Here is a 57,671-nt window from a genome sequence, read left to right as displayed (position 1 = left end):
TAATCATGATCTTTTACCTCAATCATAATATTAAAGTAGTATTATAATTGTCTTTCGATAATATCATTACTGGAAGATTCAAAGTGTGGCATCAAAAATAAATCGTGCCCAAAATATATAAATTGGAAAAATCAGTGCTCAAAGCATACACATCTTTGAACAACAAGTTTTTTTTGAACAATTGCTTTTTTTTATTATATTTCCAGTAAAAATGTAAAAAAATAAGGGTTGGTTAAAAATTTAATTAATTTAAAAGCTTTTTAGATTAGGGGATCCGGTATTTTGGCGTTGGGTTTGTTTTTTAATCCTCCAATTTTTTCTAGTCTTGTTTTTAAGAATTTTTCTCCAGATTCTGTAGGTCCAAATATGGGTACAGATGTGCCGACCTTGAACACTTCCCTATCTTTACCCACTTCGTTGATGTATTTGGATGCACAGCTTGTGATAATATCTGCAGTGTCAAACAGGACTTTTGCATCTTCCTCGGACATTTCGGTTACATGGGCTGCAAATATGTAAATATTAACGTCTTCATTGTCTTTTTCGATTCCACGAAGCTTTTTAGCATCCTCTGTTGATACAACTGAAACTGCAATGTTCCTGTAACCCGTGTCAATGGCCTTTAAAACACCTTTGATCTGGTTAATTTCAGCTGTTTCAGGGTCAAGAACATTTTCAGGTCCAATAGTTTCTATGATCTGGGTAATTGGTGTTGTACTTATGAAAGCTGATATTCTACCGGCCATTCCTTGAACAAATTCAGGATCTGTTAAAATAACTGTTCCGCACCCTTCGCTGACGATAACAGCACAATCGATCATGTTTTCATCGAGTAATGTGCTCAAGGTTTCTGATACTCCAAAGGAAAGGAAATCTTTCATACGCAATTTTCTTTCAGATGTGCACATTCCAAAGTCTTTAATTCGAAATTCTATATTTTTTCGCACGGCTTCAGACGTAATATCTTTGATTCCCCTGTTTTTATCAAAAATAGGACAGTAATTGATTTTAGGTTCTCCCACCTCAACAACATTTCCCTCCCTCACCACAACCCGTGTTCTACCAAGGGCTTCAATTATATGCTCATCCATATCGTACCACCTGTAAAAAATTGATATACATACTAAGTTAAAAGACAATTTAACTCTTTTTAAAAACAAAAATTCACATTTTATGTAGGATTCAAAATTGGAACATCATCCTCCGCAAACGATTTAATGATTTTGATCCTTAAAAAAAGAAAAAAGGTAAATTGGTGTTTATTTTTTCCTTGGTGTGAATACTCCTCCAAGTACAGCGAGAATAGCCAGTACTAGTCCTGCTATTGGCATACCCGTGGTTTGCATTGGTACTGTTTTTGTTGTTGATGCAGCGTTCACTGTGTTACTATTAGAGTTGTTCTGTGATTGTACACTGATGCTGAACGGCGTTAGTGGGTCATTGTTTTGGTTGAATGTCTCTGAGGTTATCGTTGGTGTGATAGAGTAACTTCCACTTCCTAATGCTTTGACTGTGAGGTACAGGTAGGGATCTCCTACTTCTACATTGGTTAAGGTCCATGTTACTGTCCTATTTACTGGGTTGTAGGTAACTGTTCCATTGTCAACAGTTGCATTTACAAATTCTAAACCAGCTGGTACCTGGAAAGACATTATAACATTGGTTGCGTTGTCCGGTCCGCTGTTGCTGAGTTTGTAGGTTAATATGAATGTGTCACCAACAGTAGGGTGACTATTCGAGTTTGTAGTGTTCAAGTACAGATAAGAAGATGGCTGCAACGTTAACAAAGTACTATTGATAGAAGCCAAGTAGTTACTGCTTCCAGAATACTCTGCAACAACATTATAGTTACCAGCGGTCCAATTAGTTGGTATTGTCCACTGCAAAGTAGCTACTCCATTGGAAACATCAACAGTACCGATATTGGTGTTGTTCACCCTGAATGTTACCTGTCCATCAGTTACTGGGTTTCCATTAGAATCCACCAGATCTGCTGTGAAGGTCACGTTATGACCAGCATAACCACTAACACCACCCACAGTAACAGCAGTAGGGTTTGGAGTTACAGTCAAATTCGTACCATTGGTAGAAGTTAAATAATTACTGCTACCTGAATAGTCTGCAACAATAGTATAGTTACCAGCGGTCCATGTGGTTGGTATTGTCCAGTTAATGGTGGCTAAACCATTAGTTATGGTAACGGGGGTTAATGTGGTGCTGCCAATAGTGAAAGTAACAGTTCCTTCGTTGACAGGATTGCCATGGCAATCCACATTAGCTGTTAAAGTCACATTCTGACCAGCATAACTACTAACACCACCCACAGTAGTAACGGTAGGTCCTTGGTTTACTGTTAACAATGTTGAAACAGTTTGATCATCAGTATTTGCATTGAGATAATCAGTTCCTGCATGTTTTGCAGTGAACAGTGCAGTTGCAATACCATTAACCGTAGTGGCCATAGGATTGAAACTTTCCAACGTACTGGTAAATGTTACAAGTGTTCCATCTGGTATGTGACCAGTACTAGGATCGAATGCAATAACTGTAGCACCATTATAACGGTTGTTGAAGCTAACTGTGATTAAACTGCTTTGAGTATTGTTGATAGTGTTTGGTGTTGCGTTCATTGTCATGTAGAGCCATGTCGAATGATCCACACTTCTGGATATGAGGATGGTCCATACTGGATTATTAGAACCCCACCAATTGTCTTTTGCATTCACGGAACCATCAAAATTGTAAATAGCATTACCCTGTGGTGCAGTGTTATTTACAAAAGAACTGTAATGCACATTAAGAGTACCTGTATTCCAGAGAGCGATAGCGCCCCCACAACCATCAATATCTTTTGCTGCGTTATTTATGAAAGTACAATTAATTACATTGCTAGTAATCCCTCCATTATAACTGGCGATAGCACCAGCAGCACCAGTTGCGGTGTTATTTGTGAAATTACAACCATTCACAGTGGTAATAGTACCTCCATAATTGTAGAGAGCACCACCCGCAGTTGCGATGTTATTTGTGAAAGTACAACCAGTTATATTATTGATAGTGCCCATATAATTGAGGAAAGCCCCACCAAGAGATGATGCTGTGTTGTTTGTGAAAGTACATCCAATTACATTAGTAACAGTACCATCATTGTAGAGAGCACCACCAAAATCATAAGGGTAACTTCCTGTTGCTATGTTACCTGTGAAAGTACAATCACCAACAGCCAAAGTACCACTATTGTGAATGGCAGCACCATTACCTGTTGTTGTTGCGTTAGTGAATGTTAAATTGTTTATATTTACTGTTACACCACTGAGGATCTTGAATATCCAGTTGGTGCCTGTTCCGTTGATTATGGTTCCTGTTTGGCTTTGACCAATTATGCTTATATTATGGTCTATAGTTATGTTTGTGTTGCCTGTTCCATTGTAAACACCATTTGCAATGTATACGGTTCCATTTTCATCTACGCCGCTTATTCCTTGAGCTATTGTCTGGTAAGGACTGTCACTTGTTCCAGTGTTGGCGTCGTTACCTCCTGTTGCGTTAACATAAACAGTTGAAGCTGCACTGACACTTGAGGCCGTTAAAACAACACAAAGACCAATAAAAACCATCAATACTAACATTTTAGTAGTTTTTGTTTGTTTTTTCAGTTTTTCACCTCCTTCATGATTATTCGGGATATAAAATGATTATATTATCATATCCAAACCAAGATAATACATTCACAATAAATAAAAGTTTCGATTTTTATCCCCAAAATACGGATAATCCGAGCGAATAAAAACAATTTACAAAAAATATCAACCCCATAGAAGATAAACATTTAAATTAAACAGTTCCACAACATATTAACTAGAATATAAAAATAAAAACCAGTATTACTATCTAAAAACTGATAAATAAATACAAAAATATTCAATAAACATTAAAACTGTTCAAATACAACAAACCATGGTTATTCACAAAAACACAAATAGAAAAGGGAGTAGCCAAACCTTTCCCAATAAACTCCTCTGATGCCATTCTGTATGAGGCAAGTAACAGGGTTACTCTTGTTGATGCGAAAAATCAGATAACAAATTATATCGTGATAGTAATCATTGGAGGAATGTTAAACAGACATTAAGTTCAGAGAAAATGGAGTTTATATGAGAAGCAAATATTATTCATCCAACTGTGGGTTTTTAAAAAAATCATACCACACATTTAAGGTATCCTTATCATAAATACCAAGTTCAGCAAGCACATCTCTGGCAAATTCAAGAGAAGCAATTCCATTGGCGGTAATTATCCCATTATCAGAAACAGAAGGCTTGTTAACATACAAATCATTACCTTTATACTTTCCTACTAAGTTCTGAAGGTACGCTTCCCCATTACTGGTGTGTTTGACGCCCTCAAAAAATCCATGTCTGGCTAAAAAAACAGTTGTTCCGCAGATGGCTGCAACAGGCATGTCCATCTTTATGAATTTTTCAACAACAGGAACCATATCCATCACTGGATCGTTTTCCCACATTCCTCCACCGGGTAAAATAATAATAGCAGCATTATTGTAATTGATTTTATCGATGGTACAATCTGGAACTATAGAAACCCCACCCATGGTTACTATGGTGTCTTCGTTGAAACCAACTGTTTTTACAGAATAATCTCGTGATTTGTTGATTTCAGCCGCCGCTAAACCGGGTTCCCAATCAGATAAACCGTTAAATACTAATAGATATGCTGTTCTCATGTAAATGGGCCTCCATTAACATAATTAGATTAAACCTTAATTGACATCAGACATGTCCATACTTTTTATTAATAAATTTTTTAATAAATTTACGGGCAATACTATAGTTAATAAAGTCAATATTGCCATTACAACTAAAAATATACCTTGAAAGACACCTTGAAAATATGAAAGAAAAACTATTACAACTAACATAAATACGCTCACGGTTGTCAAGTAAAATAAAGGCCAATCAAAGAAATAATCATTGGCTCTTTGATATCCACAATAGGGACATTTTATATTCTTTGAACTTATCTTACGTTGACATTTGGGACAATGGATTAAACTCATTAAAACACCTAAATTCCTCGTGAACAATGAAAGTTTATGATTTTTGAATTTCAATGTATTATAGATGAAGTTTTGATTTATTTATTAGATTATTATTTTATTTTAAATTAAGATCTTCACTCCATAAAATTTATTTAATCGAATGTGCTGAAAATCATGTATTATCCATCTTATATCCTTTAAATTGTCAGGCAAACATTGAAAGTTGCGTTTGATTTTTTTTATTTCTGCATTTTATCTTCTAAAAACAAATTAGGATGGATCAAGAGTTCCAAGCAAGGAATCTATGAACTGTTGTGCTGTACGTCCTGACATTCCACCATGATGCATTTCCCATTTACTTGCTGCAGATGTTAGTTCTTCATCTGTCAGTTTGATTTCAGGGTATCTCCTTGCAAGGGTTGTGACTATGTTGAAATATTCTTTCCTCTGGGGAGTGTAGTAACCAATTGTCACTCCGAACCGCGCCGACAGGGAGAGTTTTTCATTCACAGTCTCCGAACGGTGCAGTTCATCCTCAGACATGTCCGAACGATCACTCCATGTTTCCCGGATCAAATGGCGCCTGTTGGATGTTGCGTAGATGAGTACGTTTTCAGGTTTTGTTTCTAAACCGCCTTCCATAACCACCTTCAAATATTTGTACTCAATTTCAAACTCTTCAAAGGACAGATCGTCCATATAAATTATAAAACGATAGTTTCTGTTTTTTATGGCTGCAATGACCTTCGGTAATTCCTTGAATTCGTGTTTGTGGACCTCTATCATACGGAGCCCGCGGCTGTAATACTTATTTAAGATTGCCTTAATGCTTGCGGATTTTCCAGTGCCTGCATCACCATAGAGTAGAACGTTGTTTGCTTTGCGCCCTTCAACAAAGGCTTCTGTATTCTGCACCAGTTCACTCTTTTGGGATTCGTAGCCAACCAGATCATCCAGCATCACATCACTGGTCGTTGTGATGGGGCAAAGGATTCTGGACGTATCATCATTTGAAATACGGAAGGCTTTATTTAGTCCAAATTCTCCGACACCATATGTTTTGTAGAAATCTGTAACGATTTTGTATACTTCTTCGCCATCTTTGGCCTGTTCAATGGTATGACTGAGTTTTTGAACTTTTTCACTTACGCTCTTGTTGAAGATCTGTTCACTTTTCACCACAGCGTTGTAGTTCATGATGATCGTAAAGCAATCAATGTCCAGTTCCTTTTCTATTTTAGAAAAGTCGTAGTCAAACAATTGCTTGAAGATGTCAAAATCGTTCCGGGCAAATTTATTTACGGTACCTTCGTTGGTTCCAACCTTTTCCGAAACAAGCGTGAAGGGGTTTTCAGTCATGGATAAAAGAAAAGCCAGGTAATTGTGCCACAGATTTTTATCAAAGCCATAAAGCGTTGAAATATCAAGCATACGATTGATTTCGATGTAAATATCTGAAATCAGATCTTCTCTCACATAGTCTTCTGCCTCAAATCGTTGGCAGATATTGGATAACCTAAACAAGATGCTATCTTTGTTGATATTTTTGTAAATCACCAATTTGGATGTCAAGTGATGCATTGATTGTCTCCTAATTTGTATAAACTTTTTACTTAAGTCAATGATTATGGTTTTTGGTTCGTTAATAAAACTTAAATTTTAAATTTTTACATATTTTGCTTTAAACGTTTATCTATTCCACAAACGCCACCAATAATTGTAACTCTTAGATAGGTATAGGTGCAATAAATATTATTTTTTTCCTAATAAGAATCCAATGAAACTTAGTACAGTGAAACCAGTTATAACAAAGATTATACTACTTAAAGGGGTAAAATAGGTTATGTTTCCTGATTGTAATAATGTTTGTATGGCTGCTTTCTCTCCAGATGTGCCATTTAGTTGAGAAAGGATATATAAAGATGAAACAATAGTATCAACTGCAAGGTAAATTACAGCTAAAATAAGTCCATATTCTAAAGATGTAAGTTTTTCCGCTATTTTATAACCTAAATAAAAGGGGAGTATAAATGGTAAATAAGGCAAAAAAATCAAAGTAATCAGAAGGATAACAGAAGTTATACCAACCACATCCCCATCACGTAACAAATAGATGATAACTAATTTATATATAATCAATAAGATTACCATCACTATTGAAGCATATATCAAATCTCGTTTGTAGTCATTAAGATTATTTTCCATTTCTATTCACCGGTTAACTACACTTTTAATTCTTAATTATAGTTTTAGTAGCCTTTGAACTGAATCTTTACCCAGGCATATACTGAGGATTATTTTTATCAACAAGGATATTATTGTTTAATTTATTTCTTACCTTATATGCGGGTCTACGTTAAATAAAAAAAGAAAAAGAATTTATTCCTTTATCTTTTAAATCTTTATTTCACAATTAAACTTCCGCAGTACTATAAACTATTCACAACACTCCCGATTGTAATAATTGATAAATTAGGTCATACTTGTATTATTAATGGAATGATAATGGAAATTGGATTATGATCTAAGTTCCACCAACCTTGACGGGACATACTTTTTTTGTTCATCTGAGTTGCAGTAGTTTGGCAATTTCAACGTAAGTAGCCAGTGAAGGTAAACTTAACACACTAAAATAGTTTTTAATAATTTATAAAACTTGTTTAGCAAAATAAAATATATTAGATCTACAGAAATAGGTAATAAAAGTAGATCAATACCCAAGGTTTGGTAATTTGATAATCTCACTAATATATACTAAATGGTGAATAACAATGTTAAAATCAGTTGGCACACTTTTACATGGTGATCCTGTTGATGCATCAGAGGTAAAACGACTGCGGGATCTCGTATTGTTTGAAAAACCGGATTTACAAAAAAAATTGGTAAAATTTTTCTGTCTTTTGATCCTCTCTTCAGGCATTGCTACCTATGGACTACTTGGAAATTCTGTGGCTGCGGTTATTGGGGCCATGATTATCGCACCACTCATGATGCCCATTATGGGCCTTGCTTTTGGTATCAGCATTGGTGATCGTTATGCTATCAAAAATTCGCTACTTATCAGCCTTGGAGGAATTCTTGCTGCACTTGCAGTTGGTTTCTTTTTAACAATCCCAATGTCTAACCTTGTTTACCCTCAAACCATCGATCAAATTATGATCCGTACTTCACCAAAACTTTTGGATCTTTTAGCAGCAGTGGTCACAGGGCTTGCTGGAGCTTTTGCCATGTCACGAAAGGATGTCTCAGATACCTTACCTGGGGTGGCCATTGCAATTTCTTTAGTTCCCCCACTATCTAATACCGGTATCCTATTGGCAACTTCCAATTTTTCCCTGGCCATGGGAAGTCTTCTATTATTTTTAACCAATTATTTTGCCATCTTACTCACAGGAGCTGTTCTTTTTGGAGTTATGGGCTTTTCTAAAGTGTCCTTTAATAATCAATCATTTAGTGCAAGGCGTAAAGGTATTTTTATTGCTTTGATCTTGATTTTTTTGATAACAGTGCCTCTGGCTTATACCAGTTATCAAACTTTAATGGATAACAGTTTAAAAGAAAACGTTTACGAAGAATCAAGTAACTGGTTGAACGACACAGGATATGCTGTTACCGCAGTCAATACAGATATTTTCAATGATACTGTGGTCGTTGCGGTTGTAGGAGATGGTACTTTGCCACCTATTGAAGAACTAGATCAGTCCCTAAAGGGGAAACTTCATGGAAAAACACTCAGGGTTGAGGTAATTAATTCAAAAGCATACAATTTGAATAATTGATAGATCTGAATCATAAGGAATTCTAAATCCACACCCTTTCATCAATGATTTAAAATAAATCTTTAATATTGTATATAAATTTATTTAAATTTTTTGTTTTTCATTTTATAACAAATTATATTATTCTAAAGATATTACTATTTATAAATACATTACTCTGATTATAAGAGGATTAAGAACTCCAGATATATTGTAAGGAGTAAAATATGGTCTTCTATTTTTTGAGGATAACCTGTTACTAAACTTGTTACTAGGAGAGTTATAAAATGAGAAAATATTATCTTGATAATCTACGCTGGCTTATAATTTTGATCCTGTTTCCATATCATACGTTACTTATCTACAGTGGCATTGGATCATACTACTTCCACGTTGCCAACTCAAGTATTGCCAATGCTTTCATCTTAACCTTCGCACCATGGTTCATGCAACTACTCTTTGCCATTGCAGGTATCACCACCTATTATTCCCTGAAAAGGAGGGATGCAAAGCAGTACTTGGAAGAAAGAGTATCCAAACTTCTCCTCCCCTCAGTGGCAGGCGTTATCCTAGTAATACCCGTGAGTGTATATTTCGGATACCTTTACAATGGATACACTGGAAACTTCCTCAGCTTCATGTTGTATCATTTCAGCAACGCCTTACAAAACATTGGGAATGGATTACTCATAGGCCCCTTATGGTTCCTTTTATACTTATTCATCATCTCCCTGGTGGCACTCCCCATCATAATGAAATACAGAAATGGAACATGGAAAATCCCCATAGAAAAAGTAACCCTACCCAAATTATTGTTACTCATCATCCCCCTGGCCCTTGGAAGTTTCTTCATCAACTTGTATCCTGAAAAAAGCATAGTACAATTCTTCTTACTCTTCATCTTCGGATACTTTTTACTATCTGATGATGGTATCCAACAAAAACTGGAGGATAAGAGATGGCCACTATTCATCAGTTTCCTGGTTTTAACCATCATATACCTTGTGATGACTGTGCCTAGCATCGGCCCAGCAGGAACTACTGCCACTGCTTCAACCTTCACAGTAGCATCCTTCTTATCCATGTTTTTGGTGAAACTATTTGTAAATGCCATCCTGTGGCTGGGAGTTCTGGGTGTGATGGGAATGGGTAAACATTACCTGGAATTCAAAAACCGCACAACTTTATATCTATCTGCGGCATCCTTCCCCATCTACATTTTCCACATAATATGGGTCAACCTCTTTGCCTACTATATCATTGGATGGATACCCAACATGATGGCCCTCCAAGTAATCCTTACAATGGCATTGAGTTTCATATTCACCATAGCCACCATTGAAGTAGTCAGAAGGATAAAGGGGGTCAGATTCCTCTTTGGAATCAAAGGCTAAAAAGACTCTTCCTTATTAAGCTCCAGGGAACAAATATTTCCTCACTTCTTTTTTTATCAGAATCTGATAACACCTTGAAAAATCCGTAGTATTACTAATATTTGTAAGGTTTGCGAAAAATATTCTATTCCAATATAAAATAGTACTAAAATTAGATTCTAAGGATTAATAATATGTATTTAAATTATATATAACTCAGTCACATGTCTGGAGTGAAAATAAGTTAAGATACTCCTTTTTAACCCAAATTTATATGAAAGTTTACTTCGTTAAACAATGCTATAACGAAGTGTGAAACATTTTGTTATCCCAAAGGTTACCAAATCGATGCACAGCGAAGTATCAACATTTAGTTATCCCGCGGGTTACCAAACAACCCTATAACAAAGAAAAAAAATTTATTCACTTAAAGTTAACAAAGTTGGGTTCAACAAAGTCAAAGCGTAAGATCCATTATGTGCAGCACTGAAGAAAATGGCCAAAATGGAAATCATGAGAAATCACTGTTTTTACATGTTACGATATACATGGGGTGGTGTATCTTCAGACAAAAAAGAAAAAATGGATCATGGGGTGGAAGCAGCATGAAAAATCCCAAAATTCAGGTTCATACTTCAAGATGAATAGATTTCCTAAGTTAAAAAAAAATATATTTTTCAGTTTGAGTTGCTCCAAGATCATAATGATATGCCAACGTGATGCAGGATCATCTGCAGTCCATCAATTCCGATTATCCCCATGAATACGAAGTACGAAAAGGTAACTGCAACCAGAAGGTAACCTACAATCAGGAGGCATCCGTCCCCTTCAAGGGAGCCCAGCATTAGAAAGAGAATTCCATATGCTGGTAGAAAATCAGTGAGTGGGATGGGAAGTGGAAGCATCAGGAGAAAGGCACAGATGATGGTGATTACAGTATTCACATACCTCATAACTGGATTGCGGGTTACAATGGACAGTCTTGGTTTTGAAAACCTTTCAACACCCCTCAGGACACGTGCCAGACCATTCATGATCTTTGAAAAGTTTTCCCTGGACACCCGGTACTCCATAACCCTTTTTGGAATAATAGGCTTATTTTTCAAAATTCCTGCAACGTTCAGGAGGATTATTGCAAGTCCAAAGGGCAGACTGCTTCCTGGGATCGAGACAGGTAATAAGAATGGCGCAACCAGTATCAAAGAGGTGATCAGGACCCCATATTCACCTATGAGCCCTAAAAAATCTTCAAAGGATATTCCCTCCTCTGGAATATCAGAGGATATACCTCCAATAAAATCAGATATCTTAAGTTTTTTGGATGTTTTTATCAAAATTTAGACCTCTAATCTCAATCAACAGGTTATAACTTATAAAATCAAAACTTCTTTCAAATTTATAAGGTTTACACTCTTCATCTGTTAAAGTTGAATATAAAACTTGTGAAAAAAAGTATTGGATTACCGATAATATTATTAGCTGATGCTGGGAATATATTAACAATCAAAATTACAGAATATCTAAGATATTATGATTGCATTGAAGGAGTAATGACGTTGCTTTACAGAGAATTTGGAAAAACAGGCAAAAAAGTTTCAATACTTGGATTTGGATGTATGAGGCTTCCAACAATTGGTGGAAGACCAGAAAACATAGACAAACCCCTTGCAGGGAAGATGATGACCTATGCAATTGAGAATGGTGTGAACTACGTGGACACTGCCTATCCATACCATGCAGCCTCACCCAAGGTTGGAGGTGCAAGTGAAACCTTCCTAGGAGAATTCCTGAGTGAAGGTTTGAGGGATGAGGTGAAACTTGCAACCAAACTTCCAATATGGCTTGTAGAGGAAAAGGGGGATATGGACAGGATTCTTGATGAGCAGCTCAAGAGGCTCCAGACAGACAGAATAGATTTCTATTTATTACATGGTCTTCACAGGCGTTTCTGGCCCATGCTCCAGGAATATGATATTTTTGAGTTTCTTGACAGGGCAGTTGAAGACGGCAGAATAGGGTATGCAGGTTTTTCATTCCATGATGAACTGGACTTCTTCATCGAGGCTGTGGACTCCTACAAGTGGAGCTTCTGCCAGATCCAGTACAACTACATGGATCAGGACTTTCAGGCAGGAAGAAAAGGCCTTGAATATGCAGCAAAGAGAGGACTTGGAACTGCAATTATGGAACCACTCCGTGGAGGATGCTTAACCCGAAACATTCCAGAGGACATCCAGGCGTTGTGGGATAGGGCGAAGACCAGAAAAAGTCTGGCTGAATGGGCCCTCAGATTCCTCTGGGACCATGAAGATGTGAACCTCGTTTTAAGCGGTATGAACAGCATGGATGACGTTGTTGAGAACGTTGAAATTGCAGAACGTGGAATTCCAGGATCCCTGACCGAAGATGAGAGAAATCTCATAGATGATGTCAGGGAAGCCTACAGATCAAGGGTCCATGTTGGATGCACAGGTTGCAACTACTGCATGCCATGCCCAGAGGGTGTTAACATTCCTCTGAACCTGAGCCTTCTGGACGATGTTTACATCTACGAGAACCTTGATAAACCATCTGGAAACTACTTCCACCTTATGGGCCGTAAGATGAGTGCAGGTTACTGTACAGAGTGCGGTGAGTGCGAGAAAAACTGCACACAGAACCTCCCAATAAGGAAGTACCTCAAGGAAACACGTGAGACATTTGAAAAGAAGTAGATTCTTTCTTAAGGTGAATTTCTCAAAGTGAAACTAGGTTAAAGTTTCAGGATAAAAAAATTGAATGGTTTGAATCATTTAAATTAAAATAAATACAATTAAACAAGCATTAAAATGAGTAATTAAATGTAAGATGGTTTATAGGATGAATAATTAAGGGAAATATCCAGATTTCCCTTTAACTCATTTACCATCCTCTTTTTTGTAGTTTTTGGTTTTCTGGTATTGTGCTGATTTCGAGTCCTGGCATTGCTTTTCCGAGGTTGGTTGAGACTTGTGCGATTAGGTCGGCGTCTTGGTAGTGTGCTGTGGCTTGTACTATTGCTTTTGCTACTGTTTCTGGGTTTTCGGATTTGAATATTCCGCTTCCTACGAATACTCCGTCTGATCCGAGTTGCATCATGAGTGCTGCGTCTGCTGGTGTGGCTATGCCTCCTGCTGCAAAGTTTACAACTGGTAGTCTGCCCTGTTTGGCTGTTTCTTTAACGAGTTCCAGTGGTGCTTCTTCACGTCTTGCCACTGCCCATAGTTCCTCTTCGTTTTTGTCCTGTAGTTCTCGGATGGTTCCCTGTATCACGCGCATGTGTCTAACAGCCTCTACAACGTTTCCTGTTCCTGCTTCGCCCTTGGTTCGGATCATGGCTGCTCCTTCATTGATTCTACGCAGTGCTTCACCTAGGTTTCTTGCACCACAAACAAATGGTATGGTGAACTGCGTCTTATCAATGTGATAACTCTCATCAGCAGGAGTAAGTACCTCACTCTCATCGATCATATCCACACCCAAAGACTGCAAGACCTGAGCCTCAACAAAATGACCAATACGAGCCTTAGCCATAACCGGAATGGACACTGCGTCGATTATCTCCTGAACCTTAGAAGGATCCGCCATACGAGCAACACCACCAGCAGCCCTGATATCCGCAGGCACACGCTCCAACGCCATAACAGACACAGCACCAGAATCCTCAGCAATACCAGCCTGCTCAGCATTCACAACATCCATAATAACCCCACCCTTAGTCATCTTAGCAAAACCCTTCTTAATAACCTCAGTACCATGCAACATAATAATTTCCTCCATTGATCTTAGATTTACTTGTTTAAATTTATTTTTTTATTAAAATTCATTGTTAAATGAAATTATTTTTTTTAATCAATTAAATAAGAATTTCCTAAATAATTTCTTAACATCTTAAATAGAATTTATTTTGATTTATAATTTTATTTGTTTTAATTCCCATTTAGTGAATATAAGATTTGTTCTTTTTATTTTAAGTTATTTTTAAATTTTATTTGAATTAATTTTTATTTGAGATGTAACTTATTTGAGATGTAAAAATTTTTTTAATTTAATCTTTTTAATTTATTTGAATAAATCATACGTTATGCATCACGATTCCCAGAAAAAGGCTTTTTACAGAAAAAAAAGAATGGTTATATCTATTAAAGAAAAAGGAGTGTGATGAAAAAGTATTGGATAATTTTTAGATAATCCTTATTTCATCCCCAGTTTCAACGTTACCACCCTTTATAACCCTGCAGAAGATGCCTTCCCTAGGCATTATACAGTCTCCTACCTGTCTACTGATTTCACAGGGACTGTGACATTCTTTACCTATCTGGGTCACTTCAAGGACTGCATCTTGACCTGCAGAGAGTCTTGTTCCAACAGGTAATGGTGTGAGATCTAAACCGCAGGTTGTGATGTTTTCTGCAAAATCTCCGGGTTTAACATCCAGTCCCAACTCCCTCATTTTGTCTATGCTCTCCATTGCAAGGAGGCTGACCTGTCTGTGGGTTTCTGGGCTGCTGTGGGCATCTCCTGAAAAGCCACTGTTTTCCACGAGAACTTCCCTCTGGACGTTTTTCTTCTTCATACCCTTATTAGTACTTGTACAGACTGCCAATATCCTTTGTGATGGCGTTTTGGTTGAATTCATGTTTAACACTTGATTTTTAATTTATTTGATTACAGTTACATGAGGATGTGGTTACCCATAAAGTGGTTCCAGTAAATTGAAATGGTTCATGTATTTAACTCCCATCCAAATGATTTTGTTTATCCAATGCTTTCTTATCATTCAGTTCTTCATCAGGTTAAATCTGAATATTTATCAGCTCATCCCTTATTTTGAGCTTTTTATTCCTGCCTTTTCAGATCCAGATGAAGGATTGGAATTCAGTTTTTCAATGATTAATTCTGCAGCCTTTTCTCCAGATAGGAGCATTCCACCGAAGGTTGGTCCCATCCTTGGTTTTCCGTAGGTTGTTGCAACTGCCATTCCTGTGACGAACACTCCGGGGTAAACCTCACTTGTGTGTTCAACAACTGCATCCTCTGATTTTTCAACCCACATTGGTTCGAAACCCTCTGTTTCAACGAGTCCACGTTCTTCAAGTGATTTTACAACCACTGCATCATGGCCTGTTGCATCTATAACTATCTTGGATTCAATTGCAACCGGATCAACACAGGTTATTGCCCTTGGAAGTGCTGAGACAGGTGTCCAGTTTATAACCACACCTGCAACTTTATCTTCCCTTACAACAACATCATCAAACTTGGTCATGTTTATGACCTTGGCACCTGCATCCATTGCTGCTGCTATGAGCTTTGAACATGCATGTGGACCGTCAGCAACGTAAAGTCCCTTCTGAACCTTTTTGTATGGTGCTCCTACTTCATCGAGGATTCTCTGACCTGGTTCTCTCACTGTTAACTTGTTCATGAGGTATCCGCCGATCCAGAAGCCTCCTCCAAGGTAGTTGTTACTCTCTATGATGAGGGTTTTAACACCGTTTTCTGCAAGTCTCTTTGCGGCTATGAGTCCGCTTGGACCGGCCCCTATTATTATTACGTCGCTTTCTATGTAATCCAGGAATTCTTCTGCAAATCCAGATACAATTGCCTTTGTAACATCTTTTTCAGATACCTTTGAGAATATCTCCATTCTTTGATCCTCCTAAATAATATGTTTTTTTAAGTTTAATGATGTTGAAGGATGCTCCATGCTTTACATGGATTTCTAAATGGTGTTGCTGAATGTTGCGCCCTTTAATAAATGTGCCACTACTAAATGCATCACTGGATCTACCTTAAAACTCAATCCAGTTCTAAATCCAGTCTTTTAAGGGTGGAGAATACTGCTTCAAGTTCTGCGTCCATGCTGATTTCTTCTTGGGTTTCAAGTACCTTTTCAAGAACTGCATTCGTCTCAGGGTGTTTTGGAGCTGCTGAACATCCACCATCAGGAAGGATGGATATGTCAAATGTTCCTATCTTCTTGGCCATCTCGGATATTTCAAGCTTGTCCAAACCAATCAACGGACTTAATATTGGCATTGAAGTTGAATGTCTTGTTGCAAGTATGTTTGGAAGTGTCTGAGATGCCACCTGCCCCACACTGCTTCCATCGATGATTGCAAATGCTTTTTCACGTTGTGCAAGTTTTTCTGCGATCTGGTACATTCCACTCTTACAGAGGACACATGTCATCCTTGAAGGAGCTTCTTCCTCACATTTCTGGAGGAATCCTCCGTAATTCACCTGGTAAAGTCTTAAATCAGATCCTGCTGCATATTCTTTGAGTTTCTTGTAGATCTTGATGATCTTCTCATTTGATCCTGATGTGTAGGGACAGTTGTCGAAGTTCAGTATTGTAAGGTCACATCCTCTTTTCATCATGAGAAAGGACGCTACAGGAGAGTCAATGCCTCCAGATACAAGTGCAATCATCCTGCCCTGGGTACCAAGTGGTAATCCTCCGATTCCCTGAATCTTCTCGTGGAATATGTAAGTTCTACCCTCCCTAACTTCAACGTTAAGTCTAAAATCAGGATTTGACAGGTTTACAGGTGCACCTGTAAGTTCAACTACAACTGAACCGCAGAATCCTGCCATTTCTCTGCTTGAGAATTCATGGGTTCCAACCCTTCTGCATTTCACTGCAAAGGATTTTTCAGGTGAAAAAACACCATCTTCAATGAGTTTCTTCATGTAGGCTTCAACTGTTTCCTTTATGGCATCATGATCCGTCACTGTTTCAACTGTGGGGCTGAATGAAACCACTCCACATATCTTTTTAAGGGATTCAATAGCTTTCTCCTGATCTTCAGGAAATAGAAATATCCTGCCCTGATTTAAAACTATTTTACCATCAACAACACTTTTGATATTTGATATGAGTTTTTTTTCAAATCTTTTCCTTACTTTAGGACTTTTTACTCCTATTTCACCATATCTAACAATTATTGGCTTGTTTTTTTCCATTATAAAATTCCCCTTTATAGGTTCATAAGAATTATCTTTAATTCTGTTTAATTCTGCAGTAAAATCATTATTCAATTTATACCGTTATTAGTTGTTAATATTTTCTTTTAAGGAAAATCAAATCTCCTTTTCTTACAATAAATTTAAAGGTTTTATTAATACTTTTTAATATTGGATTTTCAATATTATTTGGTATTATAATCGTCCTCTGAAGAACTCTCCTTTAAATCGCAGAAACTGCAGTTCAATTCCATTTATTTTTCCTATTTCAAAGGGGAATGGCTTTGTAAGGAATAACATCCAACAAACATTAATTAACAATTGTTATATAACTATCGTTACATATAAATGTTTTGATGGGATGTTCCTTTTAAAGGAAGAAGAATTTTAATGGATTCTTCCCCTTTATCCACCATCCAATCCCCTTGAAAGATCTTCAATCAAATCATCTGCATCCTCAAGGCCTATGGAAAGTCTTATGAGGTCATCTGTAATGCCTGCCTCTCCCCTTGCCTCTTCGGACATGGATGCGTGGCTCATGGTCGCAGCATGTTCAACAAGAGAATCTGCACCTCCAAGCGACTCTGCAAGGGAAAACAGATCCAGATTTTTAAGGAAAGGCCTGACATCACCCTCAGATTTGAGTTTGAATGACACTATTCCTCCAAAACCCGTCATCTGACGTGCTGCAATGTGGTGACCTGGATGCTCAGGGAGTCCAGGGTAGTAAACCTGACTAACCCCCGGATGCTGGTTCAGGTACTCTGCAACCCTTTGTGCATTCAGTTCATGCTTATCCATTCGAAGTGGCAGTGTCTTCAAACCCCTGAGCACCAACCATGAATCGAATGGTGAAGCATTGGTCCCCAGTCCATTTAAGAGGAAATGAACCTCCTCTCCAAGTTCTTCCGTTGCAGTTACTATCGCTCCACCTATAACATCACAGTGGCCGTTGAGGTACTTGGTTGTTGAGTGAAGAACTATGTCAATACCGTGCTCAATGGGCCGTAGGAAGTAGGGTGTTGCAAAGGTGTTGTCTGCTACAGTGAGTATTCCTTGCTCCTTTGCCACCTTTGAAACCACTTCAAGGTCTATGATGTTTAAAAGCGGGTTTGAAGGTGTTTCCACCCATATCATCTTGGTGTTGGGTTTTAAGGCATTTCTAAGGCTTTCTTCATCAGTTATCCTCACGAATGAGAATTCAACACCAAAACGAGTCATGATCTCAGCAAACAACCTGTGACTGCCACCGTAGATGTTATCTGCACATATAACATGGTCTCCTGCACTTAAAAGGTGTATTGCAGTTGTTACAGCAGCCATTCCACTTCCAAATGCAAATCCTGCTGCACCGCCTTCAAGTTCTGCAAGGGCATTTTCAAGGGCTTTACGTGTTGGGTTGTTGGTTCTGGTATAATCGTACTCCCCAGGTTCGTCAAAATCATCGAAGATAAATGTTGAAGTCTGGTAAATTGGTGTTGAAATTGCACCCGTAATCTTACAGGGTTTTCTTCCAGCATGTATAGTTTTTGTATCAAATTTCATTTTTAACCTCCTAAACACTATAAAAACCGTAGTCTAGAGATCATAATGTTATAATTGAAATTTTAGATTTTATTTAAGAAGTTTAGTGTATTATATCCCTGAATTTCCAGGATCTTTAACTATAGTTATATAACAATCGTTATATTTTGTTGTATAAAAAAGTTGCGGTTCTAGATCATGATAAAATGGAGAAAATTGAATGTTGAAGGGTATCCCGTCACCTTTTGAACCCTTTCAAAATAAAAAAAAGTATTGAGGATACTTATTTCCTTGCCCTTGCAACTTTTCTTGCAATAACAAGTTCACCTATGGCTATGAGTCCCACAAAGAATTTTTCAAGACCGCCTGTTGCCCATATTGCCTCTCCAAAGGTTGAATTTTTGATACGTTCCTCATATTCCTTTGCTTTGATCCTTTCACCGGTCTCCCTTTTGGTTACAAATGCAGCAGCTTCCATGAGCTCGTCCCAGCTTACACCCTTCAGTTCACTTTCCATTGCTTCAAATACCTTTGAGACCTTGATCTCGTAGAGCTGGGAGAGGGTTCTAACTATGTTGAAGGACCTTACAATACCCACAACAACTCCATCTTCATTTAGAACAGGTATGCTAACAACTCTGTACTCTGCAGCCTTCAAAACTGCAAGTCTTGCAGGATCATTTTCTTTAACGCATATTGTCTCTTCTGGAGGGTACATAACCTCTTCAACGGTTTTTTTACCCTCTCTGAAAGCCCTCATAACATCGAGTGAGGTTATCCAGCCAACGAGTTTCATTTCCTTGTCAAGAACCGGGCTTGTGAACTTTCTGTACTTCTCCATTCTAATTGATACATCTGTAATGCTTTCTTCGGGTGAAACGTATACAAATTCCTTATCCATCAATTCTCTAACTTTCATCAGATAACCTCTCAAAATTTAATGCTCCAACAGGACATTTTCTAGAGCAAACTTCACATGATATACATTTATCTTTGGAGATAACCACTTCTTCATCCTCAAGTTTTATTGCATCCACAGGACAGTTTTCTTCACAAACACCGCATGCAACACAGATATCATCATCCACAAAGAGTTCTTCCTGCTTGATAACCGGACCTAACTTTCTCTGAAGGTCCACTGCATTTTCTGGACATACGTTTGCACATGCACCACATCCTACACATGCATCAAGGTCTATAATTGCGGTTTCACCTTCAGGTACTGTTATTGCATTGGTTGGACAGAATTTTTCACATGTACCACATGATGAACATTTCTCACTGTCCACTGAGATGTTCTCCATGCGGAGGGTTCTGTGGGGAACCTGAACATCCTGCAGGTTGTAGGTAACATCCTCTCCAACGGCAGATGTGCCCTCCAGTACATGTACAGCTTTAACAGGACATGTTTGAGCACAAATTTCACATTTAACACAATTTTCAAGTATCTTTGCGGGTCTGGTTGATTCTGCGTCCTGCACAGCATCAACTGGACATTCCTCAGCACAGAGGTTGCACCTTACACATTCTGGAGATATGGTTATGAATCTCTGTTTGAGGGAGCATTCCTCGATTTCAGGCTTGAATTCCTCAGCACCGTGCTCCATATCCCTCGATTTTGCAACAACCTCTCCCTCAAGAGCATTCTTCTTCTTTTTAAATGTTATATCCATAATCACACCTTTTAAATTTTAATCACAACTCCACAATCGAGAAATTCAATTATCCTATCATTAACGCACAAGATACTTTAATTAACTCCTGTTATTAGTTTATCATGGAATTTTATATGATATATCTCCTTAAATGATGATTCGTAATTTCTTTTATAAAAGTTTTTATAAATCTTCATGGAATTCATCAGGAATGAATGCGTTAATGATCCATTTCTTCAAGCTTTGATGTATCTGGCAGTCCATCTGTTGCACCTTTCTTCTGTACTGAGCAGGCTGCAGTGAAGTTACCAATTTTGGTTGCTTGTAGTAGGTTTTCCCCTCTAATGAATCCATAGATAAATCCTGCATTGAATGCATCACCAGCTCCTGTTGTATCAACACATTCAACATTTAAAGCATCAACGAAATGGGAGGACTGGCCGTCTGTAACGTATGCACCTCTGTCCCCACGTTTCACAACAACCATCTTTACTCCGTATTCAAGGAGTTTTTTACTTCCACATTCACATATATCCTGTGATTCACCTGCTCCATTTAGAAGAAGCTTTAATTCTGCTTCGTTTATGAGGAGTATGTCTGTTTTTTGGAGGAATGGTTCAAGGAATTCCAAACCCCTCTCTATGTATAGCATTCCCGGGTCGAAACTCACATGAACATCATCTGGAATCTCATTTAAGAGTTGTTTTTGGGCCTCCAGAGATTGATTGCATGTGTTTGCAACGAATGAGGTTAAGTGCAGAACACGTGCCCCCTGAATATAATCTTCAGGAACTTCATAGGGTTCAATAAGGTCGTTAACCCCCGGATCAACGTATAATGCCCTCTGACCTTCACTATCAACAAATCCTGATACTGAACCGCTTCTACCTTCAGGTGCCTGTACCACAGCCTCTGTGTTGACACCCTCATTTTGAAGGTTTCTAAGGAGTAAACATCCTTCACGGTCACCTGCAACCTTACCTATGAACCCTGTTTTCATGCCAAGTCTTGAAAGCCCGACTATGGTGTTGGCTGCTGAGCCTCCACAGGACTCTGTTAAACCTGTTATATATGATTCTTCATCCTTACAGGCTATTTTGTTAACTCTGTAGAGTTTGTCAAGGTTCAGGGCTCCAAATCCAACAACATCTAGATTCATTCAAACAGCTCTTTAAGTGGTATGTTGTAGTCTCCAAGTTTTCCCTGGTAGTTTCCTGCAGATACCTTTAAAACATCATCGAAGTCCAGTGTGGCTTCAATACCCACCTTCATGGCTTCTTGTACTGCTTCCATGTTCAGACCGTTTATCACGATCTCAGGAATGTAACCCACACCCTCAGGGACCATTGATTCTTCTTGAAGTGTTTTTTTAAGGGATGGGCAGTATGGATGGTTGGTTGTTGGTCCGATCCATGGATAGTTGGTTTCAGGTTTTGAAGCTGCAGAGCAGATATCAAAGGGTGTTATAACCCCTTCAACTTTTTCTATGGCTTTGAGTGCGGCTCTTCCAGCTTCAAGCACAGCTTCCTTGCTGCTGCACATGTACCAGAAGTTTGCACCCATGATTCCATTCATGTAACCCAGTTCCCTTTCTATCTTGAAATCTGGTATTGCTATTGGTACCACTATCATATCCCTTCCGTAGAGGTTTTCTTCCCATTCATAGCCGTCTCCACAGTGGCCTACCTGTTTCATGGTACCTATTTTACCTGCAGGATCCACTGATGCATCGAACAGGCTTGTGAATGGTTTTACAAGTATGTCCTGTCTTATCCTGTAGGACAGTTCCACCTCAAATTTTTGGATATCTGTGGTGTTGTACCAGAACTGTAGTATGACTCCATCTCTACCGTCTGGAGTTTTTGAACCATCTATAAATGATTCAACACCTCCTTCAACCCTTCCAATAACTGTTCCGGGTGTTGATGTGGCATCGTATGCTGCTCTTTTAATCGTTTCTTCATCATCTGCTGTTACAATAACCCTTGAGCATATGCCTTTGAATGCTTCGCAGTAGGTGTCTTCAAGTTTAGATTCTATATTAGATTCCATGCTCATATTTTACATCTTCCATCCTGTATTAAATTCTTTAATAATTCTTTAAAATAATAGAATTAATGGACAAAGTTATCCGAGCCCTCCAATGGCTTCGCCCCTCACTTCTCTACGGAATTTGGTGCTTTCTTCTATTAAACTGTCCATGTTGTCACAGTTTACAATTTCAACCTGGGGCAGTTTATAATTTAAAACCTTTTCTGCAAGTTTTGGATTGATAAAACCAGCTTCAAGTGCAGTTTCCGGATCCTTGTAGTATGAAACCACAAAGTCACGTACAGTGTCTGAACCGTACCTGTTGAATATATCTGCAAGCAAAGAGGTTATTGTAGTGTTATCAGATATGACTGCTATTTCTGCCTCGGGTATAAGATATTCGTTGCCGTTGAATGATACTGAGATTCCACCATTTTGGTTTGCAAATCTTACGGGTTGAACATCGGTTATACTATCTCCGATGTAGAAGAGATCCGAAGCCTTAAGGTTGAATCTCCTCATTATATCTTGAATTGCCTCTTTTTTACCTTCACCACCAACAGGATCAACAGATTCCATTATTCCACCAATTTCCATTGATGGAATTTCCTTCCAGAATATGTTATCAAGCACCTCAAACTCAGGGTTACGGATGATCCTCTCCCTGAATTCCATGAGCTTTTCAGCTTCATCTGGATCTAGGTTGAAGCTGTCGATGTTGAGTTTGGTGGAGTAAGTGTTTTCGTATGGAAAACCTGTTCTTTTGCAGAGGGCTTCTATGTACTGCTGGTAGCTGGTGCTGACTATGAATGAAGGCATTGTGGAGTTTATGAATTTGAGTGTTTCAACTGCTCCCTTGAGCAGCACAACATTTTCAACTGAAAAATCTGTTATGGTTTGATTATCCACTCCATATGCCTTTAAAAATGGTGTTATTAATTTTAATGTTCCACCTGCATTGTATCCTTCTCTCCTTACAACATCAACAAGAACATCATCATATCTACTGATTATCTCAAAAAATTTTTCTCCATCTTCTATGAAGTGACCCGAAAGTTCAAATGCATTGTCATTTGTGGATATTGGGCCTTCACAGTCGGAAACAAAGAATTTTTTCCCCAAAATTTATCCTCCCATCTCATAATAAGAAAGTATTCCACTTAAAAAAAATGGAATTCCATTTTATATGGTTCCATCTCTATGGATTATGGTAATATTTTCTAAATTTAATATGTTATAGTTTTCTGTGGCCTTAATGCCTTATAAAAAAAGTCATCTTGCCAGATTTAATTTAATGGCATTTACAGGACATATTGATTCACATTCACCACATAAAATACATTTATCCTCATCAACATTTACCTTATCATTTTCAAGGCTTAATGCATCCACAGGACACTTCCTGACGCAGACTCCACAAGCCTGGCATGAATTATCATCTGGAATGACCGAACCGTTACGCGGACCCATGATCCTGTTTCTAACCAGGAGTATTCTGTCATCATCCACCTGGAAGAGTTCTTCGGTTAGATCTATGGCATCGAATCTGCAGCTTTCAACACATTTTCCACAGAAAACACATTCTGGACCTACGTGTACAGGTGATGGCATTTCAAGTTCTATGCAGTCAACTGGACATTCCTCTATACATGCACCGCAGCCTATACAGTTCTCATCAACAATCCCTATTTCTCTTTTAGGTTTTGTAGCCCCTATGATATCTTTTATATCTGTTATTTCAAGGTCTGAATCTACAATTTCCGCTATCTGGGTTTTTATAAGTTCAGTTACATCTTCCTGAAACTCTTCTTCATCATGTTTGAAACTGACATCACGTGCCACCCTGTTTAAGATGCTGTTTATTCGAACTGAATCCTTTGAGAGTTTTCCTGTTTCTTTTTCAAGGAGTTCAGAGATTATCTCCATGGTTTTGATCTTGTTGAAGGTTTGATAGGCCCTTTTTCTTGAGGAATACCTTATGGCTGATGATGGGCAGACGTTCATACACTCCTCACATCTGGCACAGTATGAAGGGTTTATGTAGGGCAGTTTACTGACCTCTCCCACGTTTATGGCTCCCTTGGATGGGCAGACCCTTGTACAAGTCATGCAGCCTATACAGTTTTTCTGGTTCACCACTATTGCCTTCCCACCAACAACGGATCTTGGAAGTATTTCACCGTACTTGATTGCCTCTGTTGGACAGACACGTGAACAGTATCCGCAACGCACGCATTTATCCTCATCTATTACACTGTGGGCTTCCTCCCCTCCAGAGGATACGAGTTGGATTGCTCCTGTTTTGCATGCCTGGACACAGGCACCGCATCTCCTGCAGAGTTTGGGATTTATGTTGGGAACGTTCTCCCTTATGGGCTCAGATAGTGTTGTTTGCATCTTTATTGCATCGTATGGACATGATTCCCTGCATAGTACACATCCTACACACTTATCATCCAGTTCTATATGGTTGTCTGGTGGTATCTCATGGAGGGCATCCACTGGACATGATTGAAGGCATGGCCTATCTGTGCATTTCTCACATTTGGAGTTGTCCACTTCATACTCCACATCTATTTCCCTGAGGGGTTTGTAGGGCTTTTTATTATTTTTAGAAGTTTTAGCAGTTGACATGTTTATGAACTCCTTATTGGTAGTTGTGAAGCTTTCAAGGTTATGTGGATAACATCCTTCACCTCAAGCTCGGGTGTACTCTTATCCAGCAGGAACCTTGCAACGTAGTAACCTGCAACACCGAATGGACATGTTTGATGGCATATACTGCATCTTAAACATTTATCATGATTTCTTTGAACTCCTTTCTCCTCATCGTAGGTTATTGCACCTGATGGACATTCATTTACGCATAGCCTGCAGTTGGTACATTTCTCTTTGTCCCATGTTATGATTCTGAGTTTTAGCCTGTCGGTTATCTTCTCAATGAGGTCTACTATGAGTTCATCCTTTGGAAGTATCTCGCGGGCCTCTTCCATGAGTTTATCTATGGGCATGTCCATTTTGAAAACACTTTGGGGGTCATCGTAAAGGTTGAGTTCCTTGATTGTTTCCTGCTGGGCTTCTATGGTGGATTCGAGTGTGCTGACGATCAATCGTATGATGGCCTTCTGTTCCTCAACGTTGGAGATGTATATTCCCTTTATTGCACCCTTTACAGGGCATGTCTTTAGACAGTCCCCACACGCTATGCACTTGGTCTGGTCTATCAGTATCTTGTTGTCATCCTTGACAATGGCACCCTCAACCTTACAGGCATCCATACATTTTCTGCATCGGATGCAGAGGTAATCGTCGATCACAAACATCTTTTCAACTGGGAGGATGGTGAATTCTTCCCTTATGAGGTGATTCTCACCGCAGGTTATGGTTTTAGGATCGGTTGGACAGACTTCTGCACAGAAACCACATCTGATACAACCCCTGTTGTTTATAACAGGATATGTAGCACCTTCTTCATGAGTATTATCTTCATCTCTGATGAGTTTTATTGCCATGGGTGCAGGACACGCTGCTGTACATGCACCACAAGCTATACAATACTCTTTATGAACTTCAGGGAAATTTCGAAACCTTGACGGTGCTTCCATTATTTCAGGATCCGTTTTGGCTGCTGCAAAGTTTTCAGCCCAGGACTTTCTTGCAAATTCGTATAGATACCATATTACCGAGGACATGTTAAACCATCTTTTTTTTATTTTTATAGTTTAATAACCTTACTTTAAGGTGATTTTAGGTGATTAACCCTTTTGATTTGATGCTTAGTCTTTGATTTGATGTTTAGTGGAATTTCATTATTTATGTGAATGTTTGATTGAATTTTTGAATTTGTTTTTATTTGTTTTTATTTGAATTTATTTTGAAGTTTAAGAGTATTGGACCCTTAGATTAACCCTTAAATTTCATTTCACGTACTTGACGTTGTGAGCTCCATGGAACTCCTGATTTTTTCCAGATTCATCCAGGATAACAACCCTCTCTGCACATGCCACACATGGATCACAAGAAGTGTAAGTTGCAACTGCATCTGCAACCGTTGGAATGTTGGGTAACATGTACTTGGCACAGGAATCTATGTTCATTATGCTTGGTGTTCGTATGGAGATGTGTTTTATCAGGTTTCCATTGGTCTCCACCATATAGGAAACTTCTCCACGGGGTGCTTCATTTCTCCACTCTGTGTACCCTGCAGGTATATCTATCTTCTTACGTACATCACCCTGGGGCAGATCTTCTATAACCTTTTTTATGAGTGCAATTGACTCGGTTATCTCATCGAATCTGTTCATTGTACGTGCGAAGTTGTCTCCCTCCTTCCTCCAGACCGTGTGGAAGTCAAAGTAGTCTTGGTAGGTTGGATGGTCCTCCCTGCAGTCATGTTTCAGGCCTGAAGCCCTTCCTATGGGTCCAACTGCACGGCCCTTTATTGCCTCTTCATGGGTCATTATTCCAACACCCTTGGATCTTAAACCAAGCATTGGTCCGTGCTCGAACATCTCCACGTATCTATCGAAGTCCTTCTCAAGGTTCTCAACGATCTGGAGTATCGGGTCAAGGTGGGATTGTTTAACATCCATCCTGACTCCACCCACAACGTTCCAGCCCATGTTAACCCTGTTACCTGTCAGTAACTCTATTGCATCCATTATGGGCTCCCTAAGTGCCAGCATGTTCATGAAGAGTGTTTCATGTTCAAGGGCCTTGAAGAAGGTTGAATTAGCAATGAGATGGCTCTGTATCCTGTCAAGTTCATTTGTAAGGACTCTGAGGTACTGTGCACGTGGTGTTACCCTTTCACCTGCGATTTTTTCAAAACTCTCTGCAAAGGTCTGGGTGTGTATGTATGAGCATATCCCACACACCCTCTCTGAGAGGAATATTCCCTTCTGCCAGGTTTTTCCCTCCATTATTCTTTCTATTCCTCGGTGAACGTAACCATAATCTACCTCTGCACTTAAAACCTTTTCTCCTTTTGTTTTAAGTTTTAATCGTAGTGGTTCTTTAAAAGCTGGATGTATTGGTCCTAATGGAAGTATCATCTTTTCTCCCTCCCTCTGGCTGCTATTGCATCTGGTCCAACTGCAAGTATTGCTGCAAGAATTTCTGATGGTCGTGGTGGGCAGCCTGGAATCTCTGCATCCACGGGTATGAAGTCTGACACCGGTGCGTATATGCTGCAGCCTTCCTGATTAAAAACATCACCTGAAAGTGGGCAGTTTCCTATTGCAACAACTATCTTTGGTTCCGGTGCCTTGGCATATATTCTCTGAAGTTTATCCTTCCATTGCTCTGAAACAGCACCTGTAACCAGTATAACATCTGCCTCCCTTGGGTTCTGATGCACGTAGATACCGTACTGTTCAAGATCGTAGCGTGGTGACATGAGGGCAACAACCTCTATGTCACAGCCGTTGCATCCTCCGGTGTTTATGAGACAGACATGAATTGAACCGCTTCTTACAATGTCCTTAAGTGACTTTACCATTTCCTTACCTCATCAAAAATTCTAATAATTCCTTTCTACCATCTTCTATGGCTTCATCGTAATTTTTTCCATTATAAACTACTTCAGAGGTTATTCGGATTTCTATTTCCTCTGTTTCCTCTTCTGTGATGATTTCCATAACATCTGTAAGCCAGCACAGCCTGAGATCTGAGTGCACCTTCTCTCGGGTGCAGTTGAACTTTGCTGATTCAAATCTGGCGTGTAGTGCTTCAAGGCTGGACATGTCCAGGTGTTTCATTAGGATCTCCTCGAACATTTCGGGTGTTGTTTTGAGTTCCTCTGCCATTGGAAGAACCACATCCTCATGCCACCTGTAACTTCTCACTATTCTCTCTTTCATGACCTTTAAGAGTTTTTCATCCTTATCAAATACATCTTCAGATGGAGAGAATTGATCCTGACTTTGTGAATGATTTTCAAGGTCCTTTGTGTGATCGTTCATGTTAAAACCGTCCTTAATATCCATATTACGGCTGCAACTGCAAATCCTGTAACTGTTTCATATCTTCCATATCCGGGTCTCATTCCAAGGACCATTGCAATTAAAAAAACACCTATTGTAATGGATACGTAGGATGGAACCAGACTTGCCAGGAGCTGGCTGTTAACTGCAAGCACCCATCCTATCACTGCAAGTACCAGAGCCACGACGTCAATTTTCTGAGCCCCAAAGGGTGACTTGTATTTTTTGTAGCTTAACACAAGACCAGCAACTGATCCCATTACGAATGAAATTAAATATACAAGATAAATTATTTGATCCATGTTTTATCACCGTTTATGCAGGCCTGTAAAGGTATATGAAGGAACATATAAAACCTATGAGAACTATGACCATGGCCCAGGTTTCTGCATTCTCTGAGAAATGGTTTGCATTCTTTTTGTATTGAATTGCCGTTAGTATGAGTATCAGGAACACTGCAATGGTCAGTGGTATGACAACCATCCACTGAAGGAATGCAGCAAGCCCACTGGCAAGTACAGCTCCAAAAACTGCCAGAGCCATGAAAAATATGGTGTCTTTTTCTTGTTCTTCCATTTTGAATTCCTCTTAAATCTTGATGAATTCCCATTTAAGCTTAAATTAAATCCATTGTTAATATTTTCTTTAGTTTCTTTTAATAGTAATTTTTTAATAATGAATCTCTTTTTCATGAGCAAATTAATTCTTAAATATTTTTTAATCTTTTAATTTTTAATATTTTAATAATTAAAGTACTGGCATGAGCAGTAGGGATCCAACGATTCCAATGAATGCCAGGGACACCTGGAGCATGACTGAATGGTTTGGATTAAGAAGTGGTGTGGTTGCACATATGAATGCTGTTACCACCGTCAGGATGATCATTCCAACCAGGTAACCAAGTATTCCAAGCGGGCCAATGAAAACCGTAAGGAATATCCAGAGGAGCATGTACCATGCTATTGACTCGGATATCATGAGGTAACCCCTTAAGAGTCCAAAGTGTTCTGTTTCGTAGCCGGAAATTATGTCCTTTCCCTTGGTTATTGCAAATGGGGAGTAGGGTGCCTTGGATAGTATCAGTACAAAGAACATCATCGCAACAAGTGGCAGACTGTAAAGCAGTGGTCCGTGGATTGATTGATAAGATATAATCTCGTTGATTCCCATGGTACCTGTTTTCAGGTAGATGAGGATTATAACTGCAAATAGGGGTACTTCGGCTGCTGCTGAGAAAACTGCTCTCACACAGCTGACTTTACCGTAGGGTGAACCTGATGAGGATCCTGCGTTGTGCTCAACGATCTTGTGGATTGCGTAGATCGCAAAGATTATGAGGAGTGAACCTCCCATGACAGGACCCACTATGATTGCTGCAATCCATATTAGAGATAGCATTGCTGTTATTGCAATGTAAAATGGCATTGCTGCTGTTCGGGGAAATGCTGATTCCTTTATGAAAAATTTTATGGTGTGAAGAAGGTGCTGGATGATGGGTGGTCCTGGTCTCATCTGGATCCTTGCCATTATCTTTCTTTGAAGTCCAAAGAGCAGGCTTCCCACCAGAAATGCGATAAGAACGTTTAACAGGATTTTTGCCATTAATGTATTCATGTGATCACCGATTAAATTTAAATATTGATTCTGTTGATTTTAGGTTCATTTGAATCCCCACATTAGTATCCAATAAATGGCTCCTTTCTTTTATCTTCTTCCTCTTCTTTACTGCCCCTTGCCATGGCTAAAAGCCCGAAGGACAGTATTCCGGTTGGTAGGAATATGAGTGAAATTCCATACACCATCCAGTCGGGTATGTTGAATATAAGGGCATAGATTATGGCCCCTACAGAAATTATAAACATAAACCAGCTTATTATCTTCAATTGGTCCATTTAATTCACCTGAATTTTTTATGGGGTTTTATATCCTTGAAAATCGTACCCCACCTTTAAGAAATCTTATATTTATTGTTTTCCCAGTTTTAAACATATAGATCATATTTTGAATCATTAGAATGGTTTGTTTATGATTAACATTATTTCAATGGCTCTAACAATTACAAGCAGTGAACTCAAGTGTATTATGAGCAGGAATGGTGAACCTGGGGTTCTGAACATCTCTGCCTTGGTTGCAAAAAATGGTGCAACTCCACTCTCACCTGCAACTCCCAGGAATACCAGTATGGATCCTAGAAGCATCATGGGTGTTGTTGAGGGAAGTTGTGCAATTTGAAGCAGGCTTATGGTTCCTGTTGAGGCAAGTACCAGTGCTGCACCTCCAAATAAAGGTAATGATGCCATCATTGCTATAAGTCCGTACTGGTAGGCTGCATCCAGTACATCCACCTGTTTAACAGCTGCAACTATACCTATGTTCACGATACCTATGAGACATATGAACAGTGTGAAATCGAATAAATCTCCTGTTATCATTGCCCCTGCAGTTGCAAGTCCGCAGACAATTGCAAGGAACCTTCTTATCTTGAATTCTGCCCTGCCAACCCTGACTTCCTTGTCCTTGAGGGATCCGAATTCAGCTTCAACCTGGGCTTCTGTTTTGCTGATTGCAATGAGGAATGTGAATGCCAGTGCTGCTGCAAACATGAAGAGGTTGAATGGGGTCATGTAGAGTACGATGTCCCCAAGTGGTATGTAACCCAGTAGGTGTGCTCCAAGTATTGATACGTCCATTTTATTTTACTCCTTTTTGAATTCTTCTCTGCCTAAAACACCAATGAGTCCTGCTTTGAATGTGACTTTTATGAATATTCCAAAGGCTGCAAGGAAGAGTGCCAGTAACCAGTACTGTGGGAACACGAAGAACACCATGAATCCTGCAAGCCAGAAACACCATGCTATACCTGAGGCTCCTGCTATTCCTTCCCACATACCTGAGGGAACTCCTCTAACTGTCCTTGAAAGTACGTAGAATAATATTCCAGCACCTGCAACTGCTCCTCCTGTAAATCCACTCATGAAGGCTCCCTGCGCAATGAGGATGACTGAAATAAAGACAGGTGCTGTGTGAAGCACTTCCATGTCCATTTTCATTGGTAACGGTATTAATGGAACATGTTTTCCTTCTTTGGTTCCGTTCTTCCTCATTTCCCTGCTCATGAGAACCTCGCTTATTGCAAGTATTTCTGCAAGTTCAACAACCAGTCCAGGAAGTATGAGAGACTCTGCAAGGTCAGTTCCAACTGCAGCGACTATTACCAGCATTGCTATGCCCACAAGATCCGTTAATATTAATATGTGGAGATCATTTTTCTCAAAGGATATTCCAAGAAGACCTATGAGACCAGCAACTATACCGACTATTACTGCAGGCGTGTAGAGTGCAACCACAACTGGAGATACAACATCGGGAACTATCAATCCTCTTCCCTCCTCATTGTGAAGTTTATTGCAACCCATGAAGCTATGGTGAATGCCATCATGAGTATGGTTGACTCAAGTACCGTGTCGAAACCACGTGTGTAGTATAATATCTCATCTATGAGTCCACCAGGGGATGAATAGATGGATGTACCGTAGTAGAGTGTTGTGTTTTTAACACCTATTGCAATTGGGGAGAGGTAAGCTGTTACCTGACCTATTTCAGGTGAAAACATTGGGTACTGAGCCTTCACAGTTCCCCTCTCCTGAAGGGGACTGCCTCCTCTGTCGTAGGGTGCCAGTGGGTTTTGTGCATTTATCTGTGATTGAGGTGTTGGTTTTGGATACAACTGATGATCGTTGAGTGAAAGTGGTATCACAAATCCTGCAAGAAGTACAACGCTGAGAATAACTGCAAAAACCCTTGGAATACTTTTTGGGTTTGCAAGGGAATTCCACATTTGTGCTAGGTTCTTCAAAGTTCTGCCCCCATTTCTTCAAGTCTTACAACAGCCCTCAAAAGAACCATGGTTATTAAAACCGTTGCTGCAACGTAGGTTACAAGGGCGATTGTATCGTTGTAGGTTAAAAAGATCATTGAAACACCCACTGCAGGTATTTCTGTGTTTATAACCCTTACTATTGGATCCTTAACTCCAGGGCCAATCACCGTGGCTATACAACCAATTATCACAAGGGCACATCCTGTGTAGAACCATATGTAAATATCAAGCAACTGCCCCTTCCTCCTGGGATTTTTTTCTTCTTATGTCATTTATTTTTATGATTGCCATAAGCAGGATGACAGTTGAAATTGGATCAAATACTGCAGCAACCATTGCAACGTCGAGATACTTTGCAGCCACAACCATTCCAATAAAACCGCCTTCAAGGACTGCTAGCATTATAACCTTATCAATAGGTTTTGGGAGCATTATCAGACCTGCAGCACCTATTAGAGCTACTGCCGCAGACACTGTTGTTAAATTTATGAGATCTAAGATTGGATACATCATCTCACCGTTTCTTTTGGGTTTTGTTATTTACATGTTTTATTTAATGTGTAATTCATGTGTTTTCAATACTAAGTAGTTCTCAATATGAATTCAATGAACTTGGTATTTTGAAGAAATCATGATTCTTTTTGCGATTTTTTTTGTTTCGGATAGTTTTTACTCATAAAGGATTATTTCTACTTACAAATGATTTTTGCTTCAAGATCGCAATTCTCAACTACCTTTTGTCAGATTAACCCTCAGATAGCCAATTCAAAGATTGAATTTCAAACCAACAGCTCACTCCTTTATGATCTCCTCTTTCACCCTTCCAATTGAGTAAGCTATTGCGTTTGAGCTTAAAGTAGAGGTTATAAAGAACGTTATTGCCATTATAGCACCGAAAGGTGTCTGAATGTAGAGAGCTATCATTGCAGACAGTGCAAAACCTATGACGTTTAGGTAAAGCATTCTCTCAGATCTGTCCCTTGCAAAAAGGGTTCTTAAAGCCATCACCACTATTATGATGCCCAGGATCTCCATCAACATTATTATCGTACCTTTTAGATTTGTTTACACAATTTTTAGGATTTTGAATGATTTTTAAGATTCCATGATTTTATAAAAAAATCTATTTTTATAAAGTTCTTTATGAAGTTTGAATTTTTTAAACTTTAAATCGAATCTCAAGTTACACATTTAGGTTAACTTAGTGTGTCTTCCCATTTTCTCTGCAATTTTCCCAATAAGCCTTGAAGCATGAGTGTGGCTGATTCCCTGAATCGTGATGATTGCAAGTACCATTCCAACAATGAACTCTGCAGGTGTGAGGCCTATAAAGGATGTTGCAGCTATTATGCAGGTCATGGTAAGGGCGCCTGTTGTGCCGGCATATCCCTGGTCTGCACAGAGCCTGTTACCAAAGTAAACAAGAGTTGCAGCTATTAATCCACCTTCAGGTATTCCTATTGCGTAGCATCCAATTGCTGCAAGAAGTGTTCCTGCGGATGCATCAGGTGAACAGAGTATGTTTCCCTGGAAGAATCCTCCTGCAAGGTCTCCTCCCCGGGATTGTACGTCTCTTCCTATGACTTCTGCACCCTTTACACCGGGGGCTTCAGGAAGTCCCATCCATGTGTCTATGAGCACGAAGTTGATCCAGGATATGACTGCTGCAATCAGAATTCCCAGTATCTCGTTCAATTTGATTCCTCCACTTTGGGTCTTGGAACAATTTTTTCAAGAAAGAATTTTGAGAAGAGTGCTGTCAACACCCCAACTATGACTCCTATGATCATTCCATTGGTCCCTTCATAACCAAGGCCAAATACCATGGCTGTAAAGCCCACGGCAAGTACTGCCGTTGGAAATATAACGCTGATCGTCCAGGACTGCCTCATTGGTCTTTCAGGAAGTAAAGGCATTCTCAAAATCAATCCTACAATTATTGCAGATATTATGGCAAGTATGTAACTCATCATCGTATACACAACATTAACATGAATAATCATGATAAAAGGGTACATCAACACAATATATAAATGTTTTTACTTAGCCCCTGTTAACAGAAATATGTTTAATTGTACAAAGTAATTAAAGCTTGTTTCAAAAAACGAAACTTAACGGAGTTAATTAATATTTCAGCAGAATAAACCCATGAATATTAAAAAAAATGGACATTATAATAAATATAAAATGTTGGTAAGTAATACATAGAATAAAAAACCATTAAAGTCCTAAAAATAATTTTAAAGTTTAAATAATCCTAAAAAACTGATTCAATTGAATTTTAAACTGTTAATTGAATTTATGAAAAAAATAAGGAAAAAATTAGTTAAAGGAAAGAATTTTTCATACAAAAATTAGCAAGGAAAATGGAGAGAACAATCCTATGAACAAAAAATTATTATAATGAACAAAAATTGAACAATGAACAAAAAATTAACGATAGTTACTGTCTCATTTTAAAAACAATCATTATGATCTAAACTGTTTCAACGTGGTCACAATAGATTTTATTGTATAAATAAGTCAGGTTGTAGAAAGAATTTTTATTTTTAAATTTATTTTTAAATAATCTCATTGTAAAAGATTATAAGACAAGATGTACTAGTTATGTAATAGTTACATAAAATATACTACTTATTTTGATTGTAAGACAAGGTGTTAACATACATGAAACTTGATAAAACCATTTCAACAATCTTAGTTATCTTGATTATTCTGGGGGTTTCTGCAGTTGTTTACATAGTGGTTAACCCTCAACCCAATGAAAAATTCACAGAACTTTACATCCTTGGTGAAAATGGAAAGGCAGGAAATTATCCCATTAACATGAGCGCCGGTGAAACAGGTAACGTAACCATGGGTATTGTGAACCATGAATACATGGAAACTTCCTACAATCTCATTGTAAAATCTGGTAACAACACCATCTACCATAGATCCAATCTAACACTTCCAAGTAATGGAAAAATAGAGATTCCTGTTGAATTTAACCTTACAAAAAGGGGTAACAACACAGTTGAATTCCTGCTTTACAAGCTCCCAGAGGAAAGTAAGGTTTACAGGTCAGTTTACTTAACTGTGAACGTTTCCTGATCCAAAAATCGTTAACTGGACGTATTATGTCTAAGTTTTATTTTTTTCATTTTTTTTCAAGCCATAAATATTTTTGAAGATGTCTGATACCTCAAAATCTGAATCATTTGGTAAAAAAATTGTTTTAAAATATATTAGGTTGCACAATCATTATTAGTTACAAAATTAAAAACTATTTAAGATTTAAACTTAAAACCCATTCATGACTATAATAATCTTTTATTAATTGAATAGCATCCCTGAATAATTAAATCCCTTGAGAATAATTTAGGGAAGTAATTAAATGTTAAATCAATTATAAAGAGTTAGGATCTAAGAATTAAAGGATGTAATAATTAAGAGTTGATAACTCCAATTCCAAAATAATTCCAGATATAATGAGACTTGTTAATATTAAAAAAGTCTATGCTGAAATAATCACTGAAATAATCAATATGAAATCATTGAAATAAACTTCAATAAGTTGGAGAAAATTATAATGAAGGACAAGAAGGTAGTTGTAACCGGTGGTCTTGGTTTTATTGGATCACACATCACAGAATCTTTGATTGAGGAAAATGAAGTCACAATAATAGATGACATGTCAACAGGAAAATTTGAGAACATTGCACACCTTCCTCAAGAAAATATTGACGTAATAAAGGGAAGCATAACTGAACTGAATCTCAAGGCAATATTTGACGATAAAGATTATGTTTTCCATGAAGCTGCCATGGCGAGTGTGCCTGAGAGTGTTGAACTCCCTGAAGAGTACAACAACATCAACGTAGGAGGAACCTTGAAGGTGCTTCTAGCTGCCAGGGATACAGATGTTGAGAAGGTGGTTATGGCATCTTCTTCAGCTGTTTACGGTGAAACAGAGAAACTCCCAATATCTGAGGATGATCCAATCGATCCAATGTCACCCTACGCAGTTACCAAGGCAACTGATGAACTGTACTGCAACGCCTTCAGGGAAGTTTACGGCCTTGAGACTGCAGCACTTCGTTACTTCAATGTTTTCGGTCCCAGACAGGACATCAACTCCCAGTACGCAGCTGTCATACCTAACTTCATACATGCCATACTTCACGATGAAAAACCTGTTATATACGGTGATGGGGAGCAGACACGAGACTTCATCTACGTGAAACACGTTGTGGATGCCAACATCCATGTATGTGAATCCAGTGCAGCCGGAATCTTCAACATAGCTCTGGGAAGGAGTACCAGTATAAACACGCTTGTTAAAATTATAAATGAGGTTCTTGGAAAGGATGTTGAACCCCTTTATGAAGATCCAAGGCAGGGTGATATAAAACATTCCTTTGCAGATGTTTCAAGGGCCAGATCCATTGGATTTCATCCTGAGGATGATTTCAAAGCTGAACTCGGTGAAACTGTTAAATGGTTTACTGGTGAAAATTGAACCAAACCTTAATATCCATTTAAAACAAGGTTCCTAAGTAATTTCTACTTTTATAAAAAATAAAATTATAAATTTTATAATTTTTTGAAAATTTATTTAAATTTAATAGTATGCCTCAAAAAAGGAATATACATCTTAAATGATAAAAAAAAGAATTTAAGTTTATATATTTATAAAAGTTTCAATCTTATAAAGGTGTCAATCGATGAATACAGTGCAGAGAATAGCCAAAAACACTGGTGTGATGTTTTTATCCCAGATCCTTACGTATGTACTGGGCTTTTTCATCACCATGTACACTGGCCAGTACTTGGGAGCTAATGGCTTTGGTATTATTTCCCTGGCTCTATCCATAACTGCCATCTTTGGAGTTTTTGTTGATATGGGCCTCAGCACCCTGATGATCAGAGAAACTGCCCGAAATAAATCGTTATCAAATAAATATATTGTTAATCTTGCTTTGATGAAAGTTCCCCTTTCAATCTTAACCTTTGGATCCATAGCCCTGCTTGTTTACTGTTTCCATTACAGTCCCATGGTGGCTAATGTTATTTATATAATCACGTTATCTGTAATATTGAATTCATTCAGCGGAATTTTAGCTGCAATCTTTCAGTCCCATGAAAAAATGGAGTATCTCTCTGTAAACAACATACTGAACAGCATCCTGATATTTGCAGGCGTTCTCATAGGAATTCGTTACAACTTCAGTGTCACATTCTTTGCTTTGGTTTACGTAATTGCAAATGCACTGAGTTTAATTTACGTTGGCTCTGTGTACATATGGAAATTTTCAATGCCTAAATTTGAAATTGACTTGAGTTTTTGGAAACCTACCATAAAAGAAGCCTGGTCCTTTGGGTTAATAGGATTGAGTGGAAACCTGTACACATACATTGATTCAATAATGCTATCAGTATTCCAGGGAACTGAAGTTGTGGGTCTCTACAGTGCAGCTTACAGACTAATGCTTGTTACCCTTTTCATTCCAACAACAATAAACACAGCTGTATTCCCAGTTATGTCCCGTTTTTACAACTCTTCAAGGGAATCCCTGAATCTGATGTATGAGAGGTACTTCAAGTACATGATCATCGTTGGAATTCCAATGGGAGTTGGAACAACCATTTTAGCAAAGAGTATCATACTGCTGATCTTCAAAAGTGGATATATAGAATCAGTTGGTGCCCTGCAAATATTGATATGGACCATGGTATTTACCTTTATAGGTGCATCATTCGTGCAGCTGTTACAATCTATAAATAAACAGTTGATTATAACTAAAATTTCAATAATTTGTGTAATAATTAATATATTGCTAAATTTAGTATTGATACCACGTTACAGCTTTATTGGAGCCAGTATTGCAACACTGTTAACTGAAGTTATCCTGGTATCATATATAATATCCACAAGCTACAAACTGGGATATAAAATTGAACACAAGATAGTTCTAAAGGATTTGGCAAGGGTTATAGTTGCAAGTACAGTCATGAGCATCTTCCTTCTCCACTTCCACTATTTGAATCTATTCCTACTCATCGTCCTGGGTATTTTAGTATACTTTGCAGCACTTTACATCGTTGGGGGCATCGATGATGTGGACAGGGACTTGATAAAACAGACACTAAAAAGATAGGAAAATTTAAAGAAAAATTTCGAAAACCTGACTGAAAACCTAAAGGATCACAAGTACAGGGTAACAGGGAAAGTAAAAAAGAATAAAAGGGGAAGTAAAAAAAAGGAATATTTAACGGTATAATAATATGATTTCCATAGTCTGTGTATACAACAACGAAGAAGTTTTGAATGATTTCCTGATCAAAAGCTTAAAGAATCAATCAGTGAATTATGAACTGATCTTGATGGATAACACAACCGGAAACTTTTCATCAGCTGCATCTGCCCTTAATAAAGGTGGAAAGAAAGCAAAAGGGAAGTATATAATGTTTGTACACCAGGACATTGATCTTGAATCAAGTGAATGGCTTGAAGACACTGAAAAAACCCTGGATTCTCTGGAAAACCTTGGTATTGCAGGGGTTGCAGGCATAGCCAAGTGGGATGAAGATGTGACCAGTAACATCACCCATGACATTCCACCTGAAAGAGTATCTGAAAGGGTTATCAACTCTCCAGTGGAAGTGCAAACCCTTGATGAATGTCTTTTTATCATTCCACGGAGTGTATTTGAAATTCTCAAATTTGATGAGGCAGTTTGTGACGACTGGCATTTATACAGTGTTGATTACAGCCTGAGCATTAAAAAGAGGGGTTACAATGTTTATGTTATTCCATCCAACCTTTACCACAGATCCCCTGGAGATTCACTTTCAGATAAATATGAGATAAGCTTGAAAAAACTTTTAAAGAAGCATAGAAATAATTATAATGCTATTTTCACAACAATGGGGAAATGGGTAACCATCTATCCTTTGAATGTTCAGGCAAGATTACCCTGGCTCAAAGATAAAACCATGAAATTGTACAAGAGGATTGAAAAGTAGGCAGTTCCAATTCTTTGAAAAAATCTTCAAAAAAGGCATGTACAAACAAGATAAAAACCAGATAAACTTCAACACCTGATGCGGTGGAAAAAAATATGAACGGTACTGTTTCAATTATAATAATCAACTGGAATGGCTGGAAGGATACAATAGAATGCTTAGAATCTCTTTATCGTATCGAATATCATGATTACAATGTGATATTAATAGATAATGATTCAAAGGATGAATCTTTGAGTAAAATAGAATTGTACTGTGAGGGTAAGATCCCTGTTGAGTCCAAATTCTTCAGATACAGCAGTGCCAACAAACCCGTAACCATTAAAAGTTACACCAACAAGGAAATAAGCTCTGAAAAAACAGCTCCTAAAACATTCAATGCTCATGGTGATGTTTCTGGAAAGTCAAGTCATTCAGAAGAGGATGATCTTAACCTTCCACCTAACAGAAGGTTGATACTAATAAAAAACGATGAAAATTATGGATTTGCTGAAGGAAACAACATAGGTATTAGGTACGCTATTGAAACTTTAAAATCAGATTACGTTCTCCTTTTGAACAACGACACCGTTGTTGATCCATTATTCCTGAAGAGATTAATGGAAAAAATATCGGAAGAACCATCAATAGGTTTTGTGGGTCCTAAAACATATTTCTATGATTTTGAGAGTAAAGATAATGTTTTAACATTTGCTGGAGGATCTTTAAATCTTAATAAGGGGATGTCACAGTCTACAGGCTTTGGAGAAGTGGATCATGGACAGTACGATGAGATTAAAACTGTTGAATATGTGGAGGGTTCCTGTATCTTAACAAAAAGGGAAGTGCTGGAAAAAATCGGGTTTCTCGATCCAAAGTACTTCGCTTACTGGGAAGAAACAGATTTATGTATAAGGGGTAAAAATGAAGGTTACAGTTCTGTTTTTGTTCCAGAAGCTGTGATATGGCATAAAGTTTCTTCATCAGTCCCCAATCCAACCATGATCTATTACATGAACAGGAACATGTTCTGGTTCATGAAGAAATACGCAAAAAGAAAGGAGTTCCTATCCTTCATACTGTACTTCTTCTGCTACAAGTTCTGGAATATGAACTTCAGATATTTCTACAACAGCATTTATAAAATGGAATTTAACGATAACAAAGCGTTTATAAGAGGCGTGAAGGATGGTTTATTCCATTGAGGGATTCAAATATTGAATCGGGTCACTCTGGAATTACAACCTTCACATCAAATGTAAGAGAATTTCTATTAGGAGTAACTCTATAAGAGGAATAGTTTCTGTTAATCTTAAATTGAGTTAATTAATATTGTTGAGTTATTAATAAAGAATGATCTAAACAAAAAATACCTGAAAAATAGATTTAAGTTATAAAAACACTGCAATACAGATTCTTAATGTTAATTGAAGGATCTAATTAAAAAAAGGGAAAAATAAACATGATCCATGTCAACTTCATCACAACGTGGAATATAAAATGTGGAATAGCAACCTACTCCAATTTCTTGGTTGATGAACTGCAAAATTTCAAGGATCTTGAAATTGAAGTGCTTCCCATTACCCAACAGAATTCAAAAAGTCCCATTCCATTTCTTAAAATGGTTCAAAGCACTGGCAGATCTGAAATAACACATATACAGTATCAGCCAGGACTTTTCGGATTCGTACCATACATACCAAGGTTCATAAACTGGTTCATAAATTATATACCCCTCATGATGTTCCTTTTGAAGTTCTGGAAAAGGAATAAAGTTGTTCTAACTGTGCATGAATTCGTTATTGAATCCATTATGGACAGGTTAACCCTCAAGTTCCTCAATCTTTCAGACAGGATCATCGTCCACAACAGGGAGATGGCAGAGTTCATGATAAAAAATGGAAGTCCAGCTGAAAAATTTGTTCTGATGCCCCATGGAACTCCTGAAGGAATTTTTTTAGATAAAGAAGATGTTAAAAGGAAACTTGGCCTGTCCAACAAGAAGGTTTTAACCATATTCGGTTTTGTTCATAAAAATAAGGGGCACGATATGGTTATTGAAATTTTAAATTCACTTGACGAAGATACTGTACTTCTTGTGGCTGGAGAAGCAAGGATAGCTGAACATAAAGAGTACTACAATTTTTTAAAGCATAGAACATCCGAACTCGGTCTTGACAACCGTGTGATATTCCTTGATTATATAAAAGATGAAGACCTTCCAGTGGTGTTTAATGCAACTGACATTGCTCTTTTCCCCTACAAATGGATAATCACTTCAGGTTCTTTCCATATGACCTTGAGTTACAACATCCCCACAATAGCATCTGATCTGGATTATTTCAGGGACATGAAAGAAAGATACGAATGTTTGGAACTTTTTGATACAGGTAACAAAGAGGATTTACTGGAAAAAATAAAGGATTTATTAAATAACAGAACCAAACAGGAACATCTGAAGATGAACTGTAGAAAGTTCTACAAAGAAACCAGCTGGAAAGCTGTTGCAGAAAAAACTGCAGAGATATATTCAGATTTGGTTTGAATAATTTTAACTTTGTGATAAATGATTGGCTTTGAAAGAATTTTAAGGTGAATAAAGTTTTAAATCATTGAAGTTCGAAATAATTTTAAAAATTGATAAAAAAACTGTTAAACGTTTTGGGGTCAGGTCTAAAAAGTTACATCTAAGGTTACATCTAAAATATTTATTGGGTTTAAATTTAAAAAGTTTACATTTAAAAAAGTATATCAATCGTGATTTTGATTCTTTAAAGAGGAATAAAATGCAAGATTACAATCAAATGAAAATAGCAGTGTTCCATAATTTACCTTCAGGTGGGGCTAAAAGGGCCCTATATGGATACGTTGATTACCTTACAAGAAATGGACATGTTGTGGATGTTTTTGTGCCTTCAACTGCAAATGAGGATTATCTGCCACTTGAAAATGTTGCATCCAGTGTAACTGTGTTCCCCATAAAAAAGAGTTTCTTTGGATCCAAACTATCCAATCTCCGTTATCTTCTATGGGTTAAATCTTCTCCAAACGATCATGAAAAAACACAGATGGAAATTGCAGAACATATCAACAACCGGGATTATGATGTGGTTTTCAGTGAACAGGACATGTACACCCTTTCACCCTACTTCCTGAAGTACATTAAAAAACCTGCTGTTTACTACTGTCCTCAACCCTCAAGGTACCACGATGCCATACTGAAGGTTGTGGAAAAAAGGGCGGGGAATAAGCAAAAAGGATTGAAGAATCTGATTGAAAAGGTGAAGCACTGGTACGCAGTTGAACTTGAGACCAAAATTGATGCATACAATGCTTCATTTTCAAATTACATCCTTTCAAATTCCTATTTTTCACGGGAATCCCTCCTTAGAAACTACGGTCTTGACTCCTTTGTTTCATACCTTGGAGTGGATACCAAACTTTTTAAACCACTGAATCTATCCCAGAAGGAATCTAAAGGTGAGGAACCTGATAAGAATTTTGTAATTTCTGTTGGAACATGTAAACCCGCAAAAGGCTATGATTTTCTAATTAAATCTTTGGGGCTTGTTAAACCCGAGATCCGACCTAAACTGGTTATAGTCTCCAATGCATCTGACACTCAATGGATCAATTATCTTAAGGATCTGGCCTTACAATCATCAGTTGAACTTGAGATAAAGGACATGATCGATGACAAGGAACTGGTAGAACTTTACAACCAAGCTAAACTTGCACTGTACGCTCCACACCTGGAACCATTTGGTTTAGTTCCACTGGAAGCTATGGCATGCGGTACTCCAGTTGTTGGTATAAAAGAGGGTGGAGTGAGGGAAAGCGTTATCCACAACAAAACAGGGCTGCTGACTGAAAGGGATGAACTAGACTTTGCCAGGGCAACCACTGAACTTCTCTTAAACCATGGAAAGAGGGAAGAGATGGGTAAAAATGGGATTGAACTGGTTCAAAATTTTTGGACACTGGATCATGCTGGAAAACGCCTTGAAAGGCACTTGAAAGATGCTTTAAAAAGATATGGGTAAGGGATCAATGAGTAGTAATATTAAGGATTTGATGATTCGGAGATGTTTTTAGTGGATTTTAGTGATGATTTGCCTAGTGTTGCTGTTATTATTTTGAACTGGAATGGTTGGGAGGATACAGTTGAATGCCTGGAATCCCTGTACCAGATAAACTATCCCAACTACCAGGTTATACTCGTAGACAACGCATCCCAGGATAACTCAATCCAAAAAATAAAAGAATACTGCCAAGGAAACCTAAAACCCCAATCCCCATTCTACACCTACAACACCAAAAACAAACCCCTAAAAACCACACAACAAACAGAACAAGAAGTGAAGTCATTTACGGGTAAATTCAAGGATTCACAAACCAACCAGAGTTTAATATTGATAGAAAATTTTGAGAACTATGGATTTGCAGGTGGAAACAACATAGGAATAAGATTTGCACTTGAAAAACTCCAAGTCGATTACGTGCTTCTTTTAAACAATGACACTGTGGTGGATAAAAATTTCATCACCGAACTGGTGAATGTATCAGAAAAGGAAGTTAAAATTGGAATTGTAGGTTCGAAGTTATTAAATGCCTACAACACTGATGTAATAGATTCTGCAGGCCACATAATCAAATGGGGAAGAGTTGTGGACAGGGGCCATGGGGAAATTGATAAAGGTCAGTATGACAGTGACGATGATGTTACTGGTGCCATGGCTGCCGCAGCACTCTACAAAACCCGTATGCTTAAAGAGATAGGTATCCTCGATGAAAGTTTCATCACCCTTGGGGAAGATGCAGAACTATCTCTTAGAGCCCGTAAACATGGATGGAAAGCCAAATTTGCTCCAAAATCAGTAGTGTACCATAAAAGAGGTAAATCCATAACCCGGAAAGATGTTATAAATAGGATGACCATACTCAGTACCAAAAACACAACGGAAAATGTTTTAAGGTACGCAACTGCATGGGAAAAGATTCTTTACAGCTTCATCCTTATAAAAGAAGGTTCTTTTGTTGTGATTGGAAGTTTATTAGGACGTAACAGTATGAAAGCCCGTGATTACAGTAAGCTAATCATTAATTCATACACAAGAATCATTTTAAGTTTGTTTAAATCTGTTTAAGCTATAAAATGTTTAGACTGCTAAAATGTTTAGACTATTAAGATGAACTATTAAAATAAAATTTGGATTAAGATAATAAAATTAAGATAATATTTTTTTCAGTCCATAAGAATCGATTATAAAAATTGGTAATTATAAAAAAAAGTTTGGAGGATGTTTTTAGTGGATTTTAGTGATGATTTGCCTAGTGTTGCTGTTATTATTTTGAACTGGAATGGTTGGGAGGATACAGTTGAATGCCTGGAATCCCTGTACCAGATAAACTATCCCAACTACCAGGTTATACTCGTAGACAACGCATCCCAGGATAACTCAATCCAAAAAATAAAAGAATACTGCCAAGGAAACCTAAAACCCCAATCCACATTCTACACCTACAACACCAAAAACAAACCCATAAAAACCACACAAAAAACAGAACAAGAAACTGAAATGTTCAAAGGAGATTCTGAAGAAGAGATACCCTTTGGTGCAGGTTTGATGATCATTGAAAACAGCGAAAATCGAGGATTTGCTGAAGGAAACAACGTAGGAATAAGATTTGCATTGAAAGCCTTTGATCAGGATTATACTCTGCTTTTAAACAACGATACAGTTGTTGATGAAAATTTTCTCACGGAACTTGTTGATGCGGCTGAAGCTGATCCTAAGATAGGTGTTCTAGGCTCTAAGATTTACTACTACGATGCAAATGGACAAAACGATGTTGTCTCAAACGTTGGAGGAATCGTTGATCTTTCTAATTACCCAGGTTACTACGATCTATCTGAGAGGAATCCTGCTGAGAGTTATGAAGGTGTTCTGGAGTGTGACTGGGTTTCAGGGGCATGTTTTTTGATGAAAACCCGGGATGTACCCATAAAATTGTTGAACAAAGAACTTTTCTTTGGGATGGAGGATATTGATCTTTGTATTAAACTTAAAAAACAGGGTTACAAGATAGTTTCGAATCTGAACTCTAAGATATGGCATAAAACCAGTGTATCTCGTAAAAAAAAGAATCTCATCAGGAGAACCTTCTCTGAAATCAACACATCTCTTAAGTTCCTTAAAACACATCAAAAAAGTTATTATAAGTATGTTCCACGTTACATAGTTCAAATATTAAAGATCAACCTTGTACTTTTAATAAAAAAGATGATGAGATAAGGCAGATGAAATTATTTCGTTATTTAAAGAAGTTTTATTTAAAGAAGTTAAGTTAGTTAATAATTAGTTAAAGGATTAATTTGGTGAAGAACTAATTTAACGAAGAATTAAAGATCTTACTTAGAAGGAAGATGCATCCGTTACTTATTGATGCATTCTTTAGGTTAATGGGATTTTCAAGTTAATTGGATGAAAGTTTCATCGATTCTCAAGGTGATCCAATGCCCTCTGAAATCCTTCTAACATTTTTTTGTAGGTAAAATCTTTTTCTATTAGCTCTTTTGAATTATATCCCATTCTTTTCTCAAGTGCATCATCGGAGAGAACAGCTTCAATTGCCCTGTAAAGTGCTTCAGAATTTCTTTCAGGTACAACAAACCCATTTTTTCCATCTTCAATCATGAAAGTTGTTCCAACAGCATCACTGGTTATAACCGGTTTTCCAAAGGTCATAGCCTCATTAACAACAAGAGGACATGCATCTGCAAAGTAGGTTGTAATTGAAGGCAGTACAAAAACATTTGAAAGAAGGTAATATGCTCCCAGAAGTTCATTGTCAATACTTCCTGTGAAGTACACCTTTTCCTGAATTCCAAGTTCTTCAGAAAGTTTTTCAAGCTTTTCCTTGCATTCCCCTTCACCCACGATTAATAGAACTGCTTCTTCAATATCCTCTGAAAGCTGGGCGAATGCTTCAATCAAGTAGTTCACACCCTTAAGATCTATTAAACGACCCACATAGAGGATCACCTTTTTACCTTCAAATCCAAACTCCCCTTCAAGTTCATCTCTGTTTGTGTAATCCTCTTCCCTTACTGTGATATTGCTTACATTGGGCATTATAAAAATGTTTTCAGGTTCAACACCTAGAGAAATGAAAAAATCTCTGTGCTTTGAACCTGGAACGAGAATTGCATCGGCATTTCTACCAAAAAAACCTGCTAATACCTTGACAAATTTTCTTTTAAGGGAGTTAACATTCCAATCCCAATCTTCCCTCCACAGTATGAAGGGTTTTCTTTTAATTTTTACAATCAGGAAATGTAACATTGTCTCTAATGAATCACCAAGTGTATCCCAACTTCCTCCGACAAAGACATCATAGTTTCCCATGGTTTTTCGAAGGGCTCCCCATGAGATTCCCATGAAGTTCTTTTTAACTGTGTAATTAACCCCTTCAAGTCCCTCAATTACAGGGGAGAGATCTGTATCATAGGTGATGTTGTAACGTTCAACATTGTTGAAAACAAATTCAACATCATGAATTTTACTTAATCCTTTAAAAAATGGTTTCCTATACCACATTGCAGTGTGGTGGACAAAAAGGATCTTCTTTTTATCTTTTAAAGCCATATCTGACTTCCCCCATTATCGTAGATCCTGTACTTGCCCTTGAATAAATGGGAGTAGATGTACATGTTATGAACAGAAATATCATCATACACATCATAGGTTTGATTATATTTAACGTTGACATTACCTAAGTAGATGTAACCTGATTTCTTTGTTTTATTCAATGCAAAGAATGAAGTATCCCATGTGAAGAAGGATTGCTTGTAACTTGGATTGGAACCATACACCAGTTCAAATCTTGAGGATTCATGCCCATCTGAGTAAACAGTTAATCCATTTACCTTGTTGTTGTTCAGCCAGCTCACAGAGGTTAATTCACTGTCATATAAATATGTTTCTCCTCTTACTGTTCCATTGGCATCATAATCAGGTGAATAGGGTGTGCCATAGAAATGGTACTGCATGTAGGTGGCACATGAGAAAATTGATATCAGGAGCACCAAAATTATTAAAACATCCCATTTTGGTTTTTTAATGATCTTCGACAGGGTCATTGCACCAATAACAAATAATGGCGCTACAAATATCAACACCTGGAAGAAAAGCCTTGCTGCATCGTATGCAATGGATATGTAGGGTAATGCAACGAACAAGACCAGTAAAATTATGGATACACATACTCCCATTAAATATTCTGCATCCATTTTTTCCCTGAATTTTCTGTATTTAAACGCAACGGTTGCAAATCCCAGCATGATCGTTGCAAATATCGCATCATGAACTATCACACTTATGGTATTTGGAACTGACTTAAGGACTATCCCTAAAATTCCCAGTACATAAGCACCCCTTGAAGATGCTAAAGAGTTAGCTGCTCCAGAACCTGAACCTGCAGACGCAGCTGCTGCTGTAGCTGCTGCTGTAGTTCCAATGACCTGTGCACCTGCTGTGAACTGAACCTTTGCAAATAGTAGGTACCATGCAACTATGAATATCAGGGAGATGAGTATCAGATCGAAGTTGGTCGTTACAAGCTTCCTCTCTTTAACCAGGCCCCTTAAAAAGGGAACTACTAATATCGTGGCCATTATTATAAATGCCACGTATGATGTTGTGTAGTGTGAAACCACCAGTGAAAACATGAATAATAGGAACAAGACCTTTTTAGTCAGTGTATTTTCCAATTCTGGATCAAATATTACCATGACAGCCAGGAAGAAGAATAGAATTCCTATTTCCTGCCTGGATGCCCCTAACATGTAGATGAAGAATATCTGGAACGTGAAGAGTAAAGCTGCAAAAAACGCATATTTTTTGCCTATATACTTTTTTGAAACCACATACACAATCAAAGGTGTGAGGGATCCCAGGATACTGAAGAAAAGTTTGAATACATATTCTCCACCCATATTTGAGAGTACATGGTACACAACTGGCAGTATGTTAACACTCAAGCAAGCGTTGTAGGGATTGTAGTAGTCATGGATGTTCCAATGTAAATTGGCAAGTGTAAGCTGATAGCAGTAGAACTCACTGTGAACATCCCTTCCCATTACATGAGCAGAGGTTAAACCATGCATCAAAAGCAGACTTAAACCTATTAACCAAACTGCAATGGGGTAGGTTGCAGGGTGAATTTTATCCCTCAGGTAAACAACTGCAATCAGATAAAGTGGTATCAAAAACAACATCAACATCAATAAAATGTTGTTTTGAGTGGTGTTCATCAGGTAAGTTCCAAGAACTGCAAGTAAAGGAAACAGAACTGGAAATATAATTGGAGCAGTTAACTTATCACCAATTTTGAAGTTCAAATTGAAGAAGTTAACCATGAATGTATCTTTATTCTTTAGATAAGCTGATAAAGCCATGGCTATAACCAATATATTTAAGGAAACCAATACCGGCCCCAAGGATAATGGTTTAATTAAGAATGGGTAAAGACTGTTTAAGATGAGGCCCATGAATATCAATATGGAAACACTCAATCCAATGGATATCAAAATCTTCTTCAGGAATTCCAGATTATCCTTTCCCAATAGTTGGAGTATCAAAATTCCAGGAACAACCGTGAAGAACAGGAAGGATGTTATCTCCCTTAAAAATGGGATGTTTAATATTATAGTTATGTCTGTAATTAATAACATTGAAATTATTATTAGCAAGTAGTTCCTTGCTTTACTCGTTACTGCACTGAAAAATTCCATTTATAACCCCTAACCTATCGTTATACAAATATTCAACATAGTACCTTGTAAGATTACCCAATACTCATTATAATATTTATTCATTGACTAATATGAAAGAAGATTATTTAGTTAATCTAATTTAATTAATCTAAAATGAGAATCAACTCATTAATTTGTATTACAACACTTCATTATAAACCTTTTCCATGAGCTCTGCAACACCCTTCCATGTGTATTTGTCCACAACGAGTTTCCTACCGTTTTCACCCATCTTCTTCTGCACATCCCCACTTCTCAGTATCTGAAGCAGGGCATCTGCAAGGGCAGGAACATCCTTTGGTTCAACGATTATCCCTGAACTGGAAGCTTTAACATCCTCTGCAACACCAACAATCTCCGTGCTTACAACAGGTGTTTTGCATGCCATGGCCTCAAGAGCAACTATTCCAAAGCCTTCCTGAAGGGAGGAGATGGATGGCAGTACAAAAACATTGGCTGCATTGTAAAATTCAACTATGCTTTCATCTGGAATGAACCCACAGAATTCAATGTTGTCCTCAAGATCCATTGAAGCTGCCTGGGCTTTGTACTGATCCATTAGAACGCCCTTACCCCCAACTAAAAGTTTAACATCAGGAATTTCTTTTTTAACTATGACAAGGGCTTTTAATAGATAGTCAAGTCCCTTGTACCTGTGAAATTCATCAAGAAGGCTTAAGAAGAATATTGTGTTCTCCTGCTTGTGTCCTGTTAATGGTTTGAACCTTTCAACATCAACACCGTTGGGTATGACTTCAATTTTTTCCCTGTAAGGTTTGAGATGTGCTGAGGATTCTACGTAACTGGGCTGGGTTATTATGATTTTATCTGCCTGTTTTAAAATTGATTTGAGGCAGGTTGAATTGTAAAAATTTGCTATTTTTCCTGCAAATCCTTCTCCAATGATATCGTTGTGGTAGGTTACGATCAATGGTTTTCCACGGGTTTTGGATATGATTGAACTCCAGTCTGCACTCCATGGGGTTGGAATATGGGTGTGGATGATGTCAAAATCTTCACGCAGCAGTGTGAATGGGAGTCCTGGAGTAACGTTGGTGTTAGCAATTTTACCGAGGTATGAAAGTCTTTTAACGTTAATTCCATTGATTTCATTGTTCTCTGAATCGGGCTCATTTGCACATGCAACCGTTACCTGGTGTCCGAGTTTCACAAGTTCCTTTGAGAGGTAGTGCACGTAGTTTTCAACACCACCTATGAATGGATAAAATCTGACTGGAGTCTGGATTATCTTCATGGAATCACTTATTTTTCATTTAATCAGTAAAAATTATTGGATTTATTTTGAATTGTGCCTCTTTTATGTACTTTTTTAATTAAACATGCATCAACTTCTAAGTAATCATTCAGTAATGACTTGGGACGTGTAAACCTCTTCCAGTTTCTGGACTATTCCATCCCAGTCATAACGCTTTGCAGAGGTTATGCATGCATCACTCATGGTTTCATGGTTGTCAATTCCCATTATTATCTTTTCAGCCATGTCCTTTGAATCCTTTGCTATGAAACCGTTCACATTCTCGTCTATGAGGTCGCGTGCGGCATTCATCTCATGTTCATACACAACAACAGGAAGTCCACATGCATTTGCTTCTACAACCACCATCCCAAATCCTTCACGTTTAGATGGGAGAACAAAAACTTTGGATGATTTCATGAGGGATATGAGGTTTTTATGATCCTCAAGAAATCCCATGAATTTTATGTTATCCTTTAAATTCTTCTTCAGGACGATTTTTTCCAGTTTTTCCCGTTCTGGACCTTCACCAATGATGAGGCACTTGACTTCAGGCATTCTGGACCTTACTGTTTCAATGGATTCCAGGAGGAGTTCAAGGTTTTTCTCCTTTATGAGCCTTCCTGCATATATAACATCAGAGTTACGTATGGGCTGAGTCTTAATACCAGGATTTTTTACTTCTACAGATTCAATTTCTTTGAAGTCTATGCCGTTGGGTATGACTATGGATTTAACACCACTAATATCTTCCAGATCCCTCATGGTCTTCTTGGAAACTGTTATGGTATGATCCGTGAGTTTGAAGGTTAGTTTTTCAACCATCTTACCGAATACTCCCAGTTTTCCAAGGTATTCATACCAGTAACCACCCCAAACTTCATGGAAGGTTATAACAAGTTTGGACCGGCCTGTGAGTGAATGGAGCTTTGCAGTGAAACATGAAAAGAAGGGGAATCCCTGACAGTCCACAACATCAAAATTTTCCCTCATCAGGGGTCTTAAGAGTTTTATGGCAAAATATATGGCTTCTTTTATGGATCTCCTATCCGAGGTGTAAAGTTCAACGGGTTTACACACACTGTGGAGGTGTATTCCCTCCAGATCCATGTTTTCGGACATTTTGGAGTTTTCATCCATCCAGAAGCCCATGGTGTACCAGTGCACTTCATGTCCCCTTTCCACGAGTCTTTTAGCAAGTTCGTAAACCCTTCTTTCAGCACCACCCTTAACCCATGGATAAACAGAGTCATATATAAAAGCTATTTTCATTTTGCTGCCTCTAAAACAATTAAAAATTAATGAAAAAAGTAGAATTTCATTTATTGAAGATTTTTAACTGTTTTCATTGGACGTTCTTCTAGGTTCATTCACTTGAGAACTTCCTCTTCAGCATGTACTTGGAATGTCTCCAGCCGTCTTTAAAGGAGTTTAATTTGGCCTGTCCTCCTCCTCTTTTTCTGTAGACTATTGGGACTTCCTTAATTTTAAGGTTTTTAACGGATGCTTCAATGACCATTTCAATTGCAAATTCCATTCCTGGAGATTTCAGATCCATCTTTTTGAGTGCTTCCCTTGTGAAGGCCCTCATTCCACAGTGCGTATCTGAAAAATCTGCTTTGAAGAGTTGGTTCAACATCTTGGTGAGCATTGGGTTTCCAATGTATTTGTGAAGGGCTGGCATTGCTCCGTCCTGTATTTCTCCCTCGAATCTTGAGCCTATAACAAAATCAACCCCTTCATCAGTTATGTACCTGACAAATTCTGGTGTTCTCTCAAGGGGGTAGGTTCCATCTGCATCACCCATGACTATTATGTCACCTTCTGCTTCCCTAAAACCACGCAGGTAAGCATTTCCATAGCCCCTGTTGGACTCGTAAATAACTCTGGCTCCTGCTTCCTCTGCTTCCTGTGCAGTGTTGTCTGTGGATGCATTGTTAACAACGATTATTTCTGTTTCAAATCCCATATCATTCAGTTGTTTTAATGGGACTGATTTAACTGTTTTCCCGACGATTCCCTCTTCATTGAGGGCTGGAATTACAATAGAAATCTTCATAAAATCACTTCATTTTTTATAAGCCGTTACATGGCATTGAATTTTTTTTAATATAATTCATTTTTTAGTATAATTCAGGTTTAGATTGATGCGTAAATTATTCATTTACGTTTATTGAACGAACTCTTGGATTTTTGTGGTTCATTTCTTGAGTTTGGTTCGTTCTGTTTTTAAGGGTTTTCCATTAAATCATATGTATTGAATTTCATTAATAAAGTTTTATTTAAATGGGATATCATTCTTATGCATGTTCTATAAATACTTTGAAGGTTTATCTGAAACCCCATCTTGAGAATAAGATGTATGAAACAACCATTAATATAATTGCAAGGATAACAGCAGTGGTTGCCATTCCCTTGTCTGTTCCGAAGATTATGGGTATTGGCCCTATCATAATCACTCCTCCAGTTTTAACCTCTCCTGTTTCACCGGACTTTGAAGTGATCTGCAGAGCTGTTCCAATGAAAATTAGAATCATTCCAATTAAAAGAACTACGATACCAGTTAAAATGAGTGTATTAGAATTCAACATGGTTTTTCCTGGAGAAATGTTTTTTGGAAAGTTCTAGGATGTATGTTAGTTTTTTTTACCTTAAAAAGTTTTCAACCGGTACTCCCTTTCACCCTGGGAGATCCTGTATTCCAGAAGATCCATTTCACACATCTCATCCATGAGTTGCCCTAATTCGCCTGCACAGAGATCGAAATCCATCTGGGAACAAAGTTCAATGCAACAGGGACATTTAAAACTAGTTTCAATGGATTCTATTTTTGTCCATCCTCCAGGCATGCTTAAAAGATTGTAAATAAATATGTAAGAGTTTACAATATCCATGAGTTCCTTTTCCAGTTCCAGATCCTTTAAATGTCCCTTAAGCTCCTTAACCCTTGTCTTGAGGGTTTCCAGTTCATCCTCTGGAATGGCTATCATGACCCTGATTTCTTCCCTTAAAAAATAGTTTCCCCTACTTATCTGAAGCCGCTCCTCCCTGAATACAACTCCCCCAACATCCTCAACAAATTCAACCAGTTCATTGAATTTGTAGGCACCACCACTGAAAAGCAGGATCCTGTACATGGTTATCAATCCACAGTTGAATCAGAGTTTTTTAAAAAGTTCACCAGGCCTTAAAATACTGATTCCAGTGTTTTCACCAACCACCTCTATCTGAACCACCCATTCTGGATTTTCTTCATTCAATTTTAAATTCAACCCTTCAAGGAGTTCATCTCTAAGAGTTGCAAGCAGATCTTCACGTGATTCTATGTAACCCCTGCCCCTGAGATCAACCCTCACAACGAAGGATTCACTTTTCTCTATTTTTTGACCTGCGAGCATCAGTACCTTCTCGAGTATGGCATCTTTGCGTGTTCTCACAACTTCATCTATAGGTACAACCTTGGATATCACCGTTGTTTGAGCATCCTTAAGTTTCATTGCAGCTTCCAGAGGATCCATGTTCAACTGGACCAGAACAACGTTTATGAAATCTGTTTTCTCGATACTGACTATTGACTCGTGGTTCTGAAGTGCCAGTTCTATCTCTTCAATTCCAAGAAGTTCTTCACCTGCAGTATCATTCTTGTGGCCCTGGAACGTTACAAGCAGGTTAAATCTTGCTGTGGGTTTAATGGTTTCACCTCCATTATACTAAGAAAGCCCAGAAACAGGGGATCCCTGTATTAATTTGAACCTTCCAAGTTCCTCAATCAATTTCCCTAAGAATTCTATGTATATCTATGGTGAAACTTGTATAAATTTTAAACCCATTGTATGAACCACCTTCAATGGGTTTGAATCATTTCTAACAGATTTTTATGTTTAAAAATAGTTATTCCAGTATTTTCACCCAGCACTTCAAGTTGAACTATCCAGTAGGGGTTTTCTTCATCACAACGTAAATTTAACTTATTTTCTATCTCCTTTGAAACTGCAGCATTCAATTCTTCACTGGATTTTAGGTTCATGCTCCTTAGATTAGATACAACCTTGAAGGAATCCCCTTCCTTGATTTTAGAATCTAGAAGTTCCACAACCTTCTGAAGTATGCACCTCAAACTTGTTTTTACAGCCCCATCCATATGGACAGCGTAGGAAACTGTTTCACCATGATCTTCCCTTAGTTTATGGGCAGTGCATTTAGAATCTAGATTTGATTCTATTAATAAAGTTTTCAGAACCTCACATTCCTTTATATAAAAATATTGACTTTCTTTATTCGCAGATGTATTCATATCCTTAATTTTCGAGAGTATATCTTCTAATTCATCAGGATCATGGTTCTTTAACATAACTAAGATGTCGAATTTTTCATTCGTACACATTCGATTCCCCCACATATTCATATAATTATAATAGTAATTAATACTATATTAATATTATGAATTCTGTATCTTGTATTATCAATTGTGGTGGGTCCGTAAGTGTCGACTTTATACTCTCAACCATGGTGTTTCTAATGGTACTAACGAGTCTGGTTGCAATGGTGGAGGATAGAATGGACAGTGCAGAGGATGCAGAGGAACTTGGAACTGGAAGGATGATGGTCGAATATGTTGCTGAAACTGTTGACAGCGTTTACAGCGGAGGAAATGGTCATTCAGCAGTTATAACTCTTCCTCCCTCAATCAACGGTGACCCCTACACAATTACCCTGATTTCTGGTGCTGTTTTCATGGATGTGCATGGGCTTCGTGGACAGGCAGTGATGTTTCCCGGGGCAATTTCCGGGAATGAATTCAAAATGTACTCCAGTAGAAGCTACAACATCTCAAACATTCAAAAAAGCGAGAATTACAGTGAAATAGTTGTTAAAGAGATTAAATGAGTGATTTTATGTGGTTTTCATTTGATATGGATGCAAGGGGTCAGGTTCCACTTGAGTACATTCTGATCATGGGTTTTACATTCGTTGTTTCACTGGTTTTTTTATTTCCTGTTGGAGAACAAAATGAATTGAACATCGCCCTGGCTTCTGCAAGAACTGGTGCCATTGAAGGGGCAAATATGGATTCATTTGCACTCTACCCTGAGGAAACCTTCAAAAATTACACATCAGCCCACACCTCACTTACAAAACCCTCAACTGTAAGGATAATTAGAATAGAGTACAGGAATCAGGGAATGAACTCCAATTACCAGAAAGAGAAGATACAGATCAGGGTCTATGCCTCAGCACCGTCAGTCAGAACCCCTGGTGAAAGAAACTGTCTGGGTGACAGGATAAATTACCATGTTCGTATGAGCATTTCTCAAAATTTCAAAACAGAAAACTTAACAAACAAGGTGTACAATCCAGCATTTTCTCCAAGATACGTTTTCACAACGGGTGATGTATCATGGGTATGATTAAATCATCATTTTAAAAATTAAATTAGTATAGCGAAAAGGATTGTGATGAAAAGCATTACAATAAAAAGAATTATAAAAAAATAGTGAATTATAAAAATATTTTTAAATCGATACTTTTAGGGGGAGACCTGTTTTAAAATATAGTAAACAGTCCTCAGAGGGATTTGGAGTTTTTCTGATATTTCACGGGCTGAAGCACCATTTTTATGGAGTTTCGTGAGTTCGGCATGAATCTCTGGAGAATATTTGGATCTCCTCCCCCTTCTGAACTTGGAAGATTTGAGGTAGTAAACAGTTTTAACGGGAATGTTAAGAATTTCTGCAACTTCATCAGGAGTTTTACCCTCATCAAGGAGTTTTTGTATTAGTTCAGGTTCCTTTTTATATTTCTTTGGCCTGCCCATCTGTGTTACTGGTTCAACTTCAATTCCAAGTTCTGAAAGGGCATCGAGGTATTTTTTGGAGGTTCTGAGGTAAATGCTTCGAGGACATTTTATCCTTTCCAGATCTGGATTTTTATCCAGTAACTCCATTATCTTACTTGAGGAAAGCTGCTGGGAAACATGAACTTCCTTAGCCAATCTTAACACCTGAAAATTATTTTTTCACCATTTCAAGGAATTTTCTAGCCTTCTTTGTCTGGGGTTTTCCAAAGGTTTTGAATTTATTCACCTCTGCAGTGACATCGGCAGGTTTAACTGAGAATATATCTGCAGCATCTTCAATTGAAAGTTTTCCATGGGTGTGGAGGATTGCAGCTCCTGAGGCAGGTGTGTTCATTTGTACGTGGAGACCCTTCATCTTGCCCTCTATTTCAAACTTCCTTGAAACAACTGCTTTGATGTTTGGGATGTAACGGATGTTTTCTTTGAGGTTGCTTCGCATTATATCAACAGTGAAGGGGTCGAAGTCCTCGAATGCCTTCATCTGGTTGGTGTCCAGGCTTGGTCTGAGGTTTGGGAATGGACCTGAGTACTTGCTCCGCCTGTCGTAGGAGGTTAAAAGGTAGTATCTTATAACGTCCCACAGGATGAGTATCTTGGGCATTTCCACGAAGAGCTTCTTTTCCAGGCATTTACGTGTTTCCATATCCTTTTGAAGCTCCTTATCCATGGATCCATCTTCGGTGATGAGATTTTCACTTTTAAGTGCCTGGTTGAGGAACTCCTCCCTGAGGTCTTCAACATCACTTGCGTCCTCAGCTATCCTGTGGGCACGTTTTTCTGCCGCTTCAAAGGCCTGGTCGTAGGTGTCGAGTTTTTCACGGTCAGATATCAAACCCTTCAGTACTTCATCAAATATTTTACGGGCGTTGTGCTCTGCAACCTTAACATAAGCAATTGAAAGGGCTGTTTGAACCTGTTTGTCATTGATGATTGCGGGTTTTTTTCTGTGAATCTGCATGAACTCTATACGTGCATTTGAACCGTACTTCTGTCTTATCTCACGTTCGTAGTTCATATCATCCTTTGCATCTATGTTAACCCGTTTTCTAACCCATTTTCCATCCTCAAGAACCTTAACAACTAAGGAAAGGGTCTTGACTATGCCCCTCTTTTCATGCTTCAGGATACGGACTATGTTACGAAATGCATCCCTTCCCATTGGGGAGAGATCAGCCATTCTGAGCATGTACTCCCCTGAAAGTGGAAGGTACTTGATGATGTTTAACCTGTAAACCCCGTCTTCGTTAACACTGAATGTGAAGTCCTTTGACCCGCATTCACATGTTTTCTTCAGGAGGGCTATCTCATGGCCCCTGAACCTTTTACCGCAGGAGCTGCAGGTTAAAACTGCGTACTCCTCCAGCTGTCCAATGGCTATTTTATGGGATGCTATGGAAGATTTAACCCTGTCAAGGATGTTCTTTTTGGCAGCAGCCCTCATCCTGAAGTACTGGGTGTGGCGGCCAACATCGTACATGTCCTCTGCCTTCATCTCAGTTGAATG

60 protein-coding genes (2 of these 60 cut by a window edge) are annotated in these 57,671 nt (G+C 38.1%); 15 read left to right on the top strand and 45 right to left on the bottom strand.

Going from position 1 to position 57,671, the window contains the following annotated elements:
• The 6 genes from MCBB_RS05075 to MCBB_RS05045 form a co-directional block, all read right to left on the bottom strand.
• Nucleotides 1–7 carry the start of a zinc ribbon domain-containing protein gene (locus MCBB_RS05075; protein WP_071906739.1) on the bottom strand. 338 nt of this gene lie to the left of the window's left edge, so only the first 7 of its 345 coding nucleotides appear in the window; its start codon is at nt 5–7; the stop codon falls past the left edge of the window.
• A gap of 253 nt (nt 8–260) precedes the next feature.
• The gene (locus MCBB_RS05070; RefSeq protein ID WP_071906738.1) at nt 261–1,091 is read right to left on the bottom strand and encodes a methanogenesis marker 8 protein; all 831 of its coding nucleotides are present in this window, start codon (nt 1,089–1,091) and stop codon (nt 261–263) included.
• A 168-nt stretch (nt 1,092–1,259) separates the two neighbouring features.
• Nucleotides 1,260–3,629 (bottom strand): beta strand repeat-containing protein, encoded by a 2,370-nt coding sequence (locus tag MCBB_RS05065; protein ID WP_071906737.1) that lies wholly within the window; start codon nt 3,627–3,629, stop codon nt 1,260–1,262.
• Between the two features lie 539 nt (nt 3,630–4,168).
• A complete protein-coding gene (locus MCBB_RS05060; RefSeq protein ID WP_071906736.1) occupies nt 4,169–4,744 on the bottom strand; it encodes a type 1 glutamine amidotransferase family protein in 576 nt (191 codons plus the stop codon).
• A 585-nt stretch (nt 4,745–5,329) separates the two neighbouring features.
• Nucleotides 5,330–6,490 carry an ATP-binding protein gene (locus tag MCBB_RS05050; protein WP_231916414.1) on the bottom strand — a complete coding sequence of 387 codons (1,161 nt, stop codon included), beginning with the start codon at nt 6,488–6,490 and terminating at the stop codon, nt 5,330–5,332.
• A gap of 321 nt (nt 6,491–6,811) precedes the next feature.
• Nucleotides 6,812–7,264, bottom strand: a complete 453-nt coding sequence (locus MCBB_RS05045; protein ID WP_071906733.1) for a hypothetical protein — start codon at nt 7,262–7,264, stop codon at nt 6,812–6,814.
• Between the two features lie 566 nt (nt 7,265–7,830).
• Here MCBB_RS05045 and MCBB_RS05040 point away from each other — a divergent pair.
• Complete coding sequence (locus MCBB_RS05040; protein ID WP_071906732.1) at nt 7,831–8,838, top strand: TIGR00341 family protein; 1,008 nt, start codon at nt 7,831–7,833, stop codon at nt 8,836–8,838.
• Between the two features lie 266 nt (nt 8,839–9,104).
• On the top strand, nt 9,105–10,211 hold the full coding sequence (locus MCBB_RS05035) for an acyltransferase family protein (RefSeq protein ID WP_071906731.1): 1,107 nt from the start codon (nt 9,105–9,107) through the stop codon (nt 10,209–10,211).
• Between the two features lie 677 nt (nt 10,212–10,888).
• Here the strand turns inward: MCBB_RS05035 and MCBB_RS05030 are convergent.
• Nucleotides 10,889–11,524, bottom strand: a complete 636-nt coding sequence (locus tag MCBB_RS05030; RefSeq protein ID WP_231916413.1) for an exopolysaccharide biosynthesis protein — start codon at nt 11,522–11,524, stop codon at nt 10,889–10,891.
• Nucleotides 11,525–11,740: 216 nt separating this feature from the next.
• On the opposite strand from MCBB_RS05030, the gene MCBB_RS05025 reads away from it, so the two are divergent.
• Complete coding sequence (locus tag MCBB_RS05025; protein WP_331709801.1) at nt 11,741–12,904, top strand: aldo/keto reductase; 1,164 nt, start codon at nt 11,741–11,743, stop codon at nt 12,902–12,904.
• Between the two features lie 187 nt (nt 12,905–13,091).
• On the opposite strand, the gene pdxS is transcribed toward MCBB_RS05025, so the two are convergent.
• From pdxS to MCBB_RS04890, 27 genes are all read right to left on the bottom strand, one after another.
• Nucleotides 13,092–13,973 carry a pyridoxal 5'-phosphate synthase lyase subunit PdxS gene (gene pdxS, locus MCBB_RS05020; RefSeq protein ID WP_071906729.1) on the bottom strand — a complete coding sequence of 294 codons (882 nt, stop codon included), beginning with the start codon at nt 13,971–13,973 and terminating at the stop codon, nt 13,092–13,094.
• Nucleotides 13,974–14,391: 418 nt separating this feature from the next.
• Nucleotides 14,392–14,847 carry an MOSC domain-containing protein gene (locus MCBB_RS05015; RefSeq protein WP_071906728.1) on the bottom strand — a complete coding sequence of 152 codons (456 nt, stop codon included), beginning with the start codon at nt 14,845–14,847 and terminating at the stop codon, nt 14,392–14,394.
• A gap of 186 nt (nt 14,848–15,033) precedes the next feature.
• On the bottom strand, nt 15,034–15,858 hold the full coding sequence (locus MCBB_RS05010; protein ID WP_071906727.1) for a sulfide-dependent adenosine diphosphate thiazole synthase: 825 nt from the start codon (nt 15,856–15,858) through the stop codon (nt 15,034–15,036).
• Nucleotides 15,859–16,010: 152 nt separating this feature from the next.
• Nucleotides 16,011–17,177 carry a tRNA uracil 4-sulfurtransferase ThiI gene (thiI, locus tag MCBB_RS05005; protein WP_071906726.1) on the bottom strand — a complete coding sequence of 389 codons (1,167 nt, stop codon included), beginning with the start codon at nt 17,175–17,177 and terminating at the stop codon, nt 16,011–16,013.
• 405 nt (nt 17,178–17,582) lie between these two features.
• Nucleotides 17,583–18,722 carry a trans-sulfuration enzyme family protein gene (locus MCBB_RS05000; protein WP_071906725.1) on the bottom strand — a complete coding sequence of 380 codons (1,140 nt, stop codon included), beginning with the start codon at nt 18,720–18,722 and terminating at the stop codon, nt 17,583–17,585.
• 262 nt (nt 18,723–18,984) lie between these two features.
• The gene (locus MCBB_RS04995; RefSeq protein ID WP_071906724.1) at nt 18,985–19,620 is read right to left on the bottom strand and encodes a CBS domain-containing protein; all 636 of its coding nucleotides are present in this window, start codon (nt 19,618–19,620) and stop codon (nt 18,985–18,987) included.
• Nucleotides 19,610–20,374, bottom strand: coding sequence for a 4Fe-4S binding protein (locus MCBB_RS04990; protein WP_071906723.1), 765 nt, complete (start codon nt 20,372–20,374; stop codon nt 19,610–19,612). Before MCBB_RS04990 ends, MCBB_RS04995 begins: the two co-directional genes overlap by 11 nt.
• A 202-nt stretch (nt 20,375–20,576) precedes the next feature.
• Nucleotides 20,577–21,515, bottom strand: a complete 939-nt coding sequence (locus MCBB_RS04985; protein ID WP_071906722.1) for a carbohydrate kinase family protein — start codon at nt 21,513–21,515, stop codon at nt 20,577–20,579.
• On the bottom strand, nt 21,512–22,414 hold the full coding sequence (locus tag MCBB_RS04980) for a formylmethanofuran--tetrahydromethanopterin N-formyltransferase (RefSeq protein WP_394327150.1): 903 nt from the start codon (nt 22,412–22,414) through the stop codon (nt 21,512–21,514). Before MCBB_RS04980 ends, MCBB_RS04985 begins: the two co-directional genes overlap by 4 nt.
• 69 nt (nt 22,415–22,483) lie before the next feature.
• Nucleotides 22,484–23,509 carry a hypothetical protein gene (locus MCBB_RS04975; RefSeq protein WP_171899090.1) on the bottom strand — a complete coding sequence of 342 codons (1,026 nt, stop codon included), beginning with the start codon at nt 23,507–23,509 and terminating at the stop codon, nt 22,484–22,486.
• A 150-nt stretch (nt 23,510–23,659) separates the two neighbouring features.
• Complete coding sequence (locus MCBB_RS04970; RefSeq protein ID WP_071906720.1) at nt 23,660–25,021, bottom strand: 4Fe-4S binding protein; 1,362 nt, start codon at nt 25,019–25,021, stop codon at nt 23,660–23,662.
• A gap of 2 nt (nt 25,022–25,023) precedes the next feature.
• Nucleotides 25,024–26,079, bottom strand: a complete 1,056-nt coding sequence (locus MCBB_RS04965) for a 4Fe-4S binding protein (protein WP_071906719.1) — start codon at nt 26,077–26,079, stop codon at nt 25,024–25,026.
• Between the two features lie 225 nt (nt 26,080–26,304).
• A complete protein-coding gene (locus MCBB_RS04960) occupies nt 26,305–27,441 on the bottom strand; it encodes a hydrogenase large subunit (RefSeq protein ID WP_071906718.1) in 1,137 nt (378 codons plus the stop codon).
• Nucleotides 27,438–27,887: an NADH-quinone oxidoreductase subunit B family protein gene (locus tag MCBB_RS04955; RefSeq protein WP_071906717.1), complete on the bottom strand. Its 450-nt coding sequence runs from the start codon at nt 27,885–27,887 to the stop codon at nt 27,438–27,440. Before MCBB_RS04955 ends, MCBB_RS04960 begins: the two co-directional genes overlap by 4 nt.
• Before the next feature lie 4 nt (nt 27,888–27,891).
• Entirely contained in the window at nt 27,892–28,350 is a 459-nt protein-coding gene (locus tag MCBB_RS04950) for a DUF1959 family protein (protein WP_231916412.1), read from the bottom strand.
• The gene (locus MCBB_RS04945) at nt 28,347–28,673 is read right to left on the bottom strand and encodes a DUF2104 domain-containing protein (protein ID WP_071906716.1); all 327 of its coding nucleotides are present in this window, start codon (nt 28,671–28,673) and stop codon (nt 28,347–28,349) included. Before MCBB_RS04945 ends, MCBB_RS04950 begins: the two co-directional genes overlap by 4 nt.
• 13 nt (nt 28,674–28,686) lie before the next feature.
• Nucleotides 28,687–28,947 carry a hydrogenase gene (locus MCBB_RS04940; RefSeq protein WP_071906715.1) on the bottom strand — a complete coding sequence of 87 codons (261 nt, stop codon included), beginning with the start codon at nt 28,945–28,947 and terminating at the stop codon, nt 28,687–28,689.
• 171 nt (nt 28,948–29,118) lie between these two features.
• Nucleotides 29,119–29,985 carry a respiratory chain complex I subunit 1 family protein gene (locus MCBB_RS04935; protein ID WP_071906714.1) on the bottom strand — a complete coding sequence of 289 codons (867 nt, stop codon included), beginning with the start codon at nt 29,983–29,985 and terminating at the stop codon, nt 29,119–29,121.
• A gap of 62 nt (nt 29,986–30,047) precedes the next feature.
• Nucleotides 30,048–30,263 (bottom strand): DUF788 domain-containing protein, encoded by a 216-nt coding sequence (locus MCBB_RS04930; protein ID WP_071906713.1) that lies wholly within the window; start codon nt 30,261–30,263, stop codon nt 30,048–30,050.
• Between the two features lie 117 nt (nt 30,264–30,380).
• On the bottom strand, nt 30,381–31,061 hold the full coding sequence (locus MCBB_RS04925) for a hypothetical protein (protein WP_071906712.1): 681 nt from the start codon (nt 31,059–31,061) through the stop codon (nt 30,381–30,383).
• Nucleotides 31,062–31,067: 6 nt separating this feature from the next.
• The gene (locus MCBB_RS04920; protein ID WP_071906711.1) at nt 31,068–31,787 is read right to left on the bottom strand and encodes an EhaG family protein; all 720 of its coding nucleotides are present in this window, start codon (nt 31,785–31,787) and stop codon (nt 31,068–31,070) included.
• Nucleotides 31,745–32,227, bottom strand: coding sequence for an EhaF family protein (locus tag MCBB_RS04915; protein WP_071906710.1), 483 nt, complete (start codon nt 32,225–32,227; stop codon nt 31,745–31,747). The genes MCBB_RS04920 and MCBB_RS04915 overlap by 43 nt, the downstream gene beginning before the upstream one ends.
• A complete protein-coding gene (locus MCBB_RS04910; protein ID WP_071906709.1) occupies nt 32,224–32,484 on the bottom strand; it encodes an EhaE family protein in 261 nt (86 codons plus the stop codon). The genes MCBB_RS04915 and MCBB_RS04910 overlap by 4 nt, the downstream gene beginning before the upstream one ends.
• On the bottom strand, nt 32,477–32,761 hold the full coding sequence (locus MCBB_RS04905) for a DUF2108 domain-containing protein (RefSeq protein ID WP_071906708.1): 285 nt from the start codon (nt 32,759–32,761) through the stop codon (nt 32,477–32,479). Before MCBB_RS04905 ends, MCBB_RS04910 begins: the two co-directional genes overlap by 8 nt.
• A gap of 282 nt (nt 32,762–33,043) precedes the next feature.
• Entirely contained in the window at nt 33,044–33,292 is a 249-nt protein-coding gene (locus tag MCBB_RS04900; protein ID WP_071906707.1) for a DUF2109 domain-containing protein, read from the bottom strand.
• A 150-nt stretch (nt 33,293–33,442) separates the two neighbouring features.
• Nucleotides 33,443–33,946, bottom strand: a complete 504-nt coding sequence (locus MCBB_RS04895) for a hypothetical protein (protein WP_071906706.1) — start codon at nt 33,944–33,946, stop codon at nt 33,443–33,445.
• Complete coding sequence (locus MCBB_RS04890; RefSeq protein ID WP_231916411.1) at nt 33,943–34,221, bottom strand: energy-converting hydrogenase A subunit A EhaA; 279 nt, start codon at nt 34,219–34,221, stop codon at nt 33,943–33,945. The genes MCBB_RS04895 and MCBB_RS04890 overlap by 4 nt, the downstream gene beginning before the upstream one ends.
• Nucleotides 34,222–34,918: 697 nt before the next feature.
• Between MCBB_RS04890 and MCBB_RS04885 the strand changes: the two genes are divergently transcribed.
• From MCBB_RS04885 to MCBB_RS04845, 9 genes are all read left to right on the top strand, one after another.
• Nucleotides 34,919–35,344 (top strand): DUF1616 domain-containing protein, encoded by a 426-nt coding sequence (locus MCBB_RS04885; RefSeq protein WP_071906705.1) that lies wholly within the window; start codon nt 34,919–34,921, stop codon nt 35,342–35,344.
• A 478-nt stretch (nt 35,345–35,822) separates the two neighbouring features.
• The gene (locus MCBB_RS04880) at nt 35,823–36,752 is read left to right on the top strand and encodes an NAD-dependent epimerase/dehydratase family protein (RefSeq protein ID WP_071906704.1); all 930 of its coding nucleotides are present in this window, start codon (nt 35,823–35,825) and stop codon (nt 36,750–36,752) included.
• Between the two features lie 205 nt (nt 36,753–36,957).
• Nucleotides 36,958–38,391, top strand: a complete 1,434-nt coding sequence (locus tag MCBB_RS04875; protein ID WP_071906703.1) for a flippase — start codon at nt 36,958–36,960, stop codon at nt 38,389–38,391.
• Between the two features lie 127 nt (nt 38,392–38,518).
• Nucleotides 38,519–39,259: a glycosyltransferase gene (locus MCBB_RS04870; protein ID WP_071906702.1), complete on the top strand. Its 741-nt coding sequence runs from the start codon at nt 38,519–38,521 to the stop codon at nt 39,257–39,259.
• A gap of 95 nt (nt 39,260–39,354) precedes the next feature.
• Complete coding sequence (locus MCBB_RS04865) at nt 39,355–40,443, top strand: glycosyltransferase family 2 protein (RefSeq protein ID WP_071906701.1); 1,089 nt, start codon at nt 39,355–39,357, stop codon at nt 40,441–40,443.
• Between the two features lie 257 nt (nt 40,444–40,700).
• Nucleotides 40,701–41,783 (top strand): glycosyltransferase, encoded by a 1,083-nt coding sequence (locus MCBB_RS04860; RefSeq protein WP_071906700.1) that lies wholly within the window; start codon nt 40,701–40,703, stop codon nt 41,781–41,783.
• A 241-nt stretch (nt 41,784–42,024) separates the two neighbouring features.
• Nucleotides 42,025–43,281 (top strand): glycosyltransferase family 4 protein, encoded by a 1,257-nt coding sequence (locus MCBB_RS04855; RefSeq protein ID WP_084789789.1) that lies wholly within the window; start codon nt 42,025–42,027, stop codon nt 43,279–43,281.
• Between the two features lie 51 nt (nt 43,282–43,332).
• Nucleotides 43,333–44,385, top strand: a complete 1,053-nt coding sequence (locus tag MCBB_RS04850) for a glycosyltransferase family 2 protein (RefSeq protein ID WP_071906699.1) — start codon at nt 43,333–43,335, stop codon at nt 44,383–44,385.
• Nucleotides 44,386–44,547: 162 nt separating this feature from the next.
• Entirely contained in the window at nt 44,548–45,534 is a 987-nt protein-coding gene (locus MCBB_RS04845) for a glycosyltransferase family 2 protein (protein ID WP_084789787.1), read from the top strand.
• A gap of 198 nt (nt 45,535–45,732) precedes the next feature.
• On the opposite strand, the gene MCBB_RS04840 is transcribed toward MCBB_RS04845, so the two are convergent.
• The 8 genes from MCBB_RS04840 to MCBB_RS04805 all read right to left on the bottom strand — a co-directional run bounded on the left by MCBB_RS04840 (nt 45,733) and on the right by MCBB_RS04805 (nt 53,828).
• Complete coding sequence (locus MCBB_RS04840) at nt 45,733–46,887, bottom strand: glycosyltransferase family 4 protein (protein ID WP_071906697.1); 1,155 nt, start codon at nt 46,885–46,887, stop codon at nt 45,733–45,735.
• Nucleotides 46,878–49,034 carry a DUF2206 domain-containing protein gene (locus tag MCBB_RS04835; protein WP_071906696.1) on the bottom strand — a complete coding sequence of 719 codons (2,157 nt, stop codon included), beginning with the start codon at nt 49,032–49,034 and terminating at the stop codon, nt 46,878–46,880. Before MCBB_RS04835 ends, MCBB_RS04840 begins: the two co-directional genes overlap by 10 nt.
• 160 nt (nt 49,035–49,194) lie before the next feature.
• Nucleotides 49,195–50,310, bottom strand: coding sequence for a glycosyltransferase family 4 protein (locus tag MCBB_RS04830; protein WP_071906695.1), 1,116 nt, complete (start codon nt 50,308–50,310; stop codon nt 49,195–49,197).
• Between the two features lie 105 nt (nt 50,311–50,415).
• Nucleotides 50,416–51,582, bottom strand: coding sequence for a glycosyltransferase family 4 protein (locus MCBB_RS04825; RefSeq protein WP_071906694.1), 1,167 nt, complete (start codon nt 51,580–51,582; stop codon nt 50,416–50,418).
• 94 nt (nt 51,583–51,676) lie between these two features.
• Entirely contained in the window at nt 51,677–52,369 is a 693-nt protein-coding gene (locus tag MCBB_RS04820) for a glycosyltransferase family 2 protein (protein WP_071906693.1), read from the bottom strand.
• Between the two features lie 271 nt (nt 52,370–52,640).
• The gene (locus MCBB_RS04815; protein ID WP_071906692.1) at nt 52,641–52,901 is read right to left on the bottom strand and encodes a TIGR00304 family membrane protein; all 261 of its coding nucleotides are present in this window, start codon (nt 52,899–52,901) and stop codon (nt 52,641–52,643) included.
• Nucleotides 52,902–52,961: 60 nt separating this feature from the next.
• Entirely contained in the window at nt 52,962–53,447 is a 486-nt protein-coding gene (locus MCBB_RS04810; RefSeq protein WP_071906691.1) for a methyl-coenzyme M reductase family protein, read from the bottom strand.
• 21 nt (nt 53,448–53,468) lie between these two features.
• Nucleotides 53,469–53,828, bottom strand: a complete 360-nt coding sequence (locus MCBB_RS04805; RefSeq protein WP_071906690.1) for a THUMP domain-containing protein — start codon at nt 53,826–53,828, stop codon at nt 53,469–53,471.
• Between the two features lie 60 nt (nt 53,829–53,888).
• On the opposite strand from MCBB_RS04805, the gene MCBB_RS12280 reads away from it, so the two are divergent.
• The gene (locus MCBB_RS12280) at nt 53,889–54,056 is read left to right on the top strand and encodes a hypothetical protein (protein ID WP_231916410.1); all 168 of its coding nucleotides are present in this window, start codon (nt 53,889–53,891) and stop codon (nt 54,054–54,056) included.
• 98 nt (nt 54,057–54,154) lie between these two features.
• Here MCBB_RS12280 and MCBB_RS04800 read toward each other — a convergent pair whose 3' ends face one another.
• Nucleotides 54,155–54,694, bottom strand: a complete 540-nt coding sequence (locus MCBB_RS04800; protein WP_071906689.1) for a THUMP domain-containing protein — start codon at nt 54,692–54,694, stop codon at nt 54,155–54,157.
• Between the two features lie 134 nt (nt 54,695–54,828).
• Here MCBB_RS04800 and MCBB_RS04795 point away from each other — a divergent pair, with 134 nt between their 5' ends.
• Both MCBB_RS04795 and MCBB_RS04790 read left to right on the top strand, forming a co-directional pair.
• The gene (locus MCBB_RS04795) at nt 54,829–55,197 is read left to right on the top strand and encodes a hypothetical protein (protein ID WP_071906688.1); all 369 of its coding nucleotides are present in this window, start codon (nt 54,829–54,831) and stop codon (nt 55,195–55,197) included.
• A complete protein-coding gene (locus tag MCBB_RS04790) occupies nt 55,194–55,718 on the top strand; it encodes a hypothetical protein (protein WP_231916409.1) in 525 nt (174 codons plus the stop codon). The genes MCBB_RS04795 and MCBB_RS04790 overlap by 4 nt, the downstream gene beginning before the upstream one ends.
• Nucleotides 55,719–55,837: 119 nt before the next feature.
• Here the strand turns inward: MCBB_RS04790 and MCBB_RS04785 are convergent, their stop codons facing one another.
• Nucleotides 55,838–56,302 (bottom strand): helix-turn-helix domain-containing protein, encoded by a 465-nt coding sequence (locus tag MCBB_RS04785; protein WP_145976011.1) that lies wholly within the window; start codon nt 56,300–56,302, stop codon nt 55,838–55,840.
• A 16-nt stretch (nt 56,303–56,318) separates the two neighbouring features.
• Nucleotides 56,319–57,671, bottom strand: partial view of a DUF530 domain-containing protein gene (locus MCBB_RS04780; RefSeq protein WP_071906687.1) — the 3' portion only. Its footprint extends 216 nt past the window's final position; the window shows 1,353 of its 1,569 coding nt (coding positions 217–1,569); the start codon falls outside the window, past its right edge; the stop codon is at nt 56,319–56,321.

It is taken from the genome of Methanobacterium congolense (genome assembly GCF_900095295.1).
Taxonomy (GTDB): domain Archaea; phylum Methanobacteriota; class Methanobacteria; order Methanobacteriales; family Methanobacteriaceae; genus Methanobacterium_C; species Methanobacterium_C congolense.
Note: the sequence above shows the minus strand (reverse complement) of the source record. Positions and strands in the feature narration are given on the sequence as shown.

Coding starts and splice junctions, on each gene's coding strand:
- MCBB_RS05070 (WP_071906738.1), bottom strand. CDS start 1,091: ATGGATGAGCATATAATTGAAGCCCTTGGTAGAACACGGGTTGTGGTG.
- MCBB_RS05065 (WP_071906737.1), bottom strand. CDS start 3,629: ATGTTAGTATTGATGGTTTTTATTGGTCTTTGTGTTGTTTTAACGGCC.
- MCBB_RS05060 (WP_071906736.1), bottom strand. CDS start 4,744: ATGAGAACAGCATATCTATTAGTATTTAACGGTTTATCTGATTGGGAA.
- MCBB_RS05050 (WP_231916414.1), bottom strand. CDS start 6,490: ATGCTTGATATTTCAACGCTTTATGGCTTTGATAAAAATCTGTGGCAC.
- MCBB_RS05045 (WP_071906733.1), bottom strand. CDS start 7,264: ATGGAAAATAATCTTAATGACTACAAACGAGATTTGATATATGCTTCA.
- MCBB_RS05040 (WP_071906732.1), top strand. CDS start 7,831: ATGTTAAAATCAGTTGGCACACTTTTACATGGTGATCCTGTTGATGCA.
- MCBB_RS05035 (WP_071906731.1), top strand. CDS start 9,105: ATGAGAAAATATTATCTTGATAATCTACGCTGGCTTATAATTTTGATC.
- MCBB_RS05025 (WP_331709801.1), top strand. CDS start 11,741: ATGACGTTGCTTTACAGAGAATTTGGAAAAACAGGCAAAAAAGTTTCA.
- pdxS (WP_071906729.1), bottom strand. CDS start 13,973: ATGTTGCATGGTACTGAGGTTATTAAGAAGGGTTTTGCTAAGATGACT.
- MCBB_RS05015 (WP_071906728.1), bottom strand. CDS start 14,847: ATGAATTCAACCAAAACGCCATCACAAAGGATATTGGCAGTCTGTACA.
- MCBB_RS05010 (WP_071906727.1), bottom strand. CDS start 15,858: ATGGAGATATTCTCAAAGGTATCTGAAAAAGATGTTACAAAGGCAATT.
- thiI (WP_071906726.1), bottom strand. CDS start 17,177: ATGGAAAAAAACAAGCCAATAATTGTTAGATATGGTGAAATAGGAGTA.
- MCBB_RS05000 (WP_071906725.1), bottom strand. CDS start 18,722: ATGAAATTTGATACAAAAACTATACATGCTGGAAGAAAACCCTGTAAG.
- MCBB_RS04995 (WP_071906724.1), bottom strand. CDS start 19,620: ATGAAAGTTAGAGAATTGATGGATAAGGAATTTGTATACGTTTCACCC.
- MCBB_RS04990 (WP_071906723.1), bottom strand. CDS start 20,374: ATGGATATAACATTTAAAAAGAAGAAGAATGCTCTTGAGGGAGAGGTT.
- MCBB_RS04985 (WP_071906722.1), bottom strand. CDS start 21,515: ATGAATCTAGATGTTGTTGGATTTGGAGCCCTGAACCTTGACAAACTC.
- MCBB_RS04980 (WP_394327150.1), bottom strand. CDS start 22,414: ATGAGCATGGAATCTAATATAGAATCTAAACTTGAAGACACCTACTGC.
- MCBB_RS04970 (WP_071906720.1), bottom strand. CDS start 25,021: ATGTCAACTGCTAAAACTTCTAAAAATAATAAAAAGCCCTACAAACCC.
- MCBB_RS04965 (WP_071906719.1), bottom strand. CDS start 26,079: ATGTCCTCGGTAATATGGTATCTATACGAATTTGCAAGAAAGTCCTGG.
- MCBB_RS04960 (WP_071906718.1), bottom strand. CDS start 27,441: ATGATACTTCCATTAGGACCAATACATCCAGCTTTTAAAGAACCACTA.
- MCBB_RS04955 (WP_071906717.1), bottom strand. CDS start 27,887: ATGGTAAAGTCACTTAAGGACATTGTAAGAAGCGGTTCAATTCATGTC.
- MCBB_RS04950 (WP_231916412.1), bottom strand. CDS start 28,350: ATGAACGATCACACAAAGGACCTTGAAAATCATTCACAAAGTCAGGAT.
- MCBB_RS04945 (WP_071906716.1), bottom strand. CDS start 28,673: ATGGATCAAATAATTTATCTTGTATATTTAATTTCATTCGTAATGGGA.
- MCBB_RS04940 (WP_071906715.1), bottom strand. CDS start 28,947: ATGGAAGAACAAGAAAAAGACACCATATTTTTCATGGCTCTGGCAGTT.
- MCBB_RS04935 (WP_071906714.1), bottom strand. CDS start 29,985: ATGAATACATTAATGGCAAAAATCCTGTTAAACGTTCTTATCGCATTT.
- MCBB_RS04930 (WP_071906713.1), bottom strand. CDS start 30,263: ATGGACCAATTGAAGATAATAAGCTGGTTTATGTTTATAATTTCTGTA.
- MCBB_RS04925 (WP_071906712.1), bottom strand. CDS start 31,061: ATGGACGTATCAATACTTGGAGCACACCTACTGGGTTACATACCACTT.
- MCBB_RS04920 (WP_071906711.1), bottom strand. CDS start 31,787: ATGGGTTGCAATAAACTTCACAATGAGGAGGGAAGAGGATTGATAGTT.
- MCBB_RS04905 (WP_071906708.1), bottom strand. CDS start 32,761: ATGTATCCAATCTTAGATCTCATAAATTTAACAACAGTGTCTGCGGCA.
- MCBB_RS04900 (WP_071906707.1), bottom strand. CDS start 33,292: ATGTTGATGGAGATCCTGGGCATCATAATAGTGGTGATGGCTTTAAGA.
- MCBB_RS04890 (WP_231916411.1), bottom strand. CDS start 34,221: ATGAGTTACATACTTGCCATAATATCTGCAATAATTGTAGGATTGATT.
- MCBB_RS04885 (WP_071906705.1), top strand. CDS start 34,919: ATGAAACTTGATAAAACCATTTCAACAATCTTAGTTATCTTGATTATT.
- MCBB_RS04880 (WP_071906704.1), top strand. CDS start 35,823: ATGAAGGACAAGAAGGTAGTTGTAACCGGTGGTCTTGGTTTTATTGGA.
- MCBB_RS04875 (WP_071906703.1), top strand. CDS start 36,958: ATGAATACAGTGCAGAGAATAGCCAAAAACACTGGTGTGATGTTTTTA.
- MCBB_RS04870 (WP_071906702.1), top strand. CDS start 38,519: ATGATTTCCATAGTCTGTGTATACAACAACGAAGAAGTTTTGAATGAT.
- MCBB_RS04865 (WP_071906701.1), top strand. CDS start 39,355: ATGAACGGTACTGTTTCAATTATAATAATCAACTGGAATGGCTGGAAG.
- MCBB_RS04860 (WP_071906700.1), top strand. CDS start 40,701: ATGATCCATGTCAACTTCATCACAACGTGGAATATAAAATGTGGAATA.
- MCBB_RS04855 (WP_084789789.1), top strand. CDS start 42,025: ATGCAAGATTACAATCAAATGAAAATAGCAGTGTTCCATAATTTACCT.
- MCBB_RS04840 (WP_071906697.1), bottom strand. CDS start 46,887: ATGGCTTTAAAAGATAAAAAGAAGATCCTTTTTGTCCACCACACTGCA.
- MCBB_RS04835 (WP_071906696.1), bottom strand. CDS start 49,034: ATGGAATTTTTCAGTGCAGTAACGAGTAAAGCAAGGAACTACTTGCTA.
- MCBB_RS04830 (WP_071906695.1), bottom strand. CDS start 50,310: ATGAAGATAATCCAGACTCCAGTCAGATTTTATCCATTCATAGGTGGT.
- MCBB_RS04825 (WP_071906694.1), bottom strand. CDS start 51,582: ATGAAAATAGCTTTTATATATGACTCTGTTTATCCATGGGTTAAGGGT.
- MCBB_RS04820 (WP_071906693.1), bottom strand. CDS start 52,369: ATGAAGATTTCTATTGTAATTCCAGCCCTCAATGAAGAGGGAATCGTC.
- MCBB_RS04815 (WP_071906692.1), bottom strand. CDS start 52,901: ATGTTGAATTCTAATACACTCATTTTAACTGGTATCGTAGTTCTTTTA.
- MCBB_RS04810 (WP_071906691.1), bottom strand. CDS start 53,447: ATGTACAGGATCCTGCTTTTCAGTGGTGGTGCCTACAAATTCAATGAA.
- MCBB_RS04805 (WP_071906690.1), bottom strand. CDS start 53,828: ATGGATCCTCTGGAAGCTGCAATGAAACTTAAGGATGCTCAAACAACG.
- MCBB_RS04800 (WP_071906689.1), bottom strand. CDS start 54,694: ATGTGTACGAATGAAAAATTCGACATCTTAGTTATGTTAAAGAACCAT.
- MCBB_RS04795 (WP_071906688.1), top strand. CDS start 54,829: ATGGTACTAACGAGTCTGGTTGCAATGGTGGAGGATAGAATGGACAGT.
- MCBB_RS04790 (WP_231916409.1), top strand. CDS start 55,194: ATGAGTGATTTTATGTGGTTTTCATTTGATATGGATGCAAGGGGTCAG.